This is a genomic window from Photobacterium sp. Ph5, assembly GCF_022129445.1.
Taxonomy (GTDB): Bacteria; Pseudomonadota; Gammaproteobacteria; order Enterobacterales; family Vibrionaceae; genus Photobacterium.
This window is the reverse complement of record NZ_JADQAQ010000030.1, coordinates 1-56,997: the sequence shown is the minus strand read 5'-3', so window position 1 is coordinate 56,997 and position 56,997 is coordinate 1. Positions and strand designations below refer to the sequence as shown.

At 41.4% G+C, this 56,997-nt stretch carries 50 protein-coding genes and 1 tRNA gene; 29 read left to right on the top strand and 22 right to left on the bottom strand.

Annotation, left to right across the window (positions count from 1 at the left end; translation table 11 throughout):
- Positions 1 to 86 precede the first annotated feature (86 nt).
- The 4 genes from rpoD to rpsU all read right to left on the bottom strand — a co-directional run bounded on the left by rpoD (position 87) and on the right by rpsU (position 4,608).
- Positions 87 to 1,937 carry an RNA polymerase sigma factor RpoD gene (gene rpoD, locus I3259_RS12775; RefSeq protein ID WP_238029974.1) on the bottom strand — a complete coding sequence of 617 codons (1,851 nt, stop codon included), beginning with the start codon at positions 1,935 to 1,937 and terminating at the stop codon, positions 87 to 89.
- 92 nt (positions 1,938 to 2,029) lie between these two features.
- On the bottom strand, positions 2,030 to 3,787 hold the full coding sequence (gene dnaG, locus I3259_RS12770) for a DNA primase (protein ID WP_238029973.1): 1,758 nt from the start codon (positions 3,785 to 3,787) through the stop codon (positions 2,030 to 2,032).
- 131 nt (positions 3,788 to 3,918) lie between these two features.
- Positions 3,919 to 4,362 carry a GatB/YqeY domain-containing protein gene (locus tag I3259_RS12765; RefSeq protein ID WP_005369839.1) on the bottom strand — a complete coding sequence of 148 codons (444 nt, stop codon included), beginning with the start codon at positions 4,360 to 4,362 and terminating at the stop codon, positions 3,919 to 3,921.
- A gap of 30 nt (positions 4,363 to 4,392) precedes the next feature.
- A complete protein-coding gene (gene rpsU / locus I3259_RS12760; protein WP_005301411.1) occupies positions 4,393 to 4,608 on the bottom strand; it encodes a 30S ribosomal protein S21 in 216 nt (71 codons plus the stop codon).
- Positions 4,609 to 4,857: 249 nt separating this feature from the next.
- On the opposite strand from rpsU, the gene tsaD reads away from it, so the two are divergent.
- Entirely contained in the window at positions 4,858 to 5,877 is a 1,020-nt protein-coding gene (gene tsaD, locus I3259_RS12755; protein ID WP_107207651.1) for a tRNA (adenosine(37)-N6)-threonylcarbamoyltransferase complex transferase subunit TsaD, read from the top strand.
- Between the two features lie 55 nt (positions 5,878 to 5,932).
- Here the strand turns inward: tsaD and plsY are convergent, their stop codons facing one another.
- Positions 5,933 to 6,544, bottom strand: coding sequence for a glycerol-3-phosphate 1-O-acyltransferase PlsY (gene plsY, locus I3259_RS12750; protein ID WP_238029972.1), 612 nt, complete (start codon positions 6,542 to 6,544; stop codon positions 5,933 to 5,935).
- A gap of 248 nt (positions 6,545 to 6,792) precedes the next feature.
- Between plsY and folB the strand changes: the two genes are divergently transcribed.
- The 3 genes from folB to I3259_RS12735 all read left to right on the top strand — a co-directional run bounded on the left by folB (position 6,793) and on the right by I3259_RS12735 (position 8,482).
- The gene (gene folB / locus I3259_RS12745; protein ID WP_238029971.1) at positions 6,793 to 7,146 is read left to right on the top strand and encodes a dihydroneopterin aldolase; all 354 of its coding nucleotides are present in this window, start codon (positions 6,793 to 6,795) and stop codon (positions 7,144 to 7,146) included.
- Positions 7,143 to 7,616 carry a 2-amino-4-hydroxy-6-hydroxymethyldihydropteridine diphosphokinase gene (gene folK, locus I3259_RS12740; RefSeq protein ID WP_238029970.1) on the top strand — a complete coding sequence of 158 codons (474 nt, stop codon included), beginning with the start codon at positions 7,143 to 7,145 and terminating at the stop codon, positions 7,614 to 7,616. Before folB ends, folK begins: the two co-directional genes overlap by 4 nt.
- Before the next feature lie 62 nt (positions 7,617 to 7,678).
- Positions 7,679 to 8,482 (top strand): undecaprenyl-diphosphate phosphatase, encoded by an 804-nt coding sequence (locus I3259_RS12735; RefSeq protein WP_238029969.1) that lies wholly within the window; start codon positions 7,679 to 7,681, stop codon positions 8,480 to 8,482.
- Positions 8,483 to 8,560: 78 nt separating this feature from the next.
- On the opposite strand, the gene I3259_RS12730 is transcribed toward I3259_RS12735, so the two are convergent.
- A complete protein-coding gene (locus I3259_RS12730) occupies positions 8,561 to 9,790 on the bottom strand; it encodes a multifunctional CCA addition/repair protein (protein WP_238029968.1) in 1,230 nt (409 codons plus the stop codon).
- 236 nt (positions 9,791 to 10,026) lie between these two features.
- Here I3259_RS12730 and I3259_RS12725 point away from each other — a divergent pair, with 236 nt between their 5' ends.
- Complete coding sequence (locus tag I3259_RS12725) at positions 10,027 to 11,700, top strand: AAA family ATPase (RefSeq protein ID WP_238029967.1); 1,674 nt, start codon at positions 10,027 to 10,029, stop codon at positions 11,698 to 11,700.
- A complete protein-coding gene (locus tag I3259_RS12720; RefSeq protein ID WP_238029966.1) occupies positions 11,700 to 12,653 on the top strand; it encodes a general secretion pathway protein GspB in 954 nt (317 codons plus the stop codon). The genes I3259_RS12725 and I3259_RS12720 overlap by 1 nt, the downstream gene beginning before the upstream one ends.
- A gap of 83 nt (positions 12,654 to 12,736) precedes the next feature.
- On the opposite strand, the gene I3259_RS12715 is transcribed toward I3259_RS12720, so the two are convergent.
- The 3 genes from I3259_RS12715 to I3259_RS12705 all read right to left on the bottom strand — a co-directional run bounded on the left by I3259_RS12715 (position 12,737) and on the right by I3259_RS12705 (position 15,450).
- Entirely contained in the window at positions 12,737 to 13,342 is a 606-nt protein-coding gene (locus I3259_RS12715) for a TIGR04211 family SH3 domain-containing protein (RefSeq protein WP_238029978.1), read from the bottom strand.
- A 128-nt stretch (positions 13,343 to 13,470) separates the two neighbouring features.
- Positions 13,471 to 14,739 (bottom strand): inorganic phosphate transporter, encoded by a 1,269-nt coding sequence (locus I3259_RS12710; RefSeq protein WP_105059444.1) that lies wholly within the window; start codon positions 14,737 to 14,739, stop codon positions 13,471 to 13,473.
- A 30-nt stretch (positions 14,740 to 14,769) separates the two neighbouring features.
- On the bottom strand, positions 14,770 to 15,450 hold the full coding sequence (locus I3259_RS12705; protein WP_005369822.1) for a TIGR00153 family protein: 681 nt from the start codon (positions 15,448 to 15,450) through the stop codon (positions 14,770 to 14,772).
- A 185-nt stretch (positions 15,451 to 15,635) separates the two neighbouring features.
- Here I3259_RS12705 and I3259_RS12700 point away from each other — a divergent pair, with 185 nt between their 5' ends.
- Complete coding sequence (locus I3259_RS12700; protein WP_238029965.1) at positions 15,636 to 17,150, top strand: inorganic triphosphatase; 1,515 nt, start codon at positions 15,636 to 15,638, stop codon at positions 17,148 to 17,150.
- Between the two features lie 66 nt (positions 17,151 to 17,216).
- On the opposite strand, the gene I3259_RS12695 is transcribed toward I3259_RS12700, so the two are convergent.
- On the bottom strand, positions 17,217 to 18,011 hold the full coding sequence (locus tag I3259_RS12695) for an ion transporter (protein ID WP_238029964.1): 795 nt from the start codon (positions 18,009 to 18,011) through the stop codon (positions 17,217 to 17,219).
- Positions 18,012 to 18,144: 133 nt separating this feature from the next.
- On the opposite strand from I3259_RS12695, the gene I3259_RS12690 reads away from it, so the two are divergent.
- The 3 genes from I3259_RS12690 to hldE all read left to right on the top strand — a co-directional run bounded on the left by I3259_RS12690 (position 18,145) and on the right by hldE (position 24,255).
- Complete coding sequence (locus I3259_RS12690; RefSeq protein WP_238029963.1) at positions 18,145 to 19,725, top strand: methyl-accepting chemotaxis protein; 1,581 nt, start codon at positions 18,145 to 18,147, stop codon at positions 19,723 to 19,725.
- 123 nt (positions 19,726 to 19,848) lie between these two features.
- On the top strand, positions 19,849 to 22,746 hold the full coding sequence (glnE, locus tag I3259_RS12685; protein WP_238029962.1) for a bifunctional [glutamate--ammonia ligase]-adenylyl-L-tyrosine phosphorylase/[glutamate--ammonia-ligase] adenylyltransferase: 2,898 nt from the start codon (positions 19,849 to 19,851) through the stop codon (positions 22,744 to 22,746).
- 78 nt (positions 22,747 to 22,824) lie between these two features.
- On the top strand, positions 22,825 to 24,255 hold the full coding sequence (gene hldE, locus I3259_RS12680) for a bifunctional D-glycero-beta-D-manno-heptose-7-phosphate kinase/D-glycero-beta-D-manno-heptose 1-phosphate adenylyltransferase HldE (RefSeq protein ID WP_238029961.1): 1,431 nt from the start codon (positions 22,825 to 22,827) through the stop codon (positions 24,253 to 24,255).
- 82 nt (positions 24,256 to 24,337) lie between these two features.
- Here the strand turns inward: hldE and tolC are convergent, their stop codons facing one another.
- Positions 24,338 to 25,627, bottom strand: coding sequence for an outer membrane channel protein TolC (gene tolC / locus I3259_RS12675; RefSeq protein WP_238029960.1), 1,290 nt, complete (start codon positions 25,625 to 25,627; stop codon positions 24,338 to 24,340).
- A gap of 320 nt (positions 25,628 to 25,947) precedes the next feature.
- Between tolC and nudF the strand changes: the two genes are divergently transcribed.
- The 8 genes from nudF (at position 25,948) to idi (ending at position 34,460) form a co-directional block, all read left to right on the top strand.
- The gene (gene nudF, locus I3259_RS12670; protein ID WP_238029977.1) at positions 25,948 to 26,571 is read left to right on the top strand and encodes an ADP-ribose diphosphatase; all 624 of its coding nucleotides are present in this window, start codon (positions 25,948 to 25,950) and stop codon (positions 26,569 to 26,571) included.
- Positions 26,572 to 26,609: 38 nt separating this feature from the next.
- Positions 26,610 to 27,038, top strand: coding sequence for a DUF1249 family protein (locus I3259_RS12665; protein WP_255721244.1), 429 nt, complete (start codon positions 26,610 to 26,612; stop codon positions 27,036 to 27,038).
- 38 nt (positions 27,039 to 27,076) lie between these two features.
- Positions 27,077 to 27,901, top strand: a complete 825-nt coding sequence (cpdA, locus tag I3259_RS12660; RefSeq protein WP_238029959.1) for a 3',5'-cyclic-AMP phosphodiesterase — start codon at positions 27,077 to 27,079, stop codon at positions 27,899 to 27,901.
- Entirely contained in the window at positions 27,901 to 28,479 is a 579-nt protein-coding gene (gene yqiA, locus I3259_RS12655; RefSeq protein ID WP_238029958.1) for an esterase YqiA, read from the top strand. The genes cpdA and yqiA overlap by 1 nt, the downstream gene beginning before the upstream one ends.
- Positions 28,480 to 28,693: 214 nt before the next feature.
- The gene (gene parE / locus I3259_RS12650) at positions 28,694 to 30,577 is read left to right on the top strand and encodes a DNA topoisomerase IV subunit B (RefSeq protein WP_105059453.1); all 1,884 of its coding nucleotides are present in this window, start codon (positions 28,694 to 28,696) and stop codon (positions 30,575 to 30,577) included.
- 73 nt (positions 30,578 to 30,650) lie between these two features.
- Positions 30,651 to 32,927 carry a DNA topoisomerase IV subunit A gene (parC, locus tag I3259_RS12645; RefSeq protein ID WP_238029957.1) on the top strand — a complete coding sequence of 759 codons (2,277 nt, stop codon included), beginning with the start codon at positions 30,651 to 30,653 and terminating at the stop codon, positions 32,925 to 32,927.
- 173 nt (positions 32,928 to 33,100) lie between these two features.
- Entirely contained in the window at positions 33,101 to 33,826 is a 726-nt protein-coding gene (locus tag I3259_RS12640) for a 1-acylglycerol-3-phosphate O-acyltransferase (RefSeq protein WP_238029956.1), read from the top strand.
- Positions 33,827 to 33,935: 109 nt separating this feature from the next.
- Positions 33,936 to 34,460, top strand: coding sequence for an isopentenyl-diphosphate Delta-isomerase (gene idi / locus I3259_RS12635; RefSeq protein ID WP_238029955.1), 525 nt, complete (start codon positions 33,936 to 33,938; stop codon positions 34,458 to 34,460).
- Between the two features lie 97 nt (positions 34,461 to 34,557).
- Here the strand turns inward: idi and I3259_RS12630 are convergent, their stop codons facing one another.
- From I3259_RS12630 to I3259_RS12610, 5 genes are all read right to left on the bottom strand, one after another.
- Positions 34,558 to 34,944 (bottom strand): RidA family protein, encoded by a 387-nt coding sequence (locus tag I3259_RS12630; protein WP_238029954.1) that lies wholly within the window; start codon positions 34,942 to 34,944, stop codon positions 34,558 to 34,560.
- A 109-nt stretch (positions 34,945 to 35,053) separates the two neighbouring features.
- Positions 35,054 to 35,545 (bottom strand): arginine repressor, encoded by a 492-nt coding sequence (locus tag I3259_RS12625; RefSeq protein WP_238029953.1) that lies wholly within the window; start codon positions 35,543 to 35,545, stop codon positions 35,054 to 35,056.
- 219 nt (positions 35,546 to 35,764) lie between these two features.
- Positions 35,765 to 36,232: an aspartate carbamoyltransferase regulatory subunit gene (pyrI, locus tag I3259_RS12620; RefSeq protein ID WP_238029952.1), complete on the bottom strand. Its 468-nt coding sequence runs from the start codon at positions 36,230 to 36,232 to the stop codon at positions 35,765 to 35,767.
- 15 nt (positions 36,233 to 36,247) lie between these two features.
- Positions 36,248 to 37,177, bottom strand: coding sequence for an aspartate carbamoyltransferase (gene pyrB / locus I3259_RS12615; RefSeq protein ID WP_238029951.1), 930 nt, complete (start codon positions 37,175 to 37,177; stop codon positions 36,248 to 36,250).
- A 271-nt stretch (positions 37,178 to 37,448) separates the two neighbouring features.
- Positions 37,449 to 38,459, bottom strand: coding sequence for an ornithine carbamoyltransferase (locus I3259_RS12610; RefSeq protein ID WP_238029950.1), 1,011 nt, complete (start codon positions 38,457 to 38,459; stop codon positions 37,449 to 37,451).
- A 303-nt stretch (positions 38,460 to 38,762) separates the two neighbouring features.
- Between I3259_RS12610 and rraB the strand changes: the two genes are divergently transcribed.
- Positions 38,763 to 39,161 (top strand): ribonuclease E inhibitor RraB, encoded by a 399-nt coding sequence (gene rraB, locus I3259_RS12605; RefSeq protein ID WP_238029949.1) that lies wholly within the window; start codon positions 38,763 to 38,765, stop codon positions 39,159 to 39,161.
- A gap of 194 nt (positions 39,162 to 39,355) precedes the next feature.
- Complete coding sequence (locus I3259_RS12600; protein WP_238029948.1) at positions 39,356 to 41,788, top strand: glycoside hydrolase family 2 protein; 2,433 nt, start codon at positions 39,356 to 39,358, stop codon at positions 41,786 to 41,788.
- A gap of 69 nt (positions 41,789 to 41,857) precedes the next feature.
- Here I3259_RS12600 and I3259_RS12595 read toward each other — a convergent pair whose 3' ends face one another.
- On the bottom strand, positions 41,858 to 42,763 hold the full coding sequence (locus tag I3259_RS12595) for a helix-turn-helix domain-containing GNAT family N-acetyltransferase (protein WP_238029947.1): 906 nt from the start codon (positions 42,761 to 42,763) through the stop codon (positions 41,858 to 41,860).
- Positions 42,764 to 43,006: 243 nt separating this feature from the next.
- Here I3259_RS12595 and traF (I3259_RS12590) point away from each other — a divergent pair, with 243 nt between their 5' ends.
- The 4 genes from traF (I3259_RS12590) (at position 43,007) to traF (I3259_RS20240) (ending at position 45,498) form a co-directional block, all read left to right on the top strand.
- Positions 43,007 to 44,143, top strand: a complete 1,137-nt coding sequence (gene traF / locus I3259_RS12590) for a conjugal transfer protein TraF (protein ID WP_238029946.1) — start codon at positions 43,007 to 43,009, stop codon at positions 44,141 to 44,143.
- Positions 44,144 to 44,306: 163 nt separating this feature from the next.
- The gene (gene traF, locus I3259_RS20250; protein WP_255721242.1) at positions 44,307 to 44,636 is read left to right on the top strand and encodes a conjugal transfer protein TraF; all 330 of its coding nucleotides are present in this window, start codon (positions 44,307 to 44,309) and stop codon (positions 44,634 to 44,636) included.
- A gap of 26 nt (positions 44,637 to 44,662) precedes the next feature.
- A complete protein-coding gene (gene traF / locus I3259_RS20245) occupies positions 44,663 to 44,977 on the top strand; it encodes a conjugal transfer protein TraF (protein WP_255721241.1) in 315 nt (104 codons plus the stop codon).
- Between the two features lie 74 nt (positions 44,978 to 45,051).
- The gene (gene traF, locus I3259_RS20240) at positions 45,052 to 45,498 is read left to right on the top strand and encodes a conjugal transfer protein TraF (RefSeq protein WP_255721240.1); all 447 of its coding nucleotides are present in this window, start codon (positions 45,052 to 45,054) and stop codon (positions 45,496 to 45,498) included.
- Positions 45,499 to 45,576: 78 nt separating this feature from the next.
- On the opposite strand, the gene I3259_RS12580 is transcribed toward traF (I3259_RS20240), so the two are convergent.
- The 4 genes from I3259_RS12580 to pepA all read right to left on the bottom strand — a co-directional run bounded on the left by I3259_RS12580 (position 45,577) and on the right by pepA (position 51,075).
- Positions 45,577 to 45,993 (bottom strand): DUF2061 domain-containing protein, encoded by a 417-nt coding sequence (locus I3259_RS12580; protein ID WP_238029945.1) that lies wholly within the window; start codon positions 45,991 to 45,993, stop codon positions 45,577 to 45,579.
- Between the two features lie 181 nt (positions 45,994 to 46,174).
- Entirely contained in the window at positions 46,175 to 49,036 is a 2,862-nt protein-coding gene (locus I3259_RS12575; RefSeq protein ID WP_238029944.1) for a valine--tRNA ligase, read from the bottom strand.
- Between the two features lie 28 nt (positions 49,037 to 49,064).
- The gene (locus I3259_RS12570; protein WP_005369774.1) at positions 49,065 to 49,517 is read right to left on the bottom strand and encodes a DNA polymerase III subunit chi; all 453 of its coding nucleotides are present in this window, start codon (positions 49,515 to 49,517) and stop codon (positions 49,065 to 49,067) included.
- A gap of 49 nt (positions 49,518 to 49,566) precedes the next feature.
- On the bottom strand, positions 49,567 to 51,075 hold the full coding sequence (gene pepA, locus I3259_RS12565) for a leucyl aminopeptidase (RefSeq protein ID WP_238029943.1): 1,509 nt from the start codon (positions 51,073 to 51,075) through the stop codon (positions 49,567 to 49,569).
- A gap of 195 nt (positions 51,076 to 51,270) precedes the next feature.
- Here pepA and lptF point away from each other — a divergent pair, with 195 nt between their 5' ends.
- Positions 51,271 to 52,371: an LPS export ABC transporter permease LptF gene (gene lptF, locus I3259_RS12560; RefSeq protein ID WP_238029942.1), complete on the top strand. Its 1,101-nt coding sequence runs from the start codon at positions 51,271 to 51,273 to the stop codon at positions 52,369 to 52,371.
- Complete coding sequence (gene lptG, locus I3259_RS12555) at positions 52,371 to 53,444, top strand: LPS export ABC transporter permease LptG (protein WP_238029941.1); 1,074 nt, start codon at positions 52,371 to 52,373, stop codon at positions 53,442 to 53,444. Before lptF ends, lptG begins: the two co-directional genes overlap by 1 nt.
- A 60-nt stretch (positions 53,445 to 53,504) precedes the next feature.
- Here lptG and I3259_RS12550 read toward each other — a convergent pair whose 3' ends face one another.
- Positions 53,505 to 53,996 carry an RDD family protein gene (locus I3259_RS12550; RefSeq protein ID WP_238029940.1) on the bottom strand — a complete coding sequence of 164 codons (492 nt, stop codon included), beginning with the start codon at positions 53,994 to 53,996 and terminating at the stop codon, positions 53,505 to 53,507.
- A gap of 236 nt (positions 53,997 to 54,232) precedes the next feature.
- Between I3259_RS12550 and I3259_RS12545 the strand changes: the two genes are divergently transcribed.
- From I3259_RS12545 to I3259_RS12535, 3 genes are all read left to right on the top strand, one after another.
- Positions 54,233 to 54,317 (top strand) — tRNA-Leu (locus I3259_RS12545).
- A gap of 354 nt (positions 54,318 to 54,671) precedes the next feature.
- Positions 54,672 to 55,640 (top strand): acyltransferase, encoded by a 969-nt coding sequence (locus I3259_RS12540; protein WP_238029975.1) that lies wholly within the window; start codon positions 54,672 to 54,674, stop codon positions 55,638 to 55,640.
- A gap of 18 nt (positions 55,641 to 55,658) precedes the next feature.
- On the top strand, positions 55,659 to 56,777 hold the full coding sequence (locus I3259_RS12535) for an acyltransferase (RefSeq protein ID WP_238029939.1): 1,119 nt from the start codon (positions 55,659 to 55,661) through the stop codon (positions 56,775 to 56,777).
- Positions 56,778 to 56,997: the final 220 nt, after the last annotated feature.

Genomic DNA, 56,997 nt, shown 5'->3' with positions numbered 1-56,997 from the left:
AAAGCCTACCCTAAGCCTAACGGCTTAGGATGAGGCGGACCATATAATTAAGCGAGCACTAGGCTCGCTTTTTTTAATGCTTAAGTTTACTCATCGAGGAAACTACGTAGCACATCGGAACGGCTTGGGTGGCGTAGTTTACGCAATGCTTTCGCTTCAATTTGACGAATACGCTCACGTGTTACATCAAACTGTTTACCTACTTCTTCTAACGTGTGGTCAGTATTCATATCAATACCGAAACGCATACGCAGTACTTTTGCTTCACGTGGTGTTAGGCCAGCAAGTACATCGTTTGTTGCTGCACGTAGATTGGTTGCCGTTGCTGCATCCATTGGTAATTGAAGGGTGGTATCTTCAATGAAGTCACCTAGATGTGAATCTTCATCATCACCAATAGGAGTTTCCATTGAGATAGGCTCTTTAGCAATCTTCAATACTTTACGGATCTTGTCTTCCGGCATTTGCATGCGTTCAGCTAACTCTTCCGGTAACGGTTCACGACCCATCTCCTGAAGCATCTGACGAGAGATACGGTTCAGTTTGTTGATGGTTTCAATCATGTGAACAGGGATACGAATGGTTCGTGCCTGATCGGCGATTGAACGAGTGATTGCCTGACGGATCCACCATGTTGCGTAAGTTGAGAACTTGTAACCACGACGGTATTCAAACTTATCAACAGCTTTCATCAAGCCAATGTTACCTTCTTGGATCAGATCCAAGAACTGCAGACCACGGTTGGTATACTTCTTCGCGATAGAAATAACCAGACGTAAGTTTGCTTCAACCATTTCTTTTTTCGCACGGCGCGCTTTTGCTTCACCGATAGACATACGACGACTGATGTCTTTGATACGCTCGATTGAAAGACCTGTTTCTTCTTCTAGCATGCGTAGCTTAAGAGAAGAACGACGAAGATCTTCTTCGTATACTTTTAAGCGTTCAGCATAAGGTTTGCCAGAATTTAGTGCTTCATCAATCCAATCTTGGTTTGATTCGTTACCTGCAAATAAGGAAACGAATGTTTTCTTTGGCATTTTGCTGTTATCAACACACATACGCATGATAAGACGCTCGTTAGTGCGTACTTTATCCATAGAATCACGTAGTGAGCTAACTAAACGGTCAAACTGCTTAGGAATTAGACGGAACTGTTTGAATACTTCAGATAACTCTTCAACTGCAACTTCAGTCGTCGCATTTTGGCGACCGTTTGTTTCAATTGCTAACGCCATTTTATCGTAGGCTTGGCGTAGTTCTAAGAATTTCTCGCGAGCAAGCTCTGGATCGATGCTGCCATCATCTTCTTCTTCATCGCTATCTTCAGCATCATCGTCATCTTCAAGATCTTTATCTTCGTCTTCAAGATCAGTTTCGCTTAGCTCTGAACCAATGTGCGTTGCTGTTGGTGCAGCTGTTGCTTCTTCGTTAGGATCAACAAAGCCTGAAATAATATCAGTTAGACGAAGCTCATCAGCTTCAACTTTATCGAATTGCTCAAGTAAGTGAGCAATTGCAGATGGGTATTCAGCGACAGAGCATTGAACTTGGTTAATACCATCTTCAATGCGTTTTGCGATATCAATTTCGCCTTCACGAGTAAGTAGTTCAACCGTACCCATCTCACGCATGTACATACGTACAGGGTCTGTCGTGCGGCCGATCTCGCTTTCTACGCTTGATAATGCTTGCGCCGCTGCTTCAATGGCGTCTTCGTCGGCATTATCTTCAGTCATCATGAGTTCATCGGCATCAGGGGCAGTTTCAACTACCTTAATACCCATGTCATTAATCATTTGAATAATGTCTTCAACCTGATCAGAATCAACAATATCTTCTGGTAGGTGGTCATTTACTTCGGCGTAGGTCAGATAGCCTTGTTCCTTGCCTTTCGCAACAAGTAACTTTAGCTGTGACTGCGGATTTTGCTCCATAGACGGTATCCAACTTCGGGTCTGAGTGATAATTTAGTATGCAGAGTTGCAAACCGTTAATTATAACAAATTTCTTAATTGTTGACTACTTATTAAACAGGACGATTCAGTATTAGTAACTGTAATTCCTGTTTTTCTTCGACTGATAAGCCGACAGTTCTCGATTTAGTCTGCAACTGTTCAATTTGTTGTTTGACGCACTGATCAATAACTTTGTCCATTGCGTCTAAAAATACATCTAAGCTGTTGTCTTCATCTTTTGACAACGGTAATACCCACGCAGCGAGACGAGCCATTGTGGCTTCATTCTTGGTACCGCGCCAGTGTTCTAAAAGTTGTCCAGTGCTGATATTGGGGTTACTTCGGCATTTATCAACTATCGAGAGCAATAAATTTAAGCCTGATAATTCAATATTTTCAAATGCACTCATGTCAAACTCAAGTTGAGTGACAAAATTAGGATGCTGAATCAACAATGCGATCACTTCTCGCATTGGTGTTCGTTTAATTTGTACTTGGCCAACAGGTTTTGATGTTTTGCCATGCATTGATATTAGTTGCTGAAGCTGGGCTTCGTCAGGCAAACCTAAATTTTTGCCAAGCAGCTCACGTAAGTATAGCCTGAGCGTGCCACCTGGGACCTTATCGATCAATGGAACGGCGAGGGTGCTAAGTTTTGCTTTCCCTTCGCGGCTGGTGGTATCTACCTGTCGCATTAAACTGTTGAAGAGAAAGTCTGACAATGGCATCGCTTCATCAACACGCTGTTCAAAGGCGTCTTTACCTTCAGCACGAATACATGAATCAGGATCTTCGCCGTCAGGCAAGAACATAAATTTGAGTTGGCGGCCATCTGTTAAATACGGCAGTGCTTGCTCCATTGCTCGCCATGCTGCATCTCGTCCAGCTCTATCGCCATCATAACAACACACAACCGTGCTGGTTTGACGAAATAGACTTTGAATATGATCGCCTGTGGTTGATGTGCCGAGTGAGGCTACGGCGTAATCAACACCAAATTGCGCTAACGCGACGACATCCATATAGCCTTCTACCACCATGATTTTGTTTGGTTCACGGTGAGTTTGTAACACTTCATATAAGCCGTATAACTCACGACCTTTATGGAAAATATCGGTTTCTGGTGAGTTGAGGTATTTTGGGGTGCCGTCACCAATGACTCGCCCACCAAAACCAATGACTCGCCCACGTCGATCATGGATCGGAAACATCACTCGGCCACGGAAGCGATCATAACGACGACCATTGTCGTTTTCGATCAGCATACCTGTGTTGACAAGTGCTTTTTGCGATTCATTATCTCTGCCAAAACGACTACGCACCATATCCCATTGATCAGGAATAAAACCGATAGAGAATTTTTTTACTATTTCACCTGATAAGCCACGAACTTTGAGATAGTCGACAGCAATTTCACCTTCTTTAGTACGAAGTTGAGATTGGTAAAATTGTGAAACTTGGCCCATCAACTCATAGTAATTACGTTTGTCAGCGGCTTTTGGACCACGATGGGTATTATTTCCATCGTTTTCACGCGGGACTTCCAAGCCTAGCTGTGAAGCTAACTCTTCAATCGCATCAACAAAATCAAGTCGATCAAACTCCATGACAAAATCAAGGACGTTACCGTGCACACCACAACCGAAACAGTGGTAAAACTGTTTTTCTTGGCTAACAGAGAAAGACGGGGTTTTTTCGTTATGGAAAGGACAACAAGCACCAAAGTTTTTGCCTTGTTTTTTGAGTTTTACCCGCGCATCAATGACATCGACAATGTCATGTCGAGAAATAAGATCATCAATGAATGAACGTGGGATTTTTCCTGCCATAAGAAAGCAAATAACCTGATAGTGAAATAAAAGAAGATTGTTGTTGGTGTGTGAGTTCTGGTTCAATCAGATACGAACAAGCCGTGCATCCCCAAAAGGATAGCACGGCTTGTCGCTGAATAGGAGAGTGATTAACCTAGCTTAGTTTTCACTAACTTGCTAACAATCCCCATATCGGCACGACCCTGAATTTGCGGTTTCAGTACGCCCATCACTTTGCCCATATCTTGCATAGTGGCAGCGCCAGTCGCAGCAATAGCTTCATCCATTAACGCAGAGATTTCCTCTTCAGTTAGTGGTTGAGGCATAAACTCGGCTAGAACACTGATTTCAGCATGCTCAACATCAGCTAAGTCTTGACGGCCTGCAGCTTCATATTGAGCCACAGAGTCACGACGTTGCTTAACCATTTTTGTTAATACAACCAACACGTCGTCGTCGTTAAGAGTGATCTTTTCGTCAACTTCACGTTGTTTAATTGCTGCAAGAACTAAACGGATAGCGCCAAGACGAGGTTTGTCCTTCGCCTTCATCGCCGCTTTTTGTTCGTCTTTAAGACGTTCAATTAGAGTCATTACGCGATCCTTCTGTTTAAAATCTAAAGATTAGTACAGACGAACGCGACGCGCGTTTTCGCGAGCCAATTTCTTCAGGTGACGCTTAACTGCCGCTGCTTTAGCGCGCTTACGTACAGTTGTTGGCTTTTCGAAGTGCTCACGACGGCGAACTTCAGAAAGGATACCTGCTTTTTCGCAAGAGCGCTTAAAACGACGTAGTGCTACGTCAAACGGTTCGTTTTCACGTACTTTGATTACTGGCATGTAATACTCACCTCAGAGTGATTCTATTTAAAGCTGACGTTCAAAGTGTCAGCTGATTAAAAATGGTGCGAAATTCTAATCTGATCTGGGGGCATTTGTAAAGCATTCTACGTCTATGAACTGGTTAATTTATGTCAACAACGGTAACATGCCCCTTAATTAGTACTTCCTAACCCTATTTGAGTTATCGGTTGTTATTGAAACTATACCGATTTTTCATTTAAACCCCCTAATAGTATAGAGGTTGTTATGCGTATACTGGGCATCGAGACTTCCTGTGATGAGACAGGTATTGCGATTTTCGATGATGAAAAAGGTCTCTTGGCACATGAACTTTACAGTCAAGTAAAGCTACATGCGGATTACGGTGGTGTGGTGCCTGAGTTGGCATCGCGTGATCACGTTAAGAAAACGATTCCATTGATTAAGGCTGCGCTTGCTTCTGCCGGACTGACTCATGACGATCTTGATGGTGTTGCTTATACCGCAGGCCCTGGTCTTGTTGGTGCATTATTAGTGGGTGCAACCATTGGACGTAGTTTAGCGTATGCGTGGGATTTACCTGCCGTTGCTGTGCACCATATGGAAGGACACCTTCTCGCGCCAATGCTAGAAGATAATGCACCTGAATTCCCATTTGTTGCCTTGTTGGTCTCTGGCGGCCATACCATGATGGTTGAAGTTAAAGGCATTGGTGAATATCAAATCCTAGGCGAGTCGATTGATGACGCGGCAGGTGAAGCTTTTGATAAAACCGCGAAGATGATGGGGCTTGATTACCCAGGTGGTCCATTACTGTCTAAAATGGCAGAAAAAGGCACCAAAGGGCGTTTTAAATTCCCACGTCCAATGACAGATCGTCCAGGTCTTGATTTTAGCTTTTCTGGTTTAAAAACATTTGCGGCGAATACGATTCGTGCTAACGACGACGATGAGCAAACCCGAGCTGATATTGCATTTGCATTCCAAGAAGCGGTAGTCGATACACTTGCCATCAAATGTAAACGTGCATTAAAACAAACAGGTTTAAAGCGCTTAGTGATTGCTGGTGGTGTCAGTGCAAATAAGTACTTACGTCAAGAGCTTGAAAGCATGATGAAGAACTTAAAAGGTGAAGTGTTCTATCCTCGTACAGAATTTTGTACAGATAACGGTGCAATGATCGCTTATGCAGGCATGCAGCGTTTGAAAAACAAAGAGACGATGGATTTAGGTGTTAAAGCCTTCCCACGCTGGCCGATTGATCAACTTAAACCGATCGCTGACTAATAAAAAATTGGTATAGCTACAGAAAAGCGAAGCAAAGTGCTTCGCTTTTTTTCGTTTAAGCGTCGGTGTTTTTCTTGGAAAACTTATCCCAAATTTTGGTTTCTTGTCCATCGAGTAACCGACGAATGTTTTCATGATGCCGAAAAATGATTAAGCAAGACAGCATGGAAACGGGCATAGTGTATTCAGGTTTTACTAGCCACGTGAGCATTGGCGCGGCAAGAGCTGTGATAAGTGATGCGAGTGAAGAGTAACCTGTTACAACTAGAGTGAGTACCCATGTTGTTATAAGCATACCGCTTAAATCCCAACCTATAGGGGCTAATGCGCCAAGGGCTGTTGCGACCCCTTTTCCGCCTTGGAAATGAAAAAATAGTGGGTAGATGTGACCTAAACAAGCCGCAATACCGATGATGCCGAGTAAAAAAGGGTTAATACCTAAAAAGTAGCCTAGCCATACAGGCAACATGCCTTTAAGAATATCAGAGATCAAAACTAACGCTGCTGCACTTTTACCACCTAAACGGAGCACATTAGTAGCACCTGGATTACCAGAACCACTTTTTCTAGGATCGGGAAGTCGATACAACCGTGAAATTAATACGGCGCTAGAAATAGACCCGAGTAAGTAGGCGGCAATGATCATCAGTAGCGCTAGTGGTGTCATGCATTTTTCCGAATATCTAAGGTAAGTACCAGTACAACAGGAATTGAAATGTTAACTGGATCTTATCTGCGTCAATATTACTGAACAGAAATTTTGACTCGTTCATGGCTGTGGTATAGTCCCAGCCCAAGTTAACATTGATAATGTTGCATAGTTACTAACAACACTCATGTTAACGAATACTACCTGATAATACGCGCTTTTGCTGACATTGGGTATCCGACCTCTAACAAAATTAGCGATTTAGCATGGATACGGTATTTATTGAAAAACTGGAAGTTATTGCCACTATTGGGGTATATGACTGGGAGCAGGCGATTAAGCAAAAATTAGTGCTTGATTTGGAAATGGCGCATGATAACCGACCTGCTGCTCATAGTGATGATGTGACTTACGCATTGGATTACTCAACCGTAAGTACTGCTGTCACGAACTTGATTGAACAGGGGCGATTTCTATTGGTTGAGCGTGTTGCTGAAGATGTGGCAAATTTAATCATGACAGATTTCAATGTACCTTGGGTTAAAGTGCGAGTGACTAAACCTGGTGCTGTGGTGAATGCTCGTGGCGTTGGAGTACAAATTGAGCGAGGTAGTAAGTGATCACCGCGTATATCAGTATTGGTAGTAATATTGAGCGTGAATATCATTTAAAAGCTGGCTTAGAAGCGGTAAAGACACTGGCAAGCGAATGGCGAATGTCTCGCATCTTTGAAGCAGAACCCGTAGGTTTTTATGGCGATAATTTTTTTAATGCAGTGATCGAAATACAGACATCGTTGTCGTTATCTGCATTACAATCTCAACTCAAAGAGATTGAACGCCAATTAGGGCGTCCGGCACATGCAGTTAAAAATCAAAGTCGTACTATCGACCTTGATTTGTTGTTGTATGGCGATGCTGTGAGTGATGCTTTACCGTCGTTACCACGTTCTGATATTTACCGTTTTGCTTTTGTTCTGTGGCCGCTCAGTGAATTAAATCCTGATTTAGTGATACCACAAGAGACTCAAACATTGGCGCAACTTTGGCAAAACTTTTCTCAACAGCAAATATTATGGCCTGTTGAATGAGTCGTTTAGTAGAAAGTTAGTCATTACTTACTTTTTATGCTGTGTTTAATTAAGGACAATTAATGAGTCATTTTGAAGCATTTATGTTAGCCCTTATTCAAGGACTGACAGAGTTTTTACCCGTCTCTAGCTCTGCCCATTTAATTCTACCGTCTGAGATCTTAGGTTGGCCTGATCAAGGCTTAGCATTTGATGTCGCTGTACACGTTGGTACGTTGATGGCGGTTATTCTTTATTTTCGAAAAGAAGTGGTTTCGTTATTAACCGCTTGGATTAACTCCATTTTCAAACGAGAACATAGTGCTGAATCGAAATTAGCATGGATGATTGTGATAGCGACAATCCCCGCCTGTATCTTCGGTTTGGTGATGAAAGACGTTATCGAAATGTACTTGCGTTCAGCATGGGTGATTGCGTGTACCACCATTATCTTTGGTTTGTTGCTATGGTGGGTTGATAAACGCGCGAAGCAAACCGATAACGAGTATCAAGCGAATTGGAAGAGTGCGTTGTTTATTGGTCTAGCGCAGGCAGCAGCCATTATCCCTGGAACCTCTCGCTCTGGCGCGACGATGACCGCGGCTCTTTATCTTGGCTTTACTCGTGAGGCAGCAGCGCGTTTTTCATTTTTAATGTCGATCCCTATTATTCTTTTAGCAGGTGGTTATCTAAGTTTAAAACTGGTGACTGGCGCAGATCCTATTGATGTAGGAAACTTAAGTATTGGTATCGCAGTATCCTTTATCAGTGCTTATGCGTGTATCCACGTATTTTTGAAACTGGTAACACGATTGGGGATGACACCGTTTGTTATTTACCGCTTAATTTTGGGTATTGGTTTGTTCTTATTCTTGATGTCCAAGTAATTTTAACGCGCTATTTACGATTAAAAAAGCCGACATGATGTCGGTTTTTTTGTATAGATTATTGAGCAAGTATCGGAATTATTTTCTGTTTTCTTTTAGATATTGCGCGACGGCTTCGATACGTTTTAAGGCAAGTTGCTCTCTGATCTCTGCGCCTTTAAAACCGGCGGCGACAATAGCTTTGACATCGACGGTTAGTGCAGTCTTAAAGATGGCTTGTAGAATGTCAGCTTGCATATACGGTGTTTGTTCAAAGTGGGTGCGTCCACGAGCATCAGCACGGCAGCACGTTGCTAGTTGATCAACACGGTCGGGTTTTCGCCATGCGTCAATTTGATCAAAGATTTTAATAAAGGTATCAGCACGCATTTCTTCGGCATAATGGATTTTGGTGTGTTGTTCACAGACTAATAATGCCAGATCGCGAAAGTCATTCGGTATACGTAATCGTTGGCACAGTGCTTTGATAGGTTTAATACCATCTCGACAGTGTGTCTTGTGATGAGGAAGATCCTCTTTTGGGGATAAAGCTTTACCCAAATCATGTACCTGTGCGGCAAAACGAATGGTTTTATCGGTCGTTAACTCAGCGGCTTTTTTAGCCACTAATAAAGTATGGATACCGCAATCAATTTCAGGATGCCATTTTTCAGGTTGTGGTACGCCAAACAGCGCATCAATTTCAGGCATGACAACCGATAAAGCACCACATTGGCGCAGTACCGTAAGAAATACTTGTGGATCATCACTAGAGAGTGATTTCTCCCACTCTTTCCATACCCGCTCAGGTGTGAGACTTTCTAATTCACCACTGATCACCATCTCTTGCATTAACGCGATAGTTTCAGGTGCGACAGTAAAACCTAAATGAGCAAAACGCGCGGCAAAACGAGCAACACGTAAGACACGCAAAGGATCTTCACTAAATGCAGGGGAGACGTGACGTAAAATTTTATCGTGAAGATCTTGTTGTCCATGGTAAGGATCGATTAACTCGCCAGTCGGTGTTTGAGCTATTGCATTGATGGTAAGATCGCGACGCAGTAGATCTTGCTCGAGTGTCACATCTGGTGCGGAATAACAAACAAAGCCAGTATAACCATGCCCTGATTTTCGCTCTGTTCGGGCTAGAGCATGTTCTTGTTTGGTTTTGGGATGAAGAAAAACAGGAAAGTCACTGCCTATTTGTTCAAATCCTGCAGCCAACATTGCTTCAGGTGTTGTGCCAACCACAACCCAGTCTTTATCTGTTACCGTGAGGTTTAATAAGGTGTCACGAACGGCACCACCAACAAGATAGGTTTGCAATGAAAGCTCCTTATGCCTGAAACTAATGAGACGAATCTCTACCGATTTTAGTTAAAAACTGACCATAATACCGTGTTCATTGTGAACTTGGTCTATGCGCTACTGCTTGGCAGTATACAATAACCCAATCAATACCCATGATAATAAATATCGCGATGTTGACGTGTATTTTAGAACAAAAGAGAATTTAACCTCGTTTAACGGTTATCACTTATTTTAAGCACCAGAGTATTTTTATGTATCAGGACTTTTTCGGGATCACTGAAGCGCCTTTTTCTATCGTCCCCAGCGCACGTTTTTTGTATCTCAGTGAGCGACATCGAGAAGCATTGACACATATGCTGTCAGGACTAACCGATGGTGGTGGTTTTGGGTTATTAACAGGGGAAGTTGGTACAGGTAAAACCACCGTACTACGTGCGATGATTTCCCGATTGCCACACCAAACACAAGTTGCTGTTATTTTAAATCCTGCGTTATCAGCTCATGATTTATTAGCCGCGATTTGTGATGAGTTAGACTTGCATTATCAATCTGACGCCAGCTTTAAACAGTTAACAGATATTATTTATCGTCACTTAATGGCTAACCATGCTGAAGGCCGACAAACACTACTGCTGGTGGATGAAGCACAGCACCTCATGCCTGATGTATTAGAACAATTACGCCTATTGACCAACTTGGAAACGGACAGCAGAAAACTGCTTAAGGTTGTGTTAATTGGTCAGCCTGAATTACAGCAATTATTGCAACAAGAGCGGTTACGTCAACTTGCTCAACGTATCACTTCTCGCTATCACCTATTACCGTTAACAGAAATAGAAGTGAATGAATATATTCATTATCGTTTAACGGCTGTCGATTGTTTGTACCCTGTGTTTGATACAAGTTGCATCAAATATATTGCGAAACAAACTCAAGGTATTCCGCGGTTAATTAATCTTGTGTGTGATAAGTCGATGCAATTGGCTTGTCAAGCGGGCACTCGTCAAGTGACTAAAACGATGGCAGTGCAGGCGTGCGAAGATATTTTAAGTTGGCAAGTTCCTGTTCAATCAAAAGCGCACTCACAAGGTACAAAAACAGCAGTATCATGGCTCCCTTGGGGAGTTGCTATGGCGTTATGTTCAACATTAGCAATGGGGGCTTGGCATTATTGGCCGTTACCTGTTGCGCCTGTTGCGACACCTATAGCACCAAACCAATCGTCATATGCGGCAGCGAACTTATCAGTAGTTGAAAAATCGAGTGAGTTAACGAAACAGGGAATAACAACAGCCTTAAATCACCCTGAAAATTCCCAAGAGCGTTTAGCGAAAGTGATTGATGCGAGCCGTAAAGAGCGAACGTCGATGCAAACACTATATCGTTTGTGGGGCTTTGATACGGCATTGAATCAAGCGACATGTGCTACCAGTTCGCGGATCAGCTTGGCATGTTTTAGTGGTAAAACGACATTAGCAAAATTAGGTTTAATAAACCGTCCTGTGATCGTGACTTTAAAAGATGGCACGCAGAAGCCTTTTTACGCAGTGTTGTACGCTATTACTGATGATCGCATTGAGTTACTTATGGGAAAAGAGAGAATTTCGGTGACACCTAACTGGTTTGAATCTCGTTGGGATGGGCAATTTAGTTTGTTATGGCGCCCACCATTAGGCGATAAAACCAGTATTCGTTTTGGACAGAATGGTCCTCGTGTTGTGTGGCTTGACCAACAATTGAATGATTTTCTTGGTGAGGAGTCGCCAAGAAAGGGCTATTTTGATCAGTCGATATTAGATAAATTGCGTCGTTTCCAACGTTCACAAGATTTAGCGGCTGATGGGATAGCCGGGCCAATGACATTAATGGTACTCGATTCTGCGATGAATCTACCAGGACCCACGTTACAGCCGGAGCAAATCTAATGTCTCAATTGCTAGATAGTTTAAAAAAATCAGATGATAAGAATACGGATCAGTCTGAACGAGAAGTGGGTCAAGGGACAGCGAAAGTTGTACATCCAATGCGAAGCGTTAAAGCACAGACAGTGTCGACATCATGGGCATGGCCACTTGTTATCGCATTACTTCCTGCTGCTGCTATTATTGGATATAAGTTTTATCAACAAGTTAAACATGAGCAGGGGCAAGCAACAGAGCTGAACGCACCCTTACAGCAAGCACCTCAATCGCAACCTTCGGCATCATATGATAAGCAAGTATTGCAAGCGCCCGCAGAGAGCAGTCAGGCTAATGTATTGTCGCCAAATAAAGACGTTATGTTCCTTGATTACCCTCAATTGGTGACAGAGCCTCTTCCTATTGGTGATAGTCTGTATTCTGCAGCCCCTGCGTATCAGGATTATGAAGTCCCAATGGCAACAGAATCTTACTCAGCTAATGCATCAACAGATAATTATGTGCCAGTAACCAAACCAGTAGCAAAGCAATCTGAAGAGCAAGATCCATATCAATTAGATAATTTAGATCTTTCTGGATTATCACCTAAGTTAGCCGCTCAGCTTAAATCTGCGATTGTGGCCACCGATGGCGAAAGCTATCAAGATAATGAATTGGATCGCAGTGTTGATGAAGCCGATGCTCAACCTGTCGTTAAAGCATCTAAACAACCACAAAGTAAGGTGATCCCTATTGGCTTGCTACCATCATCGATTCAAAACCAATTACCTAAAATGAATTTTGAGCAGCATATCTATTCTTCAGCTCCTGCTAAACGTTGGGTTAAGGTCAATGGTAAAGAATTACATGAAGGCGACAGTATTGCTCCTGGTGTCAAATTAGCCCGTATCGAATCACGTGATGTGATACTTAAATTTGATGGTTATGAAATTAGTATGCCGGCATTATCTGAGTGGTAAATGGACGCTGATAATAGGCAATAAAAAAGGCAGCTAAGCTGCCTTTTTTGATCCAGACGTCGAGACCTCTGCCTATTTGGGTATTAAGCCCAACCGTTATTGCGTTTGCGACGGCGTGGGATAAGGTGAGGTAGTACAAGACCAAATAATAGACCAGCACCGGCAACGAGCCCCCCATAAGTGAACCACTTCATTAATAGGTCATCTTTTTGGGTATCAATTTTAGCGCGAAGTTCACGGATTTGATCTTGAGATGAAGATAACTCGCTTTGCAGCTTATTATTGCGTGTTTCTAGATCATTTATCTGTGTATTACGTTGAGCTAATGTGTTTTTAAGCCCAGCGTTTTGACTATCGCTTGAAGTAAGTGCTTCAGCAAGTTTAGCCTTCACTTCTGTTAATTCTGTTTGTAGCGCAGGAACACGCTCTTTTAGGCCCATCTCTGTTGAAACAAATTTTGAATCGACCCAACCACTACGCCCACGGTCATCAGTAATTTGACTAAAACCAGCTGCTTTATTGGTATTGGTTAGGGTGATTTTTGTTCCCGCGTCAATACTGCCAATAATGCGGTATTGTGTGCCGGGGCCTGAATGCATGTAAGTAAATAGGTTGTCGGAGATATAACGAACCTGTGCCGCATTTGCAATAGGCGTTATTGCCGCACAAATAAGTAAACAAAGACTAATGAGGTACTTCACAATCTGATCCTTGGGGAGTCTTGATTTTGTTAAGGTCGTTGATAGTAAGAATTTTGGAAGGAAGGTGCAAGAAAAGAGGGAGGCTAAGCCTCCCTCTTTTGAACCTGTGCCACTATTTAACCAAATACGGCTTGCATAATGTAGAAGAAAATGACAGCAAGTAGCGCACCTGCTGGCAGAGTTACAACCCATGATGCAACGATGTTACGAACAACACCAAGATTCAATGCTGCAATACCACGAGCAAAACCCACACCTAAAACGGCACCTACAAGTGTTTGTGTCGTTGAGATAGGTAAACCTGTACCTGATGCCAGTACAACAGTGGATGCTGTTGCTAGCTGCGCAGCAAAACCACGGCTTGGGGTTAGTTCTGTGATACCTGTGCCTACGGTAGCCATTACTTTATGACCTAGAGTCGCAAGGCCGATAACAATACCGATACCACCTAGTGGAAGGATCCACCATGCAATTTCACTTTTATCTGCAATTTGACCAGCATGTTCAACTGTAGAAACTACAGCAGACAGAGGACCAATCGCATTCGCTACGTCATTTGAACCGTGAGCAAATGCCATTGCACAAGCGGTCACTACCATTAGTACGCTAAATACACTTTCCACACCGGCATAGCCATTGCTATCAACAGAAGAGCCGTCATCGGTGTATTTACGTTGAATGTAGAAGTAACCTGCTACCATCACAAGTAGTGATACTACAAGTGACGCAACCCAAGCTTCACTGGTTGTTAAATGCAAACCAACGTGCTTTAGACCTTTCTTGATTGTTACTAGTGCAATGACCATCGCAGTAATAAACATGTAGACAGGAACAAAGCGCTTTGCATTTATCAGTGGAGTATCAGTGTCAAAAATTAATTTTTGGGCGCTGATAAATATTAGGTAAGCAAAAATACCTGCAATAAGAGGGGTAATTAACCAGCTACCAACAATACCTTGGATTGAATGCCAATCCACTGCATTGGTACCAACAGACACGCACGCAAAACCGATAATTGCACCGATAATTGAGTGGGTGGTTGATACTGGCCAGCCCATATAAGAAGCGAGTAACAACCATGTACCAGCAGCAAGAAGCGCTGACATCATGCCGTACACCAGTACCTCAGGTTGGGCTGCATAGAGCGAAGTATCGATAACCCCCTTACGGATAGTATCTGTTACTTCACCACCTGCAAGATAAGCACCAGCAAACTCAAAAATCATCGCAATGATGATCGCTTGTTTTACTGTAAGTGCTTTAGAACCTACTGAAGTACCCATGGCATTGGCAACATCATTTGCACCAATACCAATCGCCATTAAAAGACCAAAAATAGCTGCCACTCCAATAATTAGAGTGCCGTAGTTAGCCAGGATTTCCATTGTAAAACCTTGTTTTGTTAATTCTCGTTATTAAGAACGCGAAAGCATAATCTCTAAACGCGAGCCTACACGTTGTGCTTGATCAGCAATCGCGCCTACCCACTCGAGAATCTTATACAGGAACATGACATCCACCGGGCTGTGTTGGTCTTCGATGGACATTAATTGTTGACGTAAAACAATCTGCATAGAATCAGTATCATCTTCGATAACATCTAGCTGATTAATCATTTCGGCAACAAGCGTCACTTCTCTGCCTTTGAAACCAGTCTCAAGAAGCTCATCCAATTCGTTAATTACACGGCGTGCTTGATCAGCAGCGTCTAAACAACGTTGAACGTAAGCGACAAAGTCTGGGTACATGATCGCAGGGATTTGTAGCTTACGACCTAAGACACGACCAGCGATATCTTTAGAGAGGTTAGCGAGTTTATCCTGCTGGGTTAACAGTCCTAACATATCAGTACGATCTACTGGCATGAAAAGACCACGAGGAAGCTTCAGACGGATCTCACGCTTAAGCACATCCGCATCTTTTTCAAGTTGCGAGATCTGTTCGCGTAAAACTGCCGCCTTTTCCCAGTCTCCAGCATTACATGCTTCAAAGAACGGGATAAGCAAGTTACAACATTCAGTTACGCGAATAACGTGACGTTGCAGTGGTTTGATTGGGGATTTTGCAAAGAGCCCCATAATTGTATTTACTGGCATAGCCGATCAACCTAGAGAGCGCCCGAAAAAGGCTAAATCTTGAGCGATGGTCATTGAAGCGCGCATGTTAACGTATATGTGAGTATAGTGGAACTAATTTTGATCAAGGTTTTATCGATATTTCTGACTTGCCCTCAAGCGCATAAGCAAATATCCTTGGATTGCCACTGTTTATAGGTATAACTATGGAAACCGAGATAGAACTGAAGTTTATCGTCTCACCAGAATTTTCACGTCAATTATTGAGCAAAATAACGGAAGCGAAAATTCTGCAGCAGAGCAGTCGAGAATTAGGCAATATTTACTTCGATACGCCAGACCAATTATTGCGTCAGCACGATATTGGCCTTCGGGTGCGTCGTTTTGACGATGTTTATGTACAAACATTAAAAACTGCAGGTAGGGTTGTTGCCGGTTTACACCAACGCCCTGAGTATAATGTAGAAATTGATGGTGATGCGCCCACTTTGGCTTTACATCCAGCGGATGCTTGGCCAGAAGGTTTTGATGTTGATCTTGCTCAACAGCAAATTAGACCTTTGTTCTCAACCGATTTCACCCGTCAGCAATGGCTCGTCGCCATGCCTGATGGAAGCCAAATAGAATTGGCTTATGATCAGGGTGAAGTCCATACCAATGGTAAATCATCGCCAATTTGTGAAGTTGAGTTAGAACTTAAATCGGGTCAAACCGACGCTTTATTTACGCTTGCCCGTGAACTTTGTGCGGATGGCGGTATGCGATTAGGTAATTTGAGTAAAGCGGCTCGTGGCTACCGCTTAGCAGCAGATTATCAAGGCGATACACCTAAGCCTTTAACGCTTGTCGCAACGACTGAGCAAGATACGGTTGAGTCGACGTTTATTAAAACGTTAGAACATGCATTAGAGCATTGGTTATACCACGAACAAATCTATACTGAATCACAAGATCAGCAAGCGTTAGTTCAAATCTCTCAATCATTAAGCTTATTGCGTCAAACCTTTGCAACGTTCGGTGGTATTATTCCGCGTCGTGCGAGTGCTTTGTTGCGTCAAGAATTGCAATGGTTAGAGGGTGAGTTGGCGTGGCTAGAAGATGCCAATAGTATTCAAGCATTAACAGACGACAAATCTTACGTATTACGTAAGTTAAATGTCCGTAAATCGCTACAACAGCAGCTAGATGCACGTTATGAACAGCTACCTGATAACGAAGATATGCTGCGATTGATGAATTCGGCACGTTATTGTGGTTTATTGCTGGATTTAAGTCGTTGGGTATTAAGCCGCGGTTGGCAGCCATTTTTAGATGATAAATCACGTGCAAAACTAGCTGGTGCGATTAAGCCTTTTGCCGATAATATATTATCTCGTTCATGGCGTGAGCTATTGGATGTCTTTCCTGCCGACCGTCAATTAACACGCTCCGATTACATCGATCAGAAACCGCGTTTGCAGCGAAATTTGATGTGTGGCTTATCTTTTGCTGAGCTTTACGATCCTGAGTTGCGTCAAACTTTCCGCATGCCATGGTTTGATTTATTGCAAGGTATTGATGATCTGTGTGCTTTAGAGCCAATACGTCAGCTATTACCATTATTTGAAGGTGATGATTTTGCACAAATTGAGAAATGGTTATTGCGTCAAAATGAATCATTGATCCATGCGATGGATCAAACACGTAAGATGAGCATTGAGCTTGCGCCATATTGGCCTTAAGTGTTAGAGAGAAAATAAAAGCCTTGCCGAAGCAAGGCTTAATTATAGCGATATATTTTTGTTTTCTTAATGCTGGCTTGGTGTATTAGTGCTTTTATCTTGTGATAGTTGATCAAGCTTCGTTTCCAAGCGATCTAACTTAGCCAGCAAGACTTGTTGATTAGCGAGCATTTCTCGCCATTCTTTACGATGTGCTTTTTCGAGTAGATCTTTTTCATGTTGTGGATCTGAAATTACTGAGCTGATCAAACCTGCTACCATACCAAATAAACCGACACCACAAATGATGATCCCGATAGCAATAATTCTACCCAATGTTGTAATCGGATAATAATCGCCGTAACCCACGGTTGATATTGTTACAAATACCCACCATAGCGCATCCCCCGCAGTATGAATGTTAGCTCCAGGCACATTACCTTCGATAAACAAGATAGAACTTGCGCCAATCGTGATAAGTACCGTCAATAATAAGAAAATCGAAGCGAGAGTGGTTTCTCTACGGTTATTTTGTAGTTGGAAGTAAATATTTTTACTAGATCGTAATAAGCGAATAACGCGCAGAACTTGTAAAATACGCATAAAACGCAATGGTTCAATCGCGGGAATACTGGCGATAAAATCAGGCCAGTGATGCTTTAGGTAGGCAGTTTTATTTTCACTTCTAAATAAATCTATCAGTAATTGACACCAAAAAAGTAGACAAATAAAAGTGTCGATAGCAATAAAAATACGAAAGGTTGGACTGTGTTTATTAAGGAAAAGCGTGCTGGTAACAAGAATAAGCGAGGTGATAGAGAGAACCAATGCCATCAAACTCATGGGATGTAGCTCATACTTTACGTCATCAATTACTTTCATCACTAAGGTCTTTGTGGTTTTTGTCGATATATTGTTATTAGGAAAACGATAGCAAAATTTATTGATATTTATTGTGCTTCATCTTCACTTCTTTGGCTTGAAGGTATGTATGAGGGGCAGATGGAGGATCCAAATGGCAACGATGCACTTTTCATCATGGGAAAAAGGACTAACAAATATCCGTCTTGTGCCCAAATTGATCCTATTAATGGTATTTAGTACGGTACTGCTACTTGGAAAACAGTTATGGGATGCCCAAACATTTTATTCTGCTGTCTCGCAAATCCAACAAGATCGCGCTAAAGAACAAGCTATTTCACATGCTAATTTATTGAAAAAATTGGATCAAGCAGATGCCGGCATAACAAAGCTTTTTCTTAATCAAACTTCTGCTCAAGATGCGTATGTTTATATTATTGATCGTAAAAGTGGCAAGGTAGTTGGGCATCCATCAGTAACGAAACTCGCTCAACTCAATGCAATGACATCAGAAAATCAATCTTTATCTGCTTTACTTTCTCAATTAACGATGTCTTCTCCATTAACGTTAGATCAAGGGCGTTATGAATATGCAGAATTACTTCCCCAGCGTGATTTAGTGGTCGTGGGCTCTCAGTCAACTCAAGTTGCTAAAAACTATTACTATCAATATTTATGGCAAATTGTATGGCAAACTGGGATCATGATCCTTGCCTTTATAGTGCTGCTACTGGGTGGTTCAAGGATTATGCTACGTCAAATTAATTACTTAAAACAAAGTATTAAAAATTTGGCACAACGTAATTTAATTGAGCCGGTTCAGATGGATTGCCGTGATGAGTTTGGTGATTTAGCACGTGAATTAGAAACGGCACGCTTTCAGTTACAGGAAGTCTTGCAAGCTCAACGTGCAGCGGCGAGCGAGCTTTCGAGTCTTTCAGATATTATGTCAATTAGTATGGTAGAGACGAAAGCGTCGGCACAAGAAGAATTTGCTGAGATTGATCAATTAGCTTCGGCGATGTCAGAAATGACTTCTACGGTACAAACCGTCGCTGAACACGCAAGGCAAGCTTCTGATGCTACAGTTGGAACATCAGAACAAGCCGCGCAAGGGCAAGAATTTGTAGGTAAAACAATGAGCACCATTAATCAGCTTTCTGGCGATATTCGTCAATCAGCCGATGCGGTTAATCAGGTCGAAGCACGTGTTGAGAAGATCAGCACAGTGATTGTGACGATCCAAAGTATCTCAGAGCAAACCAATTTACTGGCCCTGAACGCTGCGATTGAAGCCGCACGCGCAGGAGATGCAGGACGCGGTTTTGCTGTTGTTGCCGATGAAGTACGTAATTTGGCGCAACGGACACAAACTGCAACGGTTGAAATTCAAGAGATGATCAGTCAATTACAACAAAGTGCTCAGCAAGCTGTAGGGTTGATGGAGCAAAGCGTTGAAGAAGCGGCAGAAGGGGTCGATTTGGTAACCAGTGCTGGCGATGAATTAGAAAAAATTGTCGCGCAAGTTAAATTAATTAATGATATGAATTTCCATATTGCAACCGCGGCAGAGCAGCAAACAACGGTTGCTGATGAGATGAACCAGAATTTAACCAATGTACGAGAGTTGGTAGAAGCGTCGGTAACAGTGGTAACTGAACTCGCCGAAACGTCAGATACCATGCATCAACATGCCAATGAATTAGAAACAAAAATTAAGGCATTTCAGGTGTAATGCAGCATCTCATGTAATGAGATAATCGGTAATGTACAAAATTATAACGCCCATCATTTGATGGGCGTTTTTCTATGCTAATGTAGAAACAATTCTGTCAGATTACTTGTTCAAGGAAAGCACATGACTGTAGAAAAGAGCGCTTTTTTTCCTAATGTTTCTCGTTTTACTTCTCTGGCTGATGCCGCTGATCTTGCTATTCAAAAACTTGCCGAACATCACCCTGAAGCATTAGTGCAATGGCAGGGACAAGATAGAGAAGAACTGCGTTCAGTTTTAGGCTTAAGTGATTTTATTTTTTCGTCATTAGTGCAAGATCCTGAATGGCTAACTTGGCTACTGCATCATCGTCAGCATGTTGAATCGATTGATTACCGCCTGTGCTTATCTGAGCAGTTAAATGATGTAAAAGATGAAAACCAATTAATGCATGTGTTAAGGCAATTTCGTCGTCGACAAATGTGTCTTATTGCTTGGCATGACTTTACCAATGTTGTTCCATTAGAGCAGAGTTTAGAGGCTTTATCACTGCTTGCTGAAGCGTTGATTATGGAAGCGTACCATTGGTTATATCGTCAATGTTGTGCTGATTGGGGCACACCAATGAACGCAAGCGGTGAAGCTCAGCCTATGTTGGTATTAGGAATGGGTAAACTGGGTGGTGGAGAGCTAAACTTTTCTTCTGATATCGATCTTATTTTTACCTATCCAGAAAATGGTGAAACGCAAGGTGGGCGTCGAAGTCTTGCTAATGCGCAGTTCTTTACCCGATTAGGACAGAAGTTGATTAAAGCGTTAGATCAACAAACTTATGATGGCTTTTGTTATCGCGTTGATATGCGTTTACGTCCTTTTGGCGACAGTGGCCCATTGGTGATGAGCTATGCAGCCCTTGAAGATTATTACCAAGAGCAAGGACGTGATTGGGAACGTTATGCGATGATCAAAGCGCGCGTTATGGGAAGAGAAAGCTTTAGCCAGTACCAAGAATTACGTCAAATGTTACGCCCCTTTGTTTTTCGTCGTTATATCGACTTCAGTGCTGTACAAGCTTTGCGTCGAATGAAAGCGATGATCAGTAGTGAAGTAAGACGTCGAGGACTTAGCAATAATATTAAATTAGGCGCCGGTGGGATCCGAGAAGTTGAATTTATTGCCCAGTCGTTTCAGTTGATCCGTGGTGGACGTGAACCGAGTCTGCGAGGACGAGGATTATTGCCAACCTTATCAGCGATGAATGAATTAGGTTTATTGCCCTCACAAGATGTGGCTGTGTTACAAGATGGCTATTGTTTCTTGCGCCGTTTAGAGAATTTACTCCAAGCAATCGACGATAAACAAACGCAAACGTTACCAGATAAAGCACTTGATCAAGCGCGTTTAGCGTGTGCAATGGGATATGCTGATTGGGCTGCTTTACTGCAAGATGTTGAATCACATATGTCTGCTATTCACTTGATTTTTGAAGATATCATCGGTGTGGAAGAGCAAGATGATCAAGCAAGTGTCGATGCCCAATACCATGAAATGTGGGCAATGGTACTCAATTACGAAGTTCTACTCGCGATCCTTACTGAATTAAATGAGCCAGCATCAATTGAGTTAGCAGAGCACTTAATTGGTTTTAAAGCTGAGTTGTCTAAACGTACATTGGGCCCCCGTGGGCGCGAAGTGTTAGCTCGCCTAATGCCCGAAGTGTTATCGCAAGTTGTGATGCGAGATGATGCGACTCAACTGTTACCGCGTTTAACTAAACTGATCATTCGGATCGCAACACGTACCACTTATCTTGAGCTATTGGTTGAACACCCAGCCGCTTTACAGCAATTGATTCGACTTTGTGCTGCAAGCCCTATGGTTGCGGATCAACTGGCGTTATATCCACTTTTATTAGATGAATTACTCGATCCACAGCACCTTTATAAGCCGACAGAGCTCACCAGTTATAAAGACGAACTGCGTGAATATCTTGCTCGTATTCCAGAAGAAGATATGGAGCAGCAAATGGAGGCGATTCGACAGTTTAAACAAGTGCAGTTATTGAAAATTGCAGCGGCTGACATTGCAGGCATTTTACCTGTGATGAAGGTTAGTGATCACTTAACTTATTTAGCTGAAGCGATTGTTGCAGCTGTAGTGAACCAAGCATGGTTACAAATTGCTCAGAAATATGGTGAGCCGAGCCATTTAGTTGAACGACAGGGTAAAGGGTTTGGTGTTGTGGGCTATGGCAAAGTTGGTGGTTGGGAGCTTGGTTATGGCTCTGATCTTGATTTGGTCTTTATGCATGATTGCCCTGATAATGTTTATACCAACGGCCTTAAAGAAATAGATGGCCGTCAATTTTATTTACGTCTAGCGCAACGGATCATTCACCTATTTTCAACTCGAACCGCATCAGGCGTGTTATATGAGGTTGATATGCGGTTACGTCCATCTGGTGCTTCAGGGTTATTGGTCAGTACCGTCACCGCGTTTGCTGATTATCAGCAGCAAGATGCGTGGACATGGGAGCATCAGGCGCTTGTTCGTGCTCGCATGATTTATGGTGATCAACAACTGCAACACGCTTTTGCTGATGTTCGTCAGCAGATATTATCAATTCCTCGCAAACGAAATGAATTAGCCAAAGCCGTTGTCGAGATGCGCCATAAAATGCGTGATCATTTAGGTAAGAAAAAAGCGGGAATGTTTGGTTTAAAACAAGATAAAGGTGGGATCACCGATATTGAATTTCTCGCCCAATTTCTTGTGTTAGCGAATGCTGCTGAGCAACCTGACGTAACCCGTTGGTCTGATAATATCCGTATATTTTCATCGATGATACAAGAAGGCATCATTTCCGCTGAGGATGCAAAATTACTCCAGCATGCTTACTGTGAAATGCGTAATGAAACACATAAGCTTAATTTATTAGGATTAGATGCGTATGTATCCGATGAACAATTTGTTGAGCTACGAGAAAATGTTGAAGTGATCTGGCAGAAAATTTTAGAGCCAATCAATATTGATGATAATTAACGGAATAACATTGTCCTGATGCATCTTGATTTTTGTTTATGCTAGTATTTGAGCGTTTTCACATTCCCGGAGAAAAAAATGAAACTGACCCTTCCTGATTATAACCAAGCCGGTGTATTGATCGTTGGTGATGTCATGCTAGACCGTTATTGGACTGGTCCTACAGGGCGTATATCGCCAGAAGCGCCAGTACCTGTTGTTAAGGTTGATCAGATAGAAGATCGCCCGGGTGGTGCCGCGAACGTTGCAATGAATATTGCAGCATTAGGTGGACATGCAAAATTGATTGGTTTAACCGGTGTAGATGAGCCTGCAAAAGTATTAGCAGAGAAATTATCTTCTTTAAATATCCGTTGTGATTTTGTATCGTTTCCTGATTATCCAACTATTACCAAACTACGAGTGATGAGCCGTGGTCAGCAATTGGTTCGCCTAGACTTTGAAGAAGGTTTTCATAACGTTGATCCAGCACCAATTATGGCATGCATGAAGCAATCATTAACGGATGTGAAAGCCGTCATTTTATCTGATTATGCGAAAGGTGTATTAGAGCACGTCCAAGGTATGATCCAATTAGCGCGCGAAGCAAATGTGCCTGTGTTAATTGATCCAAAAGGTTCGGATTTTGAACGTTACCGTGGTGCTACGCTACTTACACCGAACTTATCTGAGTTTGAAGCGGTAGTAGGTAAAGTCACGTCAGATGAAGACTTAGTCGAGAAAGGTTTATCCCTTATTGAAAAGTTTGATTTTGAAGCCTTGTTAGTCACTCGCTCTGAGCATGGTATGACGTTACTTGAAAAAGGCAGTGAGCCTTTACATATGCCAACGCAAGCGCAAGAAGTGTATGACGTAACAGGTGCTGGTGATACGGTGATTTCAGTGCTTGCTGCTTCATTGTCTGCAGGTAAATCGTTATCAGATGCTTGTAAATTAGCCAATGCTGCGGCTGGTGTCGTTGTTGCGAAACTGGGCACATCAACGCTATCTACTATTGAATTAACGGATGCCATTCACGGCAGTCAGGACAGTGGTTTTGGTGTAATTTCCGAGCCTCAATTAATTCAAGCCGTAAAATCAGCACGTGCACGTGGTGAAACGGTAGTTATGACGAATGGTTGTTTTGATATTTTACATGCAGGTCACGTTGCTTATTTAACTGAAGCTGCAAAATTAGGCGATCGTTTAATTGTGGCTGTGAACTCTGATAGCTCAGTGAAAGGCTTAAAAGGTCCTGGTCGTCCCGTAAATCCAGAAGATCGTCGTATGGCTGTATTGGCGGGCCTTGGCGCTGTTGATTGGGTGGTACCGTTTACTGAAGAAACACCACAACGTTTGATCAGTGAAGTGCTGCCGAGCATTTTGGTTAAAGGTGGCGATTATAAACCAGAAGAAATTGCTGGTGGTAAAGAAGTTGTAGCGGCTGGTGGTCAAGTACTGGTACTTAACTTTGAAGATGGTTGCTCAACGTCAAAAATCATTGAAGCGATCCGTGGTGGTCGTGGTTAAAATTGTCGGTATAGAGAAACTACTCTCTTATGACAGACAATAAAAAAGCGCCGAAAGGCGCTTTTTTATTGTTATCAAAGGATTAGTTTCTTACTAAGCCTTTATTGATATCAATAATATCTTGTTCACTCAGAGTACCTACCGCTTGTTTTAGCTGTAGTTGAGCCAGAATATAATCATAACGTGAATTCGCTAACTGACTATTGGCTTGGTAAAGGCGGCGTGTTGAATCTAATACGTCGACGATAGTACGAGTACCGACATCAAAACCTGCTTCTGTTGCTTCTAATGCTGATTTTGCAGAAATTACAGATTGTTGGTAAGCATGAATAGCACCAATTTGTGCATTGATGTTGTTGTAGTAATTACGGACATCTTTCACAACGGTACGGTATTGACCTTCAAGCTCTTCACTTGCTGCAACATAACCATATTGTGCTTGTTTGACTTTAGATGACGTATCTCCACCACTATAAACTGGGAGATCCATTTTAATACCAGCAGTTAGTGTACCTTCATCTGGACTTATTGATGCTGTTTTATCGTAGCTATAGCCTGTAGTAAATGACAGTGTTGGTAAGTGACCAGATTCTGCTAGTGAAATATTATCACGTGAAATATCTTGGCCGATACGAGAGGCTAGTAAGGTAAGGTTCTCAGTTTGTGCTGTCTTTACCAGTGCATCGGCGGCTTGCGGTAATTTACTTGCAGCAAACGTCTTTGTATTTAACGCATCAAGAGAGGTATATTCTTGACCGGTGATTTCACGTAGTGCTTCATAGCTATTTTCAACAGCGTTTTGTTTTATAATCACGTTTGCGAGTACGCTATCATATTGTGCTTGTGCATCATGTACATCTGTAATCGCAGATAGACCTACTTCAAAGCGTTGCTTCATTTGCTCAAGTTGACGACCTACTGCCGCTTTTTCAGCTTCAACAAATTTCAAATCATCTTTTGCTTTCAATACATCAAAATAAGCTTGTGATACGCGAAGGATAAGTCCTTGCTGTTGTACTGCATAAGCCGCATCACTTTGACGCGCTTGTTTTTCAGCAATATCTAATCCAACCCAGCTAGCACGGTTATAGATAGATTGATCTAGCCCGATACCTGCATTGAATCCATCTTGTTTATCTTTAGCATCTAGATGAAAGGTATTGTAACCCGCAGTTAAGTTAATTTGTGGTAGCAATACACTGCGAGATGAGTTGATTGCTTCAAATGCTGCATCTTTATCTGCCGCGGCTTTTAGAAGTTGTGGATCATTTTGTTTTGCTTGCTGATAAATTTGAGCGAGATCATCAGCAAGAGCTGATTGACTTAGTGAGCCAAATGCAAGGCTGATAACGATTGGAAGCAATTTTTTCATGGATGCCTTTCCTGGTCTTGCTGACAAAAATGGAAGCTAAAATTAAAGTATAAGGTGTAGTTTACCTTAACATGCCTTGCTTGAAACTGATCATTGCAAAAATTTACGCAAATATTGTCGTTTATTTTTCATCTATAGTGGTTTTAATTTAGGCTGTCATCAATTTAATTTAAAAAAAAATGTAATCTTTATTAGCTTTGTTGAAGTAAATCATTGCTGATAACTTGATTGAATGAAAAGATAGCTAACCTTCTCTGTTTGATATGATTATCTGTTAATTATTGCGAGCTAGCGCACTTTATTTATATAAGAGAATAATGATGAGCCAAAATGAGAAAAATCCACTGCAATTTTGTGTGGATGATGTGAAAATTGAGGCGAAAGACATTGTCTACAATGGCTTTTTTAAAATGGTGAAATACCGTTTTCGTCATAAACTATTTGCTGGTGGATGGAGTGAAACGGTCAGTCGAGAAATGTTTGAACGTGGACATGCTGCCGCATTATTACCTTATGATCCTGTCACTGATGAAGTGGTTTTAATTGAACAATTTCGTGTTGGTGCAATGGCTGCAGGGTGCGAGCCTTGGCAGTTAGAAATTGTAGCGGGTATGATTGATCACCAAGATGAATCTGCAGAAGATGTCGTTAAACGAGAAGCCGTTGAAGAGGCAGGGGTAACAGTCACAAAGCTGAAAAAAGTGACACGTTATTTATCCAGCTCTGGTGGGTGCTCTGAAATGCTGGATATCTTTGTTGGTATTGTTGATAGCACAACAGCGAGTGGTATTCATGGTCTAGCCGAAGAAAGTGAAGATATTCGCGTTCATGTTGTTTCAAGAACGCAAGCCTATCAGTGGGTAGAATCTGGTAAAATTGAAAATGCAGCCTCGATTATTGCCTTACAGTGGTTACAGCTCCATTATTCACAGTTACAAAAATAGGCGAATAAAAGGTTATAACTATTTAAAGGATTTTATCATTGAACTCTCGATATTCTGTCGATTTATCAAGCCTAATGCGCTTGTACGAAACCAATTATGCTAAGTTGCTCCCGTTATTACCTCGTAGTGACGAAGTAGGTGATGAAAGGTTTTATCGGGTATGTGATGATATATATCGCTTAAAAATCATTGAATCCACACGTTATACCACGATGATTTCTCTAGAATTAGAGAGCGTTCAAGATGTTGTCGATTATTTATCGCCAGTGTTAACGGTAAGGCTTTATCATGATGCTAAAGTCGCAGAAGTGTGTTCCGCCCAACAGATTTCTCGTTTAAAGCCAATATATGATTATCCTAACTTGCGTATGCATCAGAAAGATGAGAAACATCAAGTAAATCGTTTTTTAGGCGATTGGTTAAACCATTGTTTACGTCGTGGGATCAGTAACCAATCGGTTTGTTAATTGTTTTTGATTGATTAAAAGACAAGGTTTTTGACGTTTTGCAGACCTATTCGCTGCCACAGACGAACCCTGATAGTGTGGTTCTTCTTCAAATTACAGACACTCATTTGTTTGCCAATGAATCGGGCGCTTTGCTTGGTGTGGCAACTCAACAGAGCTTTCATGCCGTACTTAATGCGGTAGATGCTTCTGCGCGTAAATTTGATGCAATTGTTGCTACGGGAGATATTTCCCAAGATCACACTCCTGATTCTTACCAACGTTTTGCTGAAGGCATTGCTCGTTGGGAACAACCGTGTTTTTGGTTACCGGGTAATCACGATTACCAACCAACAATGGCATCAATATTACCTTCTGAACAAATTAAAGATTGTGAACAAGTATTGGTCGGTGAGCATTGGCAAGTTGTATTACTTGATAGTCAAGTTGCTGGTGTTCCACATGGTGAATTATCTCATCACCAATTAGCATTACTTGATCATGCTTTATCACTATATCCTGAGCGACATGCTTTAGTATTACTCCATCATCATCCGTTACCCGCAGGAAGCGCATGGCTTGATCAGCATCAATTACACAATAGTGATGCACTATGGCAGGTCATTGATAAACATACGCAAGTTAACGCTATTTTATGCGGTCATATTCACCAAGAGTTAGATCGTATTCATCGCGGTGTTAGAGTGCTAGCGACACCTTCGACGTGTATTCAATTTCTTCCTGATTCTGATGATTTTGCATTAGATCAAGAAACCCCTGGTTGGCGTTATTTAGAATTAACTGCGGCAGGAGATATTATTACTCACGTTGAGCGCCTTGAAGGTAATGTATTCCAACCAACTTTTGATTCCGCAGGGTATTAATGCCATCACTACTTATTTACTTACACGGCTTTAATAGCTCGCCACAATCACTGAAAGCTCAGCAAATGGCGCAGTATTGTGCAGCATATCGACCTGATATTAAGGTTGTGATGCCGCAATTACCTAGCTATCCTGAAGAGGCGCAGGTTTATCTTGAACAGTTACTTCTTCGCTTTAAAGATGACTATAAGATAGGTTTAGTAGGAAGTTCATTAGGTGGGTATTTATGTACTTGGTTAAGTGAACGATTTGCTTTACCTGCGGTATTAATTAATCCGGCAGTAAAACCTTATGAGTTGTTGGTTAACTATTTAGGGGCACAGCAGAACCCATATAGTGGTGAAAGTTATGTACTTGTTCCTCAGCATATGGCGCAATTACAGCAACTGGATGTGGCGACAATACATGCTCCACAACGTTTTTGGGTGTTATTACAAGAAGGTGATGAAGTATTAGATTATCGCCAATCCATGATGAAATATGCTGAATCAAAATTGACTGTTGAACCTAATGGGGATCATAGTTTTGTGAATTTTGAACGATTTCCTGCGTCAATTATCCAATTCTTAGAAATATAACTGGTAGAATGCTGCCATGTTTAGCATTCGCGAGTGACGCTATGTCGCGATATGTTTTCTGATATTACTTATATTTCTATGACATGTTCTATCTGATGTTCTTGTAAATAGCATCATTACTCACAGTCGTGAGCCTTCATGTTTCCCAGAACTTGACATATAGCGCTGGGTTACTGACTATTATTTTCAAAACTTTCCCGTAAATTTCCGTGATATGACAGATCAAAGCTATAACGCTGGAGCCATTGAGGTTCTTAATGGCCTTGAGCCAGTACGCCGCCGTCCGGGTATGTATACCGACACGGCTCGACCTAACCACTTAGGTCAAGAAGTTATCGATAACAGTGTCGATGAAGCATTGGCTGGACATGCCCGAAAAGTTGAAGTGATCCTTCATGCCGATCAATCATTAGAAGTGGTTGATGATGGTCGTGGTATGCCGGTTGATATTCACCCTGAAGAGGGCGTCTCTGGGGTTGAACTTATCTTATGTAAGCTTCACGCAGGTGGTAAGTTTTCTGGTAAAAACTACCAATTTTCAGGTGGTTTACACGGGGTAGGTATCTCGGTAGTAAACGCCCTTTCTAAGCGTGTTGAAGTCACGGTAAAACGTGATGGTCAAGTGTATCAAATTGCGTTTGAAAATGGCGATAAGGTCTCAGAGCTTGAAGTGATAGGCACGTGTGGCCGTCGCGCAAAAGGCACACGCGTTCACTTTTGGCCTGATCCAAAATATTTCGACAGTGCCAAGTTCTCCGTTTCTCGCCTAAAGAGCAATTTAAAAGCTAAAGCAGTGTTATGCCCTGGTTTAGAAATTGTATTCACCAATAAAATCACCGATGAAACAATTCGTTGGTGCTATGAAGATGGCTTAAAAGACTATCTTGCTGAAGGTGTAAAAGGGTATACATTACTGCCAGAAGAACCATTTACTGGCGTGTTCAGTTCGCAAACAGAAGCCGCTGATTGGGCGCTGTTATGGCTACCTGAGGGTGGTGAATTGATCACTGAAAGTTATGTTAACTTGATCCCCACAGCGCAAGGGGGTACTCACGTTAACGGTTTACGCCAAGGCTTATTAGATGCGATGCGTGAATTTTGTGAGTTCCGTAATCTATTGCCGCGTGGTGTGAAATTAACGGCTGATGACATTTGGGATCGTTGTGCATATGTCCTGTCGGTAAAAATCCAAGATCCACAATTTGCCGGTCAAACCAAAGAACGTTTATCGTCGCGTCAATGTGCGGCGTTTGTTTCTGGTGTGGTGAAAGATGCCTTTAGCTTATGGCTTAATGAACGTCCACAATTAGCTGAGCAACTAGCAGAAGTCTGTATAGCGAATGCCCATCGTCGTATGCGTGCAAGCAAAAAAGTGGTACGTAAGAAAATTGCATCAGGCCCAGCACTGCCTGGTAAATTAGCGGACTGTTCACAACAAGATCTTAATCGCACTGAATTATTCCTTGTCGAGGGTGACTCGGCGGGCGGCTCGGCGAAACAGGCTCGTGATCGTATGTTCCAAGCGATCATGCCACTTCGCGGTAAGATCTTAAATACGTGGGAAGTGTCAGCCGATCAAGTGCTTGCCTCTCAAGAAGTACATGATATTTCAGTCGCACTTGGTATTGATCCAGATAGTGATGATTTAAGTGGGCTACGCTACGGTAAGATCTGCGTACTTGCGGATGCGGACTCCGATGGTCTTCACATTGCTACCTTGTTGTGTGCGTTATTTATGAAGCACTTTGAAACCTTAGTACGTGCAGGACATGTGTTTATTGCAATGCCTCCGTTGTACCGTATCGACTTGGGTAAAGAAGTGTACTACGCCCTCGATGAGGCTGAGAAAAACAGTATTCTTGATCGCCTAAAAGGTAAGCGTGGCAAAGTTAACGTACAGCGATTTAAAGGTCTGGGTGAGATGAACCCATTGCAATTGCGTGAAACGACCATGGATCCGAATACTCGCCGTTTAGTGCAGTTAACGATTGATGACGACAGTGAAACCAACGAAATGATGGACATGCTGCTTGGTAAGAAGCGTGCTGAAGATCGTCGTCACTGGTTGCAAAGCAAAGGCGATATGGCTGAAGTGTGATCAGCTTTTTACTCTATTTCATCTGTTAGTGATAACTGGCAGATAAGCAAAATTAAAGACGGATTATCTAACGATGACTGATGTCTCAATGGATGGCGTTGAACAGCTTCCTCTTAGGAAGTTTACTGAAGACGCTTATTTAAATTACTCCATGTATGTAATCATGGATCGTGCTTTACCGTTTATCGGTGATGGTCTTAAACCTGTACAGCGACGTATTATTTATGCGATGTCTGAGCTGGGTTTAAGTGCAACGGCAAAATATAAAAAATCAGCCCGTACTGTGGGTGATGTATTAGGTAAATATCACCCTCATGGTGATTCTGCCTGTTATGAAGCCATGGTATTAATGGCACAGCCTTTCTCTTACCGTTATCCGTTAGTTGACGGTCAAGGTAACTGGGGTGCGCCAGATGATCCAAAGTCGTTTGCTGCGATGCGTTATACCGAATCACGTTTATCACGTTTTTCTGAAGTATTGCTGTCTGAGTTAGGCCAAGGTACCGCAGATTGGGTACCGAACTTTGACGGTACAATGCAAGAGCCTAAGATGTTACCTGCACGTTTGCCACATATTTTGCTTAATGGTGTAACGGGTATTGCTGTTGGTATGGCAACTGATATTCCACCGCACAATGCGCGTGAAGTTGCCAATGCTGCAGTACACATGATTGAAAATCCAAAGGCGGATCTTGATGCGCTAATGGAGTTTGTTCAAGGCCCTGATTACCCAACTGAAGCGGAAATCATTACCTCTAAGGCTGACTTAAAGAAAGTCTATAAGAGTGGTCGAGGCAGCATTAGAATGCGCGCGGTTTGGCACAAAGAAAACGGTGATATTGTTATTACCGCATTGCCACACCAAACGTCAGGTGCAAAACTGCTTGAGCAAATCGCTAGCCAAATGCGTGCGAAGAAATTGCCAATGGTTGAGGATTTACGTGATGAATCTGATCACGAAAATCCAACTCGTATTGTGATAGTGCCACGCTCTAACCGCATTGATTGCGAGCAGCTGATGAATCACCTGTTTGCTTCAACAGATCTTGAAAAGAGCTTCCGTGCGAACTTGAACATGCTGGGCCTAGATGGTCGTCCACAGGTTAAAGGTTTAGTGCAGATTATTGCTGAATGGCTGGAATATCGCCGTACAACAGTACGTCGTCGTTTACAGTACCGTTTAGATAAAGTGAATGCACGCTTACATATCTTAGAAGGTTTACTGGCCGCTTACCTTAACATTGATGAAGTGATTGAGATCATCCGTAATGAGGAAGATCCAAAATCAGAATTCATGTCACGTTTTGGCTTATCAGCGATTCAAGCAGACGCCATTTTAGAAATTAAACTGCGTCAGTTAGCCAAGCTTGAAGAAATTAAGATCCGTGCTGAGCAAGACGAATTAGCCAAAGAGCGTGAGCAACTAGAAAAGTTACTTGGCTCTGAGCGTCGCTTAAATACTTTAATTAAGAAAGAAATTCTCGCGGATGCTGAAAAGTACGGTGATGATCGCCGCTCGCCATTAGTTGAACGAGAAGAAGCGAAAGCACTAACTGAGCGTGATTTAATTCCAAGTGAAGCGATCACCGTTGTGCTATCAGAGAAAGGTTGGATCCGTCATGCTAAAGGTCATGAAGTAGATCCAAGCACACTAAATTATAAGTCGGGTGATAGTTACCTTGCGCATGCTCGCGGTAAGAGTAATCAGCCTGCGATTTTCTTAGGCTCTGATGGACGTAGTTATGCATTAGAATCACATAGCTTGCCATCTGCACGAAGCCAAGGTGAACCAATAACGGGGCGTTTGAATTTAACTCCTGGCACAAATATGCGCCAAGTGTTAATGGCAGAAGATGATCAAATTTGGTTAATGGCATCGGATGCAGGTTACGGATTTATCTGTAAGAGCACAGATATGGTATCGAAAAATAAGAGTGGTAAAGCCTTATTAACAGTACCTGAAAATGCCGCAGTGCTGCCGCCACAACCTGTTACGGATATTGAGAATGATCAGATTTTAGCCATTACCAATGAAGGTCGAATGTTATTGTTCCCAATTAAAGATTTACCGCAATTGGGTAAAGGTAAGGGTAACAAGATTATCAACATTCCATCTGCACGTTCAAAAGCGCGTGAAGAATTCTTGTCGTACTTAACGGTAATTAGTGCTGATACCCATGTCACCTTATATGCGGGTAAACGTAAGCTAGGCTTGAAACCGTCGGATCTCGATAATTTCCGCGGTGAGCGTGGACGCCGAGGAGCGATGTTACCTCGAGGTCTACAGCGAGTGACACGCATGGAGATTGATTCACCAAACGAGCAATCTTCTGATATTCCGTCGGAATAGTTATTTCTGATGAGCTATTCAAGGCCCTCAAATTGAGGGCTTTTTTGATCTAAGTTGTGCGTATCGTTTCTATTGATAAGCGAATAACAAGTGAGTAAAGAATACACATAAAACGTGTATTTTCTCTTGCTGTGAGTATACTAGCGAACGCTTGTACGCTGAGGAGAGCTAGAATGATTTTTGTTTTGCGGATATTTGCTATCGCAATTTTTGCTATTGTGACGTTTATTTTTGGTTGCGGATATTGTTTATTAAGCCCACGTAACCCTAAACACGTTTATACCTTTGGACGTTTGTTTAGCAAAATGTCACGTGTACTTGGGATTAAATTAGAGTTTCGATACGCAGAAGGTGCTGAAAAAGTAGGCTCAGCGATATATATTGCGAACCACCAGAATAATTATGATCTTTTTACGGTTTCTGGTGCAATCATGCCTCGCACCGTTACCGTGGGTAAAAAGAGCTTAGTATGGTTACCGTTATTTGGTCAACTATACTGGATCACGGGCAATATCTTAATTGATCGTGCAAACCGCAGTAAAGCGGTGGGTACTATAGGTCAAGTTGTCGATAAAATTAAACAAAACAAAGTTTCAGTGTGGATGTTCCCTGAAGGCACTCGCTCTCGCGGTCGTGGTTTATTGCCGTTTAAAACCGGTGCTTTCCATGCTGCAATTGGAGCGAATGTTCCTGTTGTACCGATTGTTTGTAGTTCAACTGATCATGTCAGGTTAAATCGCTGGGATAACGGTGTAGTGATCGTAGAAGTGATGAAGCCGATTTCAACGGACGGCTTAACAAAAGAAGATGTTCGCAGCCTCTCTAGTCGTTGTCATGATGTTATGGCAGAAAAATTAGCAGAGCTTAATGCTGAAGCGAGTGATCGTAGTAAACGCTAATTTATTTGTTTCGTAAGTATTAATAAACAAGGACATGTTTATCACATGTCCTTGTTTTATTTTAACCCCTGAATATCAGGGGGTAATTTTATAACAGTAGTAAAGAGTGATGACTGAAGAATATGTAGTCTTGGTTGATAGCCAAGGTGAATATCAAGGCTTACAAGAGAAAATGGCAGCGCATAAACAAGGTGCTTTGCATTTGGCTTTTTCGGTTTTGTTGTATCGAAATACCACGTCTGGTCGTGAATACTTACTTCATCAACGCGCGTTGCACAAATATCATAGTGGTGGGTTGTGGACTAACACGTGTTGTTCACACCCTCGCCAAAGTGAGTCGATAGAGCAAGCTGGGATCCGACGTTTAGCTGAAGAAATGGGGATCACGCAAGTGACTTCGTTGTCTGATATAGGTCACTTCTGCTATTACGCAGAGCTTGATAATCAACTGTTTGAGCATGAGCTCGATCATGTGTTGGTGGCTGATGTTGGCGAGATAAAGATTGTTCCTAACGCTGATGAAGTGATGGACTATCGCTGGTGGTCTGAAGAGATGATTAAACAAACGTTAAAGACCCAGCCTGAGTTATTTACGGCATGGTTTAGCCAAGTGTTTGCTTTTGCCACTAAGTAATTAGCGTTGTTTATTAATAAAAAAGCTGCTAACGAGATTCTGTTAGCAGCTTTTTTTATGGCAAATTAAGGCGTAATTAAACGACTATTACCAACCATTATTTACGAACAGCAATTGCTTCGATTTCAATTTTTACATCTTTAGGTAAACGTGCAACTTCAACACAAGAGCGTGCTGGGTAAGGTGCGTTATGTTCATCAAAGAAGCGACCATACACTTCGTTAACAGCAGCAAAGTCATTTAGATCTTTAACAAAAACAGTCATCTTAACAATGTCTGAAACCTGAAGACCTGAAGATTCCACTACAGCTTTTACATTGTCTAAAGATTGGCGAGCTTGCGCTGCGATATCTTCTGGCACTTCACCTGTTGCTGGATTTACAGGGATCTGACCTGAAGTTAGCACCATATTACCAAGATCAACACCTTGTACGTATGGACCGATTGCAGCAGGAGCTTGCTCTGTATGAAGAACCTTAGTCATTATTTACCCTTACTTATATTTGATTGTTATAGCAGAAGTCATATGTCACGCTATCTTATTGGTAATGTTATGGGGGCAAAGTAGAAAGATTCAAGTTGATTAGAACGTTTTATATCATCCCCAAACTTAAGCAAACGGCTTTTTCACAATCACTTATCCGATCAATATTACAAGGTGCAACCATAATAGTGTCATTGCCTGCAATGGTTCCTAAAATCTCTTTGTGAGGGTGAAGATCAATGATCCTTGCGATGAGTTGCGCAGAGCCCGGATGGGTTTTAACCACAATCACTAATTTATTATGAGTAACAAACTCAATTTGTGAAGCGATCTCAGAATCAATATGCGTAGGATTGGTGGTTTCAGTAAAACAATAGACTCGCTTACCATAGACATTCGGTATTTTTATTATTTTGAGTTTAGTGAGTAGACGCGAAACAGTAGATTGACTGATATCATCAAACCCCTCCTTAATTAAAGCGTCGCGGATATTGTCTTGAGTTGAAAAATTGTGCTTTTGTAATAATCGTTTACAGACGGCGGTCATATTTTCTTCGCAATAATGACTGATGATTGTGTGTGGGGATTCATGCCCATTCATGGACAGCTCCTTGTTATTTTTATGCATTTGATTGGTTTAATACTGCAAGAATAATCACGTGTGGTGATATTTGATGCGAAGAGGGTAGCAGGTAATAAGAATAAGAGACTTGATGATTATCATTAAATAATAATGCGTTAGTGGTATTTATTGTTGTTATATAAATCACATAAAAGGATAAAGCCCGTTATAGAAGCTAACGGGCAGTGTTAATAAAAGTTATGCGCTACACTCAGTGACAATCTCACGAGAGAAAACTTTTTCGCAATATTTACATTTAAGTTGGATATCTGCTTTTTTAGTCAGTACCTTAAAGCCACTATTTACCGGCTCGCCGTGTGAAATACAGTTAGTGTTTGGACATTTAAATACAGCACTAATAAAGTCAGGCAATGACAGGTTAAGTTTTTTTACTACTTCATAATTTTCAATTTGGTTAACAGTGGCTTTTGGTGCATACAATGCCAGCTGGTTAGCTTGATCTTCATTGATAAAGACGTTTTCAATCTTGATCAGATCTTTTGCACCAAGGGCTGATGAAGGCAGATTTAAACCAATCGTCACTCGTTGGTTTGAGTTATCCATACTAAATAGTTTAAGTACCTTGATACCCACATGTGCAGGGATATGGTCGATAACAGTGCCGTTTTTGATTGCTTCAACTTTAAGTTGGGTTTCTTTAGACATGATCATCGCTCCTGCTTATAAGGTTTCGTTAAGAACTAGGGCTAATAGTGCCTGACGTGCGTAAACACCATTTTCTGCTTGTTGGAAGAAGTAAGCATGCTTGGTTTTATCAACATCCACGGTAATTTCATCTACACGAGGTAGCGGATGCAGCACTTTTAAGTTGTCACGTGCCCCTTCTAGCATCTTCGCTGTTAAAATATAAGCTGCCTTCATATGTGCGTATTCTGATTCATCAAAACGCTCTTTTTGTACTCGCGTCATATAAAGAATATCAAGCTCAGGGATCACATCTTCCATATCACTATGAAGGCTATAAGCAATACCTGCTTCATCGAGCTCTTCACAAATATAGTCAGGCATAGCGAGAACTTCAGGGGCAATAAAGAAGAACTTCACGTTCTCAAATTTAGATAAGGCTTGGGTTAGCGAGTGAACCGTGCGGCCATATTTTAAGTCGCCAACAAAAGCGATATTAATGTTATCTAACGTGCCTTGGGTTTCGTAGATGGTGAACAGATCTAAAAGGGTCTGCGTTGGGTGTTGGTTTGCGCCATCACCACCATTGATAACTGGTACGCCATTGGAAAATTCAGACGCCAAGCGAGCTGCGCCTTCTTGAGGGTGACGCATAACGAAAGCGTCAACATATGAAGTAATCACTTGAACGGAATCAGAGAGCGTTTCGCCTTTATTCGCTAGAGACGTATTACCTGCGCTATCAAACCCCACCACAGTACCGCCTAAACGTTGAATGGCGGTTTCAAATGATAGTCGGGTACGGGTTGATGGTTCAAAGAAGCAACTTGCAATCACTTTGTTTTTTAGCAGTTCAGGATTAGGATCTGCTTTCAATTGTCCTGCGGTTTGGATAATTAATTCAAGCTCTGCGCGACTAAGCTCTGGGATGGAAATAATATGCTTTTTAAACAGCGAATTAGCCATGGCTTCTTTCCCTCAAAATAAAATAAATAACGCTCAATACGGCATTCACCGTGATCCTTGCCGATTTACAGACAAAAAAAAGCCTCCTTAATAAAAGGAGGCTTTTTTAGAAAAATAGAAACACGAACCTGCGTTAAAAAGCGGTGACGATAATTCAGTAGTGGAGTTATTGTCAGGTTCATCTTTTGGCTCGTGTTCGACAAATTGGCAAGGATTATACCGTCATTTTTAAGTGACGCAAGCGTTTGCGAAAACTATCAACAGGCATCTATTAATGCCCTAGTGTTGCAACCATGACTGCTTTAATGGTGTGCATACGATTCTCAGCTTCATCAAAAACAATCGAATGTTTGGATTCAATGACTTCATCGGTGACTTCAACGCCTTGGGCAAGCTCAGGGTATTCTTGTGCGAGCTCTTTACCAATTGTGGTATCTTCGCCATGGAAAGCAGGTAAGCAATGCATAAATTTCACATGTGGATTACCCGTTGCTTTCAGTAAGTCCATATTGACTTGATAAGGTAGCATTAACTGAATACGCTCAGCCCATGCTTCTTTTGCTTCGCCCATTGAAACCCATACATCGGTATATAAAAAGTCACATCCTTGAACGCCTTCTTGCACATTTTCTGTGAGAGTGATTTTCGCGCCTGTTTCTAATGCAATGTCACGACATTGTGCCACTAACTCGTCTTCAGGCCAGAATGCTTTTGGCGCAACGAGACGAATATCCATCCCCATTTTTGCCGCTCCAACGAGCAATGAATTTCCCATGTTATTACGTGCATCACCTAAATAAGCAAAGGTGATTTCATGGAGTTGCTTGCCACGACCATGCTCTTGCATCGTAAGAAAATCAGCTAAAATTTGAGTCGGGTGGAATTCATCGGTCAAGCCATTCCAAACAGGTACTCCAGCGTATTGCCCCAACTCTTCAACAACGGCTTGACCAAAGCCGCGGTATTCAATGCCATCATACATACGACCCAATACACGTGCGGTGTCTTTCATTGATTCTTTGTGGCCGATTTGTGAGCCTGATGGGCCAAGATATGTCACCTTTGCACCTTGATCAAAAGCTGCCACTTCAAATGCGCAACGGGTACGGGTCGATGATTTTTCAAAGATAAGTGCAATATTCTTTCCGCTTAAGCGTGGCTGCTCGTAACCATTGTATTTAGCTTTTTTTAATTCAGCAGATAAATCGAGAAGGTGTTGAATTTCTCGTGGAGTGAAATCTAATAATTTAAGGAAGTTACGGTTACGAAGATTAAAAGCCATGATAGTTCCCTCTTTCATTTTAAAATGTTTCTAACCGAATACCCCTTGTTGTGACTAGGTTGCTAGATATTCGTTAATGTTGCTTTATGTTTATCTTATTATTACTTCATTGTGAATAGCTGCGCGCTTATTATGCAATATTATTTGGTTTACTTGGCTTTTCTAACCGTAATAAGAAGGCCGAGTGTAAACAGTAAAAATTACGTTAATACTAATTATCTGTGCTTATCACTAACATGTGGTAATTGATGGCAAACCATGCGATATTTGCCAGCAAATTGATTCCACAGTCGGAGTGAACCCATGTCTTATGCAGAACTGATCGAAGAGCAAAAAGAAGAAACACGCGAAATTATTGCCGCGTTACTTGAAGATGGCAGTGAGCCAGATGCTCTTTATACGATTGAGCACCACTTTTCAGCAGATACGTTTGAAGAGTTAGAAGGTGCTGCTGTAGAAGCCTTTAAACTTGGTTTTGAAGTTTTAGAAGCAGAAGAGCTTGAGCTAGATCCAGAAGATGGTGGCGGTAAAGTTGTTTGTTTCGATGCTGTAATGGAATCTGCACTTAACGCTGAGTTGATTGACGAACAAGCAGAAAAGTTAATCAAACTTGCTGAAAAGCACAATATCGATTATGACGGTTGGGGTACTTACTTCGAGTCTGATGAAGATGATGAAGAAGAGTACGAAGACGAAGAATAATCGTAAAAAATCAGATTGAATAATTAAAAGCCGGCATTTTGCTGGCTTTTTCTCCTTTTAGCCGTGGTTATTGGTCTTTTTATGTTTTGAGATGATCAAACCTTAATCGCGATCACAGCGCACTAGTAAAAATTGCGTAAATTTATTTGTTTTATTATCAAGCTAACTGAGTGCGCTCAGTGCTGGAGTTATTGATGACAATTTCGCTTAATGGTCAATGGCAGTTAACCTGTGTGCAACGAGCGGCACTACAAGATCTTCATATTGAATTACCTGGCGATGTACATTCTGCGCTTTATACTGCGGGTGAGATCCCTGATCCATATTGGGCGACCAATGAGAAGAAAGTTCAGTGGGTCGGTGAGTGTGATTGGGTTGTTAGTCGATTGTTTGAGTTAACCGAAGATCAGTTAGCTTGTAATGCGATGGATTTGGTGATGGATCACTTAGATACCGTTGCCGAGATCCGTGTAAATGGTCATACCGTGGCTGATTTTAATAATATGTTCATGCGCCATAAAGTGGATGTATTAAGTTGCCTTCAAGCGGGTAGTAATCGTATTGAGATTGTCTTACATCGCGCTGATTTGGCTGCGAAAAAACGTGCTGATAAACTGCCATTTCCGGTGCCGTGGGCGGAGGGGAATAATCAAATCCCTCATATGAACACCTTGCGTAAAACGCAATGTCATGCTGGTTGGGACTGGGGGATTTGCCTATCTGTTCTTGGTGTTTACGGTGATATTGAGCTGAAGCCGATTGAGCATGTTCGTATTAGCCATATTAGCACTAAACAAAACTGGTTAGAGCAAGAGTGTGAGTTGTCTGTCACGCTTAACTATGAGGTGGTATCCGAGAAAGGTTTAGCAACGGCAGCTGTTACGTTTGATGATCAAACTTTTCATTTGACGCTTGATCGTGATGCGACCAAAACATGTGTTTTGTTCCGTATTAGTGAGCCTCGTCGTTGGTGGCCTGTTGGTTACGGAAAACAGCGTTTATATAATCTTAAAGTTGAAGCTGACGGTAGTAAAATAAATAAAAAGATAGGATTGCGTAAACTTGAGTTGATCACTGAAGATGATGAACAGGGGCAAAGCATGGTCTTTAAAGTCAACGATGTTGAAATTTCAGCATTGGGGGCTAACTGGATCCCTATGGATGCAATGCCTGCACGTATGACGGATCAACGTTACCGTTCCTTACTGGAAGATGCTGTTGCTGCTAACATGAATATGATCCGTGTTTGGGGCGGTGGTATGTATGAAAAAGATATCTTCTATGAGTTGTGTGATGAGCTCGGGATCATGGTATGGCAAGATTTGATGTTTGCTTGTGCGCTGTACCCCTCAACACCTGATTTTGTAGCTGAAGTAAAACAGGAAGTTGAATACCAAGTCCGCCGATTAAAAGATCATGCAAGTCTAGCCTTATGGTGTGGTGACAACGAAGTGATAGGTGCGATTAGTTGGTACCCGGAATCACGTCAAAACCGCGAAAAATATCTTGTTAATTATGATCGCTTAAACCGTGTATTAGCTGAAGTGGTTGAAAAAGAAGATCCTTCTCGTCGCTTTTGGGCGAGTTCGCCGTGTAATGGTGAGTTAGATTTTGGCGATGCATGGCACGATGATAAACGTGGCGATATGCATTTCTGGGATGTATGGCATTCAGGTAAAGATTTTGAAGCCTATCAAACTGTCACGCCACGTTTTTGCTCTGAATTTGGTTTTCAATCATGGCCGTCACTCCCAACAGTGAAGACGTTTGCTCCTGAGCAAGATTGGAATATCACGTCACCAAGTTTTGAATGTCATCAGAAAAATAGCCGTGGTAATTCTATTATCACTGAAATGTTTACCCGCTATTTCCGCTTCCCTAATGGTTTCGTCAATATGTTGTACCTATCGCAAGTACAACAAGCGATGGCGATTAAAACGGCAGCAGAATATTGGCGTGCTCATAAGCCGACAAACCGTGGCATTTTATTCTGGCAATTGAATGATTGCTGGCCTGTAAGTTCTTGGTCTTCGCTAGAATATAGTGGTCGTTGGAAACAGTTGCATTATCATACCCGACGTTTCTTTGCGCCTCAGATGGCGACTTTTATCCGTGACGAACAAGGGGTAAAACTGCACTTGGTTAATGATGGTCGTAATAGTGCAGAAATCAAAGGTGAAGTGGTATGGCAGAGTTGGGAAGGCGAGATTTTATATCGTGAACCTATTTCAGAGTTCCTTGAACCTGATTGCACGAAAGTGGTGTGGGAATGGTTAAACGAGGATCTTGATGGTCACGAGACTGAAGGCTTCTTCCATGTGCATTTACGTAACGGCGATAAATTGATTGAAAACACATGGTTCCCAGCTAAGCCTAAAGAATGTGAATTAGAAGATCCTGATTTACGTTTTGAAGTTGCTGAAATGAACGGTGAAATATCAGTGATGCTGAGTAGCAGCAAACCTGCTTTCTATGTTCATTTGGAATTTGAAGGGGAAGGTCGCTTTGAAGATTCAAGCTTCACGCTCGTCCCTGAGCACCAACGCCGAATTAAATACATTGGCTCAGCCAGTTATGATGAAGTTGCGCAAGGCTTACGTGTTTATCATTTAAAGCAAAGCTACTAATACATTATATTGTTTTAAAAGAGCCTGCTGAGAGAGTCTCTGAGCAGGCTTTTTATTATCTATTAGGAGTTAGAAGGTTTTAAGCATGTGAATTTCACATACACTGTGGCCTGTATTACCTAGCGCAGTTGGAATATCGACAAAGCCTAGAGATTGATAGAGTTTCACTGCTTCTTTTAATACCTCTGTGGTTTCTAAATAGCACCCCTTAAAGCCGTTTTCTCGGGCAAACTTTAATGCTTTAACGGTTAATACTCGTGCTAATCCCTTACCTCTGAGCTCTGGTAAAAAGAAGACTTTTTGCAGTTCACTCCACTGTGCATCTCCTGCTAATGGTGCTATACCGCCACAGCCTAAAATACGATTTTTTTTTTCTATCACCCAATAACGACTTTTCGGTAATTGGTAATGCTGGCAGAGATCATCAAGATGAGGATCCGCAACGCTAAAGCCTTTATCTGGGGTTAATCCATATTCAGCTGAAACACGACGAATAAGCGCAGCAACGGCGGCATTATCTAAAGGCGTGATTTCTCTTAGTACGTATCCCTGTTGATGCTCTGTGATTGTCAAAGCTTTATGGTAACGGCATAAACTTGTTTCTAACTGCTCTATTTCATCTTGATCCAGTTGATCTAAAATCGTTTGGGTATCTTGATCAAGCTGGTGGTGAAGAGTGGTGAGTGTTTGAATACCCTTGGGTGTCAACTGAGAGAGTTGGCTACGTTTATCGTTAGGGTTCGGGATCGAATTAATGAGTCCTTGATTGAGCAACATCGCAAGATTACGGCTGGCATTGGATTTATCAACTCGTAAACGCTCCGCCATTTGATTAACGGTACAAGGCCCTTGTTCGAGTTCAATCAAAGTGTGGGCTTGCACTGGGGTAAGGGCGAGTTGGCCACATTGACTATTTAACATGCCGAGTTGACGGACTAATTGGCGCGAGAGCTGACGAAGTTGTTGGGGCTGCATAATCCGTCCTTGAATTTAATTGCACTACGCAATTAAATTAGTTGTGGTGTGTATTATAGTCAAGATAAATGCATTTATTTGCACCTATATTTGTGAATAGAATCGAATTATCTATTTCTAGTTAAATGTTTATGTTTTGTTTTTGAGAATATGAAGGCCATTGATTTTTAAATAAATAGTAAGCAAGGCAATAAAATGACTTTAGGGAAATCTTCAATATTTAAGACATGCTTAGTGCTGTCTATGTCAGTTTGCTCTACAACATCTTTGGCTTTTAGTGGTAGTGACACAAGAAGTGGTGCAATGGGAGGTACAGGGGTCGCTTCAGCTAATTATTTAACGGCTGGATTCTACAACCCAGCATTAGTTGATAATAATAAGCATGGTGACTTCTTTGGCTTTATCTTGCCATCATTCAGTGTTAGCGCACATGATCCCGATGATTTATACAATAAAATTGATGATTTTCAAGATGTATATGATCGTATTGGTAATGAAAGTGTCTCTGAAGACGAATGGAAAGCCGCGTTAAAAAGCTTGGATGATGGCAATATTTCTATTGATGCAAAAGTAGGGATTAGCGTTGCTATTCCCAATCCGATTATTAGTGCTAACTTATTTACTAAAGCACAGATTAGTATGCTTGCTCAAACTGATATTAGTGATGAGGATTTAGATATTAATCTTGACGATCGAGATCCTGAGTTAACATCAACAGTAGAAGGGCTTGCCGGTGGTACTGTTGAGTTGGGTGTTGCGCTTGCTCGTTCTTTTGATATTCCATTTGTACCTGGGCAAAGTATTTCAGTTGGTATATCACCAAAACTTCAACGTATGATGGCGATAAAATATAAAGAATCAGCCAGTGGTTTTGATGATAATGAGTTTGATATTGGTAGTGATTATACAGATAAAAGTGTCTTTAATTTAGATTTAGGTTTTGCTTATCGTCCAATTGAGTCGTTAACTATTGGGCTATCAGGACGTGATTTGATTACGCATAAACTTGAAACGAATGATCAAAAAACACCAGGAATGGGTGGGCGTGCCACATATGTGGTTGAGCCTAAATATACTTTAGGTGCAGCTTACAGCTATGCCATTTTTACTTTAGCTGCAGATGTTGATTTAAATAAACGTAAATATTTTGAAGAATCTAATTATGAGACTCAATTTGCCAAAATTGGTGCTGAAATTGATGCTTTCGATTGGGCACAAGTGCGTGCTGGATACAGTATTAGTATGACTGACTATGCTGATAATGTAATTACTGCTGGTATTGGGTTAAAACCATTTGCTTCATTTGGAATTGATCTTGCGGGGCAATATGGTCAAGACAGTAATTATGGTGCTTCATTACAATTTGTCTTCACTCTTTAATATTTTCTATAGCAAAAAATAATAAAGAACCGACAAGTGAATGTCGGTTCTTTATATTTAAGATGAATTTTATTAACACTTAATATGAATATTGCTTTATATAAAGGCGTTGCGATTAAACTGCTTGTATTCTCATTGGGAATTTACTTTTGAGAGTTAAGTGATGTTTAAATTAAAAAAGTTATCTGCAGTTACTATTATTTTATTATCTACTTCTTCAACTGCTGCATTTGCTTTTAATGGTGCTGATGCGCGTGGTATGGCTATGGGAGGGACTGGTGTTGCCTCCGCTGATTATTTAACTTCGGGTTTTTATAACCCAGCTCTAGCGACCAATTATAAAGATAATGATGATTTTGGTTTGATGCTTCCATCAGTAAGTGTAAGTGCTCATGATGCAGATGATCTCTATCATAAAATTGATTACTTCCAAGAGGTTGATAGTCGAATTTTCCTGAAAATAACTGGGTTGGGTCAGAGCCGACAGAAGTAGATAAACAAGAGTGGAAAGATGCATTAATGGCATTAGACAATGGTCAAATTCAGCTTGATGTACAAGCTGGAATTGCTTTATCTATTCCAAATCGTTATGCAAGTGCAACGGTATTTACTAAAGTGCAGTTAAGTGCTCTTGTTATGTCCGATATTAATCCTGATGATTTGAAAGATGAGAATTGGAATAATGATGAGTACAAAATGCAATCAACAGCAGAAGGACTTGCTGGTGGTACTGCTGATTTAGGTATAGCGATCGCAAAATCTTTTGATTTACCGTTTAGAGAGCAAAAGTATTTATTGGCTTTTCTCCTAAAATTCAAAAAATCGATGCTTTAAAATATAAAGATACTGTTGATGGTTTTGAAGACAGTGAGTTTGATGCAGGAAAATAGCATTCAGAAAAAACGGTATTGAACCTTGATTTAGGTGTAACTTATCAACCTATTGAAAAGGTCACATTGGCTTTAGCTGCTCAAAATATAATGAAACAAGAGCTAGAAACGAATGTGTCATTTAAGAAATCAGCAACTTATTTAGTTGAGCCTAAATATACGGCTGGTGTTGCTTATGATGATGGTATGTTTACATTGGCAGCAGATATTGATCTAAATAAACAGCATTATTTTAAAGGGTTAGATTACGCAACTCAGTTTGCTCACTTAGGCGTGGAATTCAATGAGCGGGGTTGGGCACTATTAAGAGCGGGCTACAGCATTAGCATGACAGATTATGCTAACAATATGGTGACTGCTGGTATTGGCTTGAAGCCATTTGGTGCATTTGGTATTGATCTCGCGGGTCAATATGGTGAAGATAATAATTATGGCGCTTCACTTCAATTTGTTCTAACTATCTAAGTTATTATCGTATATGAATCAGGAAAACCGACATCGAAACTGTCGGTTTTTTTATGGAGTTCAAAATACATCAGAGGATTAGTGCTGACAAGCCATTGCATCAAGCCAAGTATGCTGATGTTTTTCTGCTTGGTTGTGATCTTTACGTTGCCATACACGCTCATGGAAATAGTAAGCCATGGTATTAATTGCAGGTTCGATCATTGCCATTAGACTACCAATAAGTATGTCACCTGTAAGAATGTAAACAACACTAAATGCGACACTGAAGTGCACAATAGCAAAACTAACTGTCTTACGACTTACTGTATTAAAGCGTGATTGTTTGAGTGTTTTGCTTTGCCACACTTTTTCATGGAAATAAAAGGCAACGGTGTTAACCATCGGTTCAATCATTGCAATTAAACTACCAATAATGATATCGCCAGTAAGAAGGTAAGCCACGCTAAAAGCGACAGTAAAATGGATGGCGGCAAAACTGATTGTCTTTTTCATAAGGTGATCCTCAATTCGATGAGGTCATTATCATTAAACATTAGCAATAACTAAATTTGTTATTTTATATATTACTAATAGGTGAAAGCTATTGTTTGAAAAGAGGTGACGGAATTTGAGGTATAAAAAAACCGACAGTATGTGACTGTCGGTTTTTATTAATCAAGAATGATTGGTGAGATTATAGCGCAGCAATCGTTGCTTTTTGCTCAATAAGCTTCACTAATGTTTCTTCATAACCGGCTAGCTTTTCACGCTCTTTAGTGATCACGATTTCAGGCGCTTTAGCAACGAAGCCTTCGTTACTTAGCTTGCCAGAAGTACGTTTGATTTCGCCTTCCATTTTCGCGATTTCTTTGTCTAAACGTGCAAGCTCTGCATCTTTATCAATCAAGCCCGCCATTGGGATCATCAATTCAGATTTGCCTACAAGTGCAGTCGCACAAGCTGGTGTTGCTTCACCGTCAGCCAATACTTTCACTTCTTCTAGTTTTGCTAGAGATTTCAGTACTGTCAGGTTGGCTTCAACACGTGCAGTATCAGCAGCATCAGCCACTTTTAGCATTACTGATAATGGCTTACTTGGCGCGATATCGTATTCTGCACGTAGGTTACGAATACTCGTGATAAACGCTTTAACAAACTCAATGTCAGTGATTGCTGCTTGGTCAAATTGCGCTTCATCAAACAGAGGCAATGCCTGAGTCATGATGGTTTCACCTTCAACACCGTCAACAAGTGGCTTAACGCTCTGCCAGATAGATTCAGTGATGTAAGGAAGAACAGGATGCGCAAGACGTAATGTCTTCTCAAGCACTGTGATTAGAGTATGGCGTGTTGCACGTTGCTGTGCTTCTGTACCTTTCCATAGAACAGGTTTCGTTAGCTCTAGGTACCAGTCACAGAATTGATTCCAGATGAACTCATAAAGTACACCTGCAGCCATATCTAAACGGAAGTTATCAATATGAGCATTGAACTCTTTTGCCGCTAGTTGGAATTGTGATTCAATCCACTTGTCTGCTAGTGAGTACTCAAGCTCGCTACCTGCTGCGAAACCGCAATCTTGATCTTCTGTGTTCATTAGTACGTAACGACTTGCGTTCCATAGCTTATTACAGAAGTTACGGTAACCTTCAAGACGTTTCATGTCCCAGTTGATGTCACGGCCAGTTGAAGCCATAGCAGCAAGAGTGAAACGTAGGGCATCAGTACCGTAAGGTTCGATGCCGTTCTCAAATGTTTTACGTGTCGCTTTTTCGATCTTCGCTGCAAGTTGTGGCTGCATCATATTGCCACAACGCTTCTCTACTAGAGACTCAAGATCAATACCGTCGATCATGTCGATAGGGTCGATAACGTTACCCTTAGATTTCGACATTTTATCGCCGTTTTCGTCACGGATAAGACCCGTTACGTAAACTGTTTTAAATGGTACTTGTGGCTTGCCGTCTTCATCTTTACAGAAGTGCATGGTCATCATGATCATACGCGCAACCCAGAAGAAGATGATATCAAAGCCTGTTACCAACACATCAGATGGGTGGAAGGTTTGAAGATCAGCGGTGTTTTCTGGCCAGCCTTGCGTACCGAATGTCCATAGTGCTGAAGAGAACCATGTATCAAGTACATCATCGTCTTGGCGTAATACGACAACTGGTGCTAGGTTATGCTTTTCACGTACTTCAGCTTCGTTACGACCAACGTAAACATTACCGTCGTTGTCGTACCAAGCTGGAATGCGGTGACCCCACCATAGCTGACGTGAAATACACCAGTCTTGAATGTCACGCATCCAAGCGAAGTACATGTTTTCGTACTGCTTAGGTACGAATTGAATATCACCGTTTTCAACTGCTTCAACAGCAGGTTTTGCTAGCGGTGCTGCACGAACGTACCATTGGTCAGTTAGCATTGGTTCAATAACCACGCCACCACGGTCACCGTAAGGGATCGTTAGGTCGTGATCTTTGATTTCTTCTAGTAAGCCTAGTTCATCAAACTCAGCAACAATCGCTTTACGTGCTGCAAAGCGTTCCATGCCATGGTATTTCTCTGGCAGCGCTGTGCTGTATGCGTCACTTGGCTCGCCATTGGTTGTGAATACTTCAGCAGCATCACGAATATCAGCATTGAACGTTAGGATATTGATCATAGGTAGACTATGACGTTTACCTACTTCGTAGTCATTGAAATCATGTGCAGGTGTGATTTTTACACAACCGGTACCTTTTTCCATATCAGCGTGCTCATCACCTACGATAGGGATACGACGACCAACGATTGGAAGAATGATTTCTTTACCGATCAGATCTTTGTAACGTGGATCTTCAGGGTTAACTGCAACACCAGTATCGCCCAGCATAGTTTCTGGACGCGTAGTTGCAACAACGATGTAGTCTTTACCTTCCGCAGTTTGTACGCCATCAGCTAATGGGTAACGGAAGTGCCACATGTGGCCTTTTTTATCTTTGTTTTCTACTTCTAGATCTGAGATCGCTGTGTGTAGTTTAGGATCCCAGTTAACTAGACGCTTACCGCGGTAAAGAAGATCTTCTTGGTATAGACGAACGAAAACTTCTTGAACGGCATTTGATAGACCATCATCCATCGTGAAGCGCTCACGATCCCAGTCTACCGATGCGCCAAGACGACGAAGTTGCTTGGTGATTGTGCCACCAGATTCGCCTTTCCATTCCCAGATCTTATCGATGAAAGCATCACGACCGTAATCGTGTTTTGTTTTGCCTTCTTCAGCAGCAATCTTACGTTCCACAACCATTTGGGTAGCAATACCTGCGTGGTCAGTACCAACCTGCCATAAGGTGTTTTTGCCTTTCATACGCTCACAGCGGATCAGGGTATCCATGATGGTATCCTGGAACGCGTGGCCCATGTGTAGGCTACCTGTGACGTTTGGTGGTGGGATCATAATGCTGTAAGCATCTTTAGATGTATCACCATGAGGCTTGAAGTAACCAGCCTCTTCCCAGCGCTGATATAGCGCTTGTTCAATTGATTGTGGGTTGTATGTCTTTTCCATAGCGCTCTTAGAAGGATTCTATGTGGAATTAGGGCGTCTCAGTAGCAGTGGCAGTCGTAATTTGAATGCCAGCAAGGCGATATGCCTTGTAACGCTCGCGCGCTAACTGCTTGAGCTTTTCATCGCAAGGAACGAAGTCTACCACTTGTGCAAAGCTAACCGCAAAATTTGGTGCGTTTTCCGCTAAATTAATTAGCGTAGCACGGCGTCCAGTATGACGTAATGTTGACCATCCTATCTCAACGGGAGAGCCGCCATTAGGCCCTTCTCCGACAAGATTGTGGGGCACAAAACTATCAGGATCCTGCTGCCATAGATATTCATCTATTTGTTCTGCTTGCTGTTTATTTGCTGCGAGTAGGTAAACGTTGTTACCTTGCCGGTAACTCATCGCTGCTAAATGACAGGCAAAATGGCACTGAAAGTGACTATCAGCACTCTCTTGCTTGTCATCGATTATATAAAACGTAGCATGAGTCATGGTTTTTTGTTCCTAAAGAAAAGGGCCTTACGGCCCTTTTCGATGTCTTTTACTCGACGATCTCTTGGCCTGCTCTATTTAATAAGAACTGGACAAGTAGAGGGACTGGTCGACCGGTAGAGCCTTTTGCTGCGCCACCTTTCCAAGCGGTACCTGCAATATCAAGGTGCGCCCAGTTATACTTTTTAGTAAAGCGAGATAAGAAACAACCTGCGGTTATGGTACCTGCACCAGGTGTGCCTAAGTTTGCCATATCAGCAAATGGGCTAGCAATTTGCTCTTGGTATTCATCGCTCATCGGTAGACGCCAAGCGCGATCACCAGATTGCTCTGATGCATTTATAATCTCATGCGATAGTGGATTATGGTTACCCATTAAACCACTAATGTGATTACCTAAAGCTACAACACAAGCACCTGTTAATGTCGCAACGTCAATCACACATTCAGGTTCAAAACGCTCAACGTAAGTTAATGCATCACAAAGCACTAAACGACCTTCAGCATCGGTATTTAATACTTCAACTGTTTGACCTGACATAGTGGTTAAAATATCACCAGGGCGATAAGCGTTGCCGCCTGGCATATTTTCACAGCCCGCTAACACACCAACTACATTGATGGGTAAATTAAGCTTAGCTAATGCTTTCATGGTACCGAACACAGAGGCTGCACCACACATGTCGTATTTCATTTCGTCCATTTGAGCACCAGGTTTTATCGAAATACCACCTGAATCAAAAGTTAACCCTTTACCGACAAGCACGATTGGCTTAGCGTCTGAATCGGGGTTACCTTTGTACTCAATAACTGACATCATGGCTTCATTTTTAGAACCACGACCCACAGCAAGGTATGATGTCATCCCTAAAGATTGCATCTCTTGCTCGCCAATGATTTTAGTACTTACGGTCTCAAAATCATCGGCTAGACGACGCGCTTGTGAAGCAAGATAAGCAGGATTTGCCACATTTGGCGGCATATTACCGAGATCTTTACTTGCACGAACACCTGATGCAATCGCTAGACCGTGGTTGATAGCACGTTCACCTAAAGAGAGTTCACGGCGTGTCGGTACATTAAAGACTAGCTTACGCAGTGGACGGCGTGTCTCTGGTTTATTACTTTTAAACTGGTTGAACGTATATAAGCTATCTTTTGTTGTTTCGACAGCTTGGCGTACTTTCCAGTAAGTATCACGACCTTTAACATGAAGTTCCGTTAAGAAACATACTGCTTCCATAGAGCCAGTTTCATTTAAGGTACTGATCGTTTTTTTGATGATTTGCTTATATTGGCGTTCATCAAGTTCACGTTCTTTTCCACAACCAACGAGTAATACGCGCTCTGATAACACGTTTGGTACGTGGTGTAGTAAAAGCATTTGCCCCGGCTTACCCTCAAGGTCGCCACGACGCAGTAAGGAGCTAATATAACCATCACTGATTTTATCTAGCTGTTCCGCGATTGGAGAGAGGCGACGTGGTTCAAAGACGCCAACAACAATACAAGCACTACGCTGTTTTTCGGGGCTGCCGCTTTTTACACTGAACTCCATGCGTACTCCTAACATCCTAATAAAGACAATTAACGCTAAATGTTGGATAATACCACACTTGTTTGCTCTGCCGTGATTTCGGTATACGCTTAGAGTGCAGTCTTTCATTTAGCTGAAAGATAAAAAAATAACTGATTTAACGAAAAACTATAGTGATTCCATCAAAAAAACAAGTTTTCTATGGGAATATAACGCGTGATTATTGTTAGGTATTTGACAAGAGAGACATTAAAAAGCCAATTAGCGGTACTTTTTGTGCTTTTTCTTGTCTTTATTAGCCAAAAGTTTATTAGCATTTTAGCCGATGCAACCGATGGCTCGATCCCGAGTGATCTCATTCTAACCTTCATGGGATTATCTATCCCTTCGATGGCACTATTAATGCTCCCTCTGAGTTTGTACATCGGTATATTACTTACGTTCGGTAGATTATATGCTGAAAGTGAAATTACGGTGATGAATGCGACGGGGATGGGAAACAAATTATTACTCCAATCAGCATTAGCTTTGGCCATTATTACGGGGGTAATAGCTGCCGTGAATGCGTTTTGGGTTGCACCTTGGTCGCAAGAGCATATAGAGCAACTTAAAGAAGAGACAAAGGCTGGGCCAACATTAAATATGTTGGTAAAGGGGACGTTTCAACAGGCTCCGAATGGAAATGGGGTTATCTTTATTGATGATATTACTGATAAAGGGGCAAAGCTTCATAAGGTTTTTGTCGCGCAATTAAAAGCAACAGAGACCTTACAGCCAAGTGTCATGGTTGCTAAAAATGGTACTGTTAAAGAGCTACCTGATGGTCGTCAAATGTTAGAATTAAATGACGGCGCTCGATATGAAGGCATTCCTACTCAGCTTAATTATTCCATTACTCATTTTAATGACTATCAAGCATTAATAGGGCAACGAGAAGTTAAAGCAGGTAATCGTGATTGGGAAGCCCAACCCACAATGACCTTAATAAAAGATCAAAGCTTGGCTGCAAAAGCTGAATTACAGTGGCGTTTCTCTTTAGTGCTTTGTATTCCATTGCTAGTGATGATTGTAGTACCGCTGTCAGCTGTCAATCCACGTCAAGGAAGATTTGCTAAATTAGCACCTGCTGTGTTGATTTATCTGGCTTATTTCTTAGCTATATCATCAGCAAAATCGGCGATTGAGGATGGTATTATCCCGTCTACTATTGGTATGTGGCCGATTAATATTACAACCTTGTTAGTTGCTCTTGCTTTAAATAGCTGGGATTCAATGCCTGTGCGACGCCTTAAAGATAAATTACGGAGACGCAGTTAATGTTTAAAATTCTCGACTGGTATATAGGTCGAACGATCATTGCAACTTTCTCACTGACACTATCAACCTTAGTCGGTTTATCTGCGATCATTAAATATGTTGAGCAGCTAAGAAAAGTGGGGCAAGGAAGCTACGATCTCCTGAAGGCGCTGTATTTTGTTTTATTATCAATGCCGCAAGATATCATTATGTTTTTTCCTATGGCGGTATTATTAGGTGCATTGATTGGTTTAGGTATGTTGGCATCAAGCTCTGAGCTGGTGGTAATGCAAGCGGCAGGCTTTTCTAAGCTAGATATCGGTCTATCTACCTTAAAAACGGCAGTCCCAATGATGATAGTGGTTGTTTTACTGGGTCAGTGGGGGGCACCGCAAGCGCAGAAAATGGCACGAGAATATCGTTCGGCATGGGTTTATGGCGGCAGTGTGATTGCTGCACAAAGTGGTGTATGGGCTAAAAATGACAATGATTTCATTTATATGGGGCGTGTTCATGACCTCAATAAAGTGGATGTTGTTAACATTTGGCAGTTTGACAACAAAGGTCAGTTGGAAGATGTTACATCAGCAAAACGCGCGTCTTACGATAAAGCGACGGGATGGACAATGCATGATGTGACCATAACTGACATGACAGGCAGTAGCCAGTTGACCAATAGTCATGTAGCAAGTAAGCATTGGGAAACAACATTAACACCAGATAAATTAGCGGTTGTGACGGTTAAACCTGAAGAGTTATCGTTGTCAGGTTTATATCATTATGTGAATTATCTTAAAGAGAGTAAGCAAGATGCCTCTCGTTATGAGTTAGCATTCTGGCGTAAAGCTCTTCAGCCTATATCTATTGCAGTTATGATGCTATTAGCATTATCTTTTGTATTTGGTCCTCTTCGCTCGGTTACGATGGGGGCTCGAGTACTTTCAGGTGTCATTTTTGGTTTTGCATTTTATATTTCAGATCAAGTGTTTGGTCCGATGATTTTAGTGTACCGATTACCGCCTATTTTAGGGGCATTAGGTCCAAGTCTAGCGTTCTTGTTTATCACGATATATTTGTTAAGACGCAAACTATAAAACGAAAAAAGGAGCCTAACGGCTCCTTTTTATTAGCGAATATCTTTTGTCACTATCATTTTAGCGAATATCTTTTGTCACTATCATTTCACATTCCGCCATCACGTCTTGTAATGCCCGACGTTTAGTGTTGTATGCGAGCAAATTCCCCAACCCTAAGGCTGCAGTTGCAGCGCGGATCAATGCTTGAGTTATATTAATTGGGCGCCCATCTTTATTTTGTACTTTTAATTTCCATGCTCGCATCCCCAATGTTTGGCCGCCATGAGTCCAAAAATAGGTATAAAATCCAATAATTACGGCGCCTAAGTAGCTGGAATAAAGCAAGTTAGCTTGTGGGTGATGTGTTAAATAAGCACTTACATCTTCATAATGAGCTAAATCGAGAATATTAAAATGAAGTAGGAGTGCTATTCCTGCCATTGCTATACCGCCTGCTAACATAAGAATAGCAGCGACAATTAAAGCGTCATAAAACCAAGCAGCTAAACGACGAAATAAGGTTGGATATTGGGGGGAAGTGGTGCTTTTTATTGTTGATGACTTTGACATAAAACATCCGATTTTATCTAACTGTGTCCATATGTGCTGAGTGTAACAGTAAACGATCCGTCAGAGAACGCTTGATATTGCTACAGAATGTGTGAACAAGGCGAAGGTGTGATGGTTCCATTATCATCAATAACTGGGTAAATAGGGTGAAAAAATAGCAATTGAAGTGATTGGTTGAATATCTTGTAGAGAAAGGCTTGCCTAGTTGCATTGTATACGTATAATAGCCGCCATAAGCCCGAGTGGTGAAATTGGTATACACGACGGATTCAAAATCCGTTTCCTTCGGGAGTGACGGTTCAAGTCCGTCCTCGGGCACCAAATTTCAAACAAAGCCTCAATCGAAAGATTGAGGCTTTGTTGTATCTAAGCATTCCATTTATTCTTATTCAATAGAATATCGAACCATATCTATTATTTTTCTCATGTAAGATGTTTTTTAACTATAAAGAGTTTGAGTTAAAGATAGGGTTTAACTCGTAAGTACTGAGGATTTTTCTGTTTTTGATATAAATAACAGAAAAGTAGCGGTAAAAAAGTCTAAATGATTTACCACCTCTCACATTTATTTATCATAATTTATGTGAAGATCTCATCTCAAAATTGAGCAATAGCCAGACAATAAAAAAAATTATGCAATAATTATATCTGGTTCATTTTTTGAGTTCTTATCTCGTGGTTAAAAATAATTTTGATATATTGCGAATTCTTCTCGCTGTCCTTGTGTTCTACTTTCATATAGGCATAGAAACTCAAAATGAATACCTTATGTATGTACCTGGTGGCTTAGCGGTGCATTGCTTTTTTGTAATTAGTGGTTATTTGATCGTAAAGAGTTACTTAAAAAGAAAGCATTTACCGACTTATGTGAAGTCGCGCTTCTTACGCATTTATCCACTTTATTTTATTGTGATCACAACGGCATTCATTTTTGGTTATTGCCATTACTCAGATAGTTTTATTGACTACTTAAGTAATGGTGCAGGTAAATACTTAGCATCAAATTACTTGTTAGTGAACTTCTTACAACCCACTTTACCCGGTTTATTTGAGAATAATTTTCAACCCTTTGTTAATGCATCGCTATGGACTATTAAAATTGAAGTAATGTTCTATGTTTGTGTACCTATTATTTATGGTGTTTTAAATAAAAAGTTGGATAACAAAAAGCTCACAGTGCTACTAGGTTTGGCATCTGTTTGCTGTTTTTATACAGTGCAATATTTAATTAAACACCATGAGGTACCAGCAAGCATTAATCGACAATTGCCATCTATGTTAGTGTTCTTCATGTTGGGAGCGTATTGGAATTTTGCAGAGCCCAAGTTTTTAAAAGCTTGGCATCTACTTATTTTGCTCCCGGTAGTATTATTCTTACAAAATTGGTTTGTGATTTATGCGTTTGCGGTGAGTTTTATTGTGTATGTTATTGTCTTTAAGCTAAAGCTAATAACGATTAGCAAGCGTATTGGTGATATCTCATATGGTATTTACATATGGCATTTCCCAATCTTACAAACATTGATCATGTATGGATTTTTCAAGAATATTTATCAAGGTGCAGCAATTGCAACAGTCCTTGTTTTCTCGTTTGCAATGCTTAGTTGGCATTTCATCGAGTCAAAATTAGTCGCTAGACATTAATTTAAGTTGAGTTGTTATATGACAAGACGATTCGAAGTTCTTGATGCCTTTCGTGGCCTATGTGCATTATCCGTTGTGTTATTTCACTTTCGCGCTGTTGGGAGTGTTACGGAGTTGCCTTTTTTTAGAGGCAGTGAATTATTTGTAGAGTTTTTCTTTGCTCTAAGTGGGTTTGTACTCGCTCATAGCTATGGTTTTAGGGATAATTTACGCTTTAAATCTTATATAGCATCGCGTTTTTTTCGATTATATCCATTGTACTTCTGCATGCTGATGGTTTTCATTGGGCTAGAGGTAGTAAAATATATTGCGTACAAAGCTGTTGGTTTTAGTTTTAATACTTTGCCCTTTACAGGCCATGGCTCTCTGTCTGAAATACTCCCTAACCTATTAATGGTGCAATCATGGACATCATTAACCGATCCTTTATCGTTCAACTATCCATCGTGGAGTATAAGCATTGAGTTTTATCTCTATGTTTTACTTTTCCTAACGCTATATTTGTTTGGTCGTTACAAAGTATGGAGTTGGTTGACGATAGCCGTTATGGTTTTAGGCTTAATGGGGAATAATTCAACATTATTTCAGCCGTATGTATTTAATGGATTATCATGCTTTTTTGGTGGTGCATTCACATATGTTGTATTTACTAAGATAAAGCATATATCCATCCCTTTTATTATAGGTTCAGTTATTGAAGTACTACTTTTAAGTGTTGTTGCTTATTTAGTTTCGAATGAAATTGCAGACAGATATATATACGCAACGCTATTGTTCTATATTGTTGTACTGTTTTTTGCTTTTGAATCGGGTGTGGTTTCAAAACTATTAAATAGAAGCGTATTTCAAGTTTTGGGGAAGTGGTCTTATTCTATCTATTTAACGCATGCTGCTATTCTCTTTATGGTTACATCTATCGCATTAGTCGGGCAAAAAGTGTTAGGTAAAGAAATCGCCCCAATGATTAATGATGCACGGTTTATCGATTTAGGCTCTGCTTTTTATAATAACGTACTTGTCGTTGCGATCCTTTCAATCGTTATCTTTGTTTCTATGACGACATATAAATATATAGAGCTTAAAGGACAAGCATTAGGAAAACGGCTCGTTAACCATAAAATAGTTATAAAAGATTAAACGCCTGTGCGTAAAACGCACGATTATCGTGATTGCGATTGTATATCGAGCTCTTGCGAATTTATGGTGTTTTTTGTGGAAAAAAAAGCTTGCCAATGTGATCTGAGTCTCTATAATGCGACCTCACTGACACGGAGCAAGCCATTGGCAAGCAACGAAATCAGTATTGTTCTTTAACAATTTGACCATGCAATCTGTGTGGGCACTCGTTGAAAAGTTA

Bases quoted from the DNA above. Each gene is read 5' to 3' on its own strand.
- rpoD (WP_238029974.1), bottom strand. From the start codon at position 1,937: ATGGAGCAAAATCCGCAGTCACAGCTAAAGTTACTTGTTGCGAAAGGC.
- dnaG (WP_238029973.1), bottom strand. From the start codon at position 3,787: ATGGCAGGAAAAATCCCACGTTCATTCATTGATGATCTTATTTCTCGA.
- I3259_RS12765 (WP_005369839.1), bottom strand. From the start codon at position 4,362: ATGACTCTAATTGAACGTCTTAAAGACGAACAAAAAGCGGCGATGAAG.
- rpsU (WP_005301411.1), bottom strand. From the start codon at position 4,608: ATGCCAGTAATCAAAGTACGTGAAAACGAACCGTTTGACGTAGCACTA.
- tsaD (WP_107207651.1), top strand. From the start codon at position 4,858: ATGCGTATACTGGGCATCGAGACTTCCTGTGATGAGACAGGTATTGCG.
- plsY (WP_238029972.1), bottom strand. From the start codon at position 6,544: ATGACACCACTAGCGCTACTGATGATCATTGCCGCCTACTTACTCGGG.
- folB (WP_238029971.1), top strand. From the start codon at position 6,793: ATGGATACGGTATTTATTGAAAAACTGGAAGTTATTGCCACTATTGGG.
- I3259_RS12735 (WP_238029969.1), top strand. From the start codon at position 7,679: ATGAGTCATTTTGAAGCATTTATGTTAGCCCTTATTCAAGGACTGACA.
- I3259_RS12725 (WP_238029967.1), top strand. From the start codon at position 10,027: ATGTATCAGGACTTTTTCGGGATCACTGAAGCGCCTTTTTCTATCGTC.
- I3259_RS12720 (WP_238029966.1), top strand. From the start codon at position 11,700: ATGTCTCAATTGCTAGATAGTTTAAAAAAATCAGATGATAAGAATACG.
- I3259_RS12710 (WP_105059444.1), bottom strand. From the start codon at position 14,739: ATGGAAATCCTGGCTAACTACGGCACTCTAATTATTGGAGTGGCAGCT.
- I3259_RS12705 (WP_005369822.1), bottom strand. From the start codon at position 15,450: ATGCCAGTAAATACAATTATGGGGCTCTTTGCAAAATCCCCAATCAAA.
- I3259_RS12700 (WP_238029965.1), top strand. From the start codon at position 15,636: ATGGAAACCGAGATAGAACTGAAGTTTATCGTCTCACCAGAATTTTCA.
- I3259_RS12695 (WP_238029964.1), bottom strand. From the start codon at position 18,011: ATGAAAGTAATTGATGACGTAAAGTATGAGCTACATCCCATGAGTTTG.
- I3259_RS12690 (WP_238029963.1), top strand. From the start codon at position 18,145: ATGGCAACGATGCACTTTTCATCATGGGAAAAAGGACTAACAAATATC.
- glnE (WP_238029962.1), top strand. From the start codon at position 19,849: ATGACTGTAGAAAAGAGCGCTTTTTTTCCTAATGTTTCTCGTTTTACT.
- hldE (WP_238029961.1), top strand. From the start codon at position 22,825: ATGAAACTGACCCTTCCTGATTATAACCAAGCCGGTGTATTGATCGTT.
- tolC (WP_238029960.1), bottom strand. From the start codon at position 25,627: ATGAAAAAATTGCTTCCAATCGTTATCAGCCTTGCATTTGGCTCACTA.
- nudF (WP_238029977.1), top strand. From the start codon at position 25,948: ATGAGCCAAAATGAGAAAAATCCACTGCAATTTTGTGTGGATGATGTG.
- yqiA (WP_238029958.1), top strand. From the start codon at position 27,901: ATGCCATCACTACTTATTTACTTACACGGCTTTAATAGCTCGCCACAA.
- parE (WP_105059453.1), top strand. From the start codon at position 28,694: ATGACAGATCAAAGCTATAACGCTGGAGCCATTGAGGTTCTTAATGGC.
- parC (WP_238029957.1), top strand. From the start codon at position 30,651: ATGACTGATGTCTCAATGGATGGCGTTGAACAGCTTCCTCTTAGGAAG.
- I3259_RS12640 (WP_238029956.1), top strand. From the start codon at position 33,101: ATGATTTTTGTTTTGCGGATATTTGCTATCGCAATTTTTGCTATTGTG.
- idi (WP_238029955.1), top strand. From the start codon at position 33,936: ATGACTGAAGAATATGTAGTCTTGGTTGATAGCCAAGGTGAATATCAA.
- I3259_RS12630 (WP_238029954.1), bottom strand. From the start codon at position 34,944: ATGACTAAGGTTCTTCATACAGAGCAAGCTCCTGCTGCAATCGGTCCA.
- I3259_RS12625 (WP_238029953.1), bottom strand. From the start codon at position 35,545: ATGAATGGGCATGAATCCCCACACACAATCATCAGTCATTATTGCGAA.
- pyrI (WP_238029952.1), bottom strand. From the start codon at position 36,232: ATGTCTAAAGAAACCCAACTTAAAGTTGAAGCAATCAAAAACGGCACT.
- pyrB (WP_238029951.1), bottom strand. From the start codon at position 37,177: ATGGCTAATTCGCTGTTTAAAAAGCATATTATTTCCATCCCAGAGCTT.
- I3259_RS12610 (WP_238029950.1), bottom strand. From the start codon at position 38,459: ATGGCTTTTAATCTTCGTAACCGTAACTTCCTTAAATTATTAGATTTC.
- rraB (WP_238029949.1), top strand. From the start codon at position 38,763: ATGTCTTATGCAGAACTGATCGAAGAGCAAAAAGAAGAAACACGCGAA.
- I3259_RS12600 (WP_238029948.1), top strand. From the start codon at position 39,356: ATGACAATTTCGCTTAATGGTCAATGGCAGTTAACCTGTGTGCAACGA.
- I3259_RS12595 (WP_238029947.1), bottom strand. From the start codon at position 42,763: ATGCAGCCCCAACAACTTCGTCAGCTCTCGCGCCAATTAGTCCGTCAA.
- traF (WP_238029946.1), top strand. From the start codon at position 43,007: ATGTCAGTTTGCTCTACAACATCTTTGGCTTTTAGTGGTAGTGACACA.
- traF (WP_255721242.1), top strand. From the start codon at position 44,307: ATGTTTAAATTAAAAAAGTTATCTGCAGTTACTATTATTTTATTATCT.
- traF (WP_255721241.1), top strand. From the start codon at position 44,663: ATGGCATTAGACAATGGTCAAATTCAGCTTGATGTACAAGCTGGAATT.
- I3259_RS12580 (WP_238029945.1), bottom strand. From the start codon at position 45,993: ATGAAAAAGACAATCAGTTTTGCCGCCATCCATTTTACTGTCGCTTTT.
- I3259_RS12575 (WP_238029944.1), bottom strand. From the start codon at position 49,036: ATGGAAAAGACATACAACCCACAATCAATTGAACAAGCGCTATATCAG.
- I3259_RS12570 (WP_005369774.1), bottom strand. From the start codon at position 49,517: ATGACTCATGCTACGTTTTATATAATCGATGACAAGCAAGAGAGTGCT.
- pepA (WP_238029943.1), bottom strand. From the start codon at position 51,075: ATGGAGTTCAGTGTAAAAAGCGGCAGCCCCGAAAAACAGCGTAGTGCT.
- lptG (WP_238029941.1), top strand. From the start codon at position 52,371: ATGTTTAAAATTCTCGACTGGTATATAGGTCGAACGATCATTGCAACT.
- I3259_RS12550 (WP_238029940.1), bottom strand. From the start codon at position 53,996: ATGTCAAAGTCATCAACAATAAAAAGCACCACTTCCCCCCAATATCCA.
- I3259_RS12535 (WP_238029939.1), top strand. From the start codon at position 55,659: ATGACAAGACGATTCGAAGTTCTTGATGCCTTTCGTGGCCTATGTGCA.